Source organism: Bradyrhizobium sp. 62B, assembly GCF_030272265.2.
In the GTDB taxonomy this organism is placed as follows: Bacteria; Pseudomonadota; Alphaproteobacteria; order Rhizobiales; family Xanthobacteraceae; genus Bradyrhizobium.
Window position 1 is genome coordinate 6,908,037 of sequence record NZ_CP092841.2, and the last position, 55,499, is coordinate 6,963,535.

At 64.9% G+C, this 55,499-nt stretch carries 55 protein-coding genes, 1 other RNA gene and 1 pseudogene (2 of these 57 cut by a window edge); 29 read left to right on the plus strand and 28 right to left on the minus strand.

What is annotated here, in order from left to right:
- Positions 1-485 carry the 3' end of a DNA recombination protein RmuC gene (locus ML401_RS33180; protein WP_285808379.1) on the plus strand. The gene continues 715 nt to the left of window position 1, outside the view, so only the last 485 of its 1,200 coding nucleotides appear in the window; its start codon lies off the left edge, out of view; its stop codon occupies positions 483-485.
- Between the two features lie 141 nt (positions 486-626).
- Positions 627-1,985, plus strand: a complete 1,359-nt coding sequence (locus ML401_RS33185) for an MFS transporter (protein WP_194404769.1) — start codon at positions 627-629, stop codon at positions 1,983-1,985.
- Between the two features lie 125 nt (positions 1,986-2,110).
- On the opposite strand, the gene ML401_RS33190 is transcribed toward ML401_RS33185, so the two are convergent.
- The 5 genes from ML401_RS33190 to ffs all read right to left on the minus strand — a co-directional run bounded on the left by ML401_RS33190 (position 2,111) and on the right by ffs (position 5,560).
- Positions 2,111-2,548, minus strand: a complete 438-nt coding sequence (locus ML401_RS33190; protein WP_194404770.1) for a hypothetical protein — start codon at positions 2,546-2,548, stop codon at positions 2,111-2,113.
- 30 nt (positions 2,549-2,578) lie between these two features.
- Positions 2,579-3,181, minus strand: coding sequence for a recombination mediator RecR (gene recR / locus ML401_RS33195; protein ID WP_194404771.1), 603 nt, complete (start codon positions 3,179-3,181; stop codon positions 2,579-2,581).
- A 1-nt stretch (position 3,182) separates the two neighbouring features.
- On the minus strand, positions 3,183-3,503 hold the full coding sequence (locus ML401_RS33200) for a YbaB/EbfC family nucleoid-associated protein (protein WP_194404772.1): 321 nt from the start codon (positions 3,501-3,503) through the stop codon (positions 3,183-3,185).
- Between the two features lie 26 nt (positions 3,504-3,529).
- Positions 3,530-5,368, minus strand: coding sequence for a DNA polymerase III subunit gamma/tau (locus ML401_RS33205; protein WP_212065124.1), 1,839 nt, complete (start codon positions 5,366-5,368; stop codon positions 3,530-3,532).
- A 95-nt stretch (positions 5,369-5,463) separates the two neighbouring features.
- Positions 5,464-5,560, minus strand: an RNA gene (ffs, locus tag ML401_RS33210) — signal recognition particle sRNA small type.
- A gap of 181 nt (positions 5,561-5,741) precedes the next feature.
- Between ffs and ML401_RS33215 the strand changes: the two genes are divergently transcribed.
- From ML401_RS33215 to ML401_RS33255, 9 genes are all read left to right on the plus strand, one after another.
- The gene (locus ML401_RS33215; RefSeq protein WP_194404774.1) at positions 5,742-6,587 is read left to right on the plus strand and encodes a transporter substrate-binding domain-containing protein; all 846 of its coding nucleotides are present in this window, start codon (positions 5,742-5,744) and stop codon (positions 6,585-6,587) included.
- Between the two features lie 135 nt (positions 6,588-6,722).
- The gene (locus ML401_RS33220; RefSeq protein WP_194404775.1) at positions 6,723-7,385 is read left to right on the plus strand and encodes an amino acid ABC transporter permease; all 663 of its coding nucleotides are present in this window, start codon (positions 6,723-6,725) and stop codon (positions 7,383-7,385) included.
- A complete protein-coding gene (locus tag ML401_RS33225; protein ID WP_212065122.1) occupies positions 7,382-8,176 on the plus strand; it encodes an amino acid ABC transporter ATP-binding protein in 795 nt (264 codons plus the stop codon). Before ML401_RS33220 ends, ML401_RS33225 begins: the two co-directional genes overlap by 4 nt.
- Positions 8,176-8,931: an SDR family NAD(P)-dependent oxidoreductase gene (locus ML401_RS33230; RefSeq protein WP_212065121.1), complete on the plus strand. Its 756-nt coding sequence runs from the start codon at positions 8,176-8,178 to the stop codon at positions 8,929-8,931. The genes ML401_RS33225 and ML401_RS33230 overlap by 1 nt, the downstream gene beginning before the upstream one ends.
- A complete protein-coding gene (locus tag ML401_RS33235; RefSeq protein WP_259217903.1) occupies positions 8,928-10,055 on the plus strand; it encodes a muconate cycloisomerase family protein in 1,128 nt (375 codons plus the stop codon). The genes ML401_RS33230 and ML401_RS33235 overlap by 4 nt, the downstream gene beginning before the upstream one ends.
- A gap of 171 nt (positions 10,056-10,226) precedes the next feature.
- Positions 10,227-10,646 (plus strand): HIT domain-containing protein, encoded by a 420-nt coding sequence (locus ML401_RS33240; protein WP_092220890.1) that lies wholly within the window; start codon positions 10,227-10,229, stop codon positions 10,644-10,646.
- Positions 10,647-10,655: 9 nt separating this feature from the next.
- Positions 10,656-11,594 (plus strand): NAD(+) diphosphatase, encoded by a 939-nt coding sequence (gene nudC / locus ML401_RS33245; RefSeq protein ID WP_285808388.1) that lies wholly within the window; start codon positions 10,656-10,658, stop codon positions 11,592-11,594.
- Between the two features lie 6 nt (positions 11,595-11,600).
- Complete coding sequence (locus ML401_RS33250; RefSeq protein WP_285808390.1) at positions 11,601-12,518, plus strand: sugar kinase; 918 nt, start codon at positions 11,601-11,603, stop codon at positions 12,516-12,518.
- 103 nt (positions 12,519-12,621) lie between these two features.
- On the plus strand, positions 12,622-13,131 hold the full coding sequence (locus ML401_RS33255) for an Lrp/AsnC family transcriptional regulator (protein WP_025032510.1): 510 nt from the start codon (positions 12,622-12,624) through the stop codon (positions 13,129-13,131).
- 3 nt (positions 13,132-13,134) lie between these two features.
- Here ML401_RS33255 and ML401_RS33260 read toward each other — a convergent pair whose 3' ends face one another.
- Both ML401_RS33260 and ML401_RS33265 read right to left on the minus strand, forming a co-directional pair.
- On the minus strand, positions 13,135-14,484 hold the full coding sequence (locus ML401_RS33260; protein ID WP_211415604.1) for a cell wall metabolism sensor histidine kinase WalK: 1,350 nt from the start codon (positions 14,482-14,484) through the stop codon (positions 13,135-13,137).
- Entirely contained in the window at positions 14,484-15,206 is a 723-nt protein-coding gene (locus ML401_RS33265; RefSeq protein WP_285808401.1) for a response regulator, read from the minus strand. Before ML401_RS33265 ends, ML401_RS33260 begins: the two co-directional genes overlap by 1 nt.
- 181 nt (positions 15,207-15,387) lie before the next feature.
- Between ML401_RS33265 and ML401_RS33270 the strand changes: the two genes are divergently transcribed.
- From ML401_RS33270 to ML401_RS33280, 3 genes are all read left to right on the plus strand, one after another.
- Positions 15,388-15,609 (plus strand): hypothetical protein, encoded by a 222-nt coding sequence (locus ML401_RS33270; RefSeq protein ID WP_194404783.1) that lies wholly within the window; start codon positions 15,388-15,390, stop codon positions 15,607-15,609.
- 73 nt (positions 15,610-15,682) lie between these two features.
- Positions 15,683-15,994: a cysteine rich repeat-containing protein gene (locus tag ML401_RS33275; RefSeq protein WP_249156562.1), complete on the plus strand. Its 312-nt coding sequence runs from the start codon at positions 15,683-15,685 to the stop codon at positions 15,992-15,994.
- Between the two features lie 9 nt (positions 15,995-16,003).
- Complete coding sequence (locus ML401_RS33280) at positions 16,004-16,843, plus strand: sterol desaturase family protein (RefSeq protein WP_285808403.1); 840 nt, start codon at positions 16,004-16,006, stop codon at positions 16,841-16,843.
- 10 nt (positions 16,844-16,853) lie between these two features.
- Here ML401_RS33280 and ML401_RS33285 read toward each other — a convergent pair whose 3' ends face one another.
- From ML401_RS33285 to ML401_RS33310, 6 genes and pseudogenes are all read right to left on the minus strand, one after another.
- Entirely contained in the window at positions 16,854-18,353 is a 1,500-nt protein-coding gene (locus ML401_RS33285; RefSeq protein ID WP_259217909.1) for a phosphomannomutase/phosphoglucomutase, read from the minus strand.
- 160 nt (positions 18,354-18,513) lie between these two features.
- Positions 18,514-18,869: pseudogene (locus ML401_RS33290) on the minus strand (DUF86 domain-containing protein).
- Positions 18,850-19,146, minus strand: a complete 297-nt coding sequence (locus ML401_RS33295) for a nucleotidyltransferase family protein (protein WP_194404786.1) — start codon at positions 19,144-19,146, stop codon at positions 18,850-18,852. The pseudogene ML401_RS33290 and the gene ML401_RS33295 overlap by 20 nt, the downstream one beginning before the upstream one ends.
- Before the next feature lie 58 nt (positions 19,147-19,204).
- Positions 19,205-19,717: a TIGR02281 family clan AA aspartic protease gene (locus tag ML401_RS33300; protein WP_211415600.1), complete on the minus strand. Its 513-nt coding sequence runs from the start codon at positions 19,715-19,717 to the stop codon at positions 19,205-19,207.
- A gap of 127 nt (positions 19,718-19,844) precedes the next feature.
- A complete protein-coding gene (gene hrpB, locus ML401_RS33305; RefSeq protein WP_285808406.1) occupies positions 19,845-22,319 on the minus strand; it encodes an ATP-dependent helicase HrpB in 2,475 nt (824 codons plus the stop codon).
- A gap of 118 nt (positions 22,320-22,437) precedes the next feature.
- A complete protein-coding gene (locus ML401_RS33310) occupies positions 22,438-23,754 on the minus strand; it encodes a UDP-glucose/GDP-mannose dehydrogenase family protein (protein ID WP_285808408.1) in 1,317 nt (438 codons plus the stop codon).
- Positions 23,755-23,956: 202 nt separating this feature from the next.
- Here ML401_RS33310 and ML401_RS33315 point away from each other — a divergent pair, with 202 nt between their 5' ends.
- Positions 23,957-25,024, plus strand: a complete 1,068-nt coding sequence (locus ML401_RS33315) for an acyltransferase family protein (protein ID WP_285808410.1) — start codon at positions 23,957-23,959, stop codon at positions 25,022-25,024.
- A 130-nt stretch (positions 25,025-25,154) separates the two neighbouring features.
- Positions 25,155-28,235 carry a DNA polymerase I gene (gene polA / locus ML401_RS33320; protein WP_285808411.1) on the plus strand — a complete coding sequence of 1,027 codons (3,081 nt, stop codon included), beginning with the start codon at positions 25,155-25,157 and terminating at the stop codon, positions 28,233-28,235.
- Here polA and ML401_RS33325 read toward each other — a convergent pair.
- Genes ML401_RS33325 through ML401_RS33335 form a run of 3 tightly spaced genes read right to left on the minus strand, consistent with a single transcriptional unit; the run spans position 28,232 to position 32,371 of the window.
- Positions 28,232-30,934 carry a hypothetical protein gene (locus ML401_RS33325; RefSeq protein ID WP_285808412.1) on the minus strand — a complete coding sequence of 901 codons (2,703 nt, stop codon included), beginning with the start codon at positions 30,932-30,934 and terminating at the stop codon, positions 28,232-28,234. The two genes, polA and ML401_RS33325, sit on opposite strands and share 4 nt — an antisense overlap.
- Complete coding sequence (gene grrM, locus ML401_RS33330; RefSeq protein WP_285808413.1) at positions 30,888-32,033, minus strand: cyclophane-forming radical SAM/SPASM peptide maturase GrrM/OscB; 1,146 nt, start codon at positions 32,031-32,033, stop codon at positions 30,888-30,890. The genes ML401_RS33325 and grrM overlap by 47 nt, the downstream gene beginning before the upstream one ends.
- A 14-nt stretch (positions 32,034-32,047) precedes the next feature.
- On the minus strand, positions 32,048-32,371 hold the full coding sequence (locus tag ML401_RS33335; protein WP_285808414.1) for a hypothetical protein: 324 nt from the start codon (positions 32,369-32,371) through the stop codon (positions 32,048-32,050).
- Between the two features lie 352 nt (positions 32,372-32,723).
- On the opposite strand from ML401_RS33335, the gene ML401_RS33340 reads away from it, so the two are divergent.
- Complete coding sequence (locus ML401_RS33340) at positions 32,724-33,359, plus strand: LysE family translocator (protein ID WP_211415592.1); 636 nt, start codon at positions 32,724-32,726, stop codon at positions 33,357-33,359.
- 45 nt (positions 33,360-33,404) lie between these two features.
- Here the strand turns inward: ML401_RS33340 and ML401_RS33345 are convergent, their stop codons facing one another.
- Positions 33,405-34,031 carry a glutathione S-transferase family protein gene (locus ML401_RS33345; RefSeq protein ID WP_285808415.1) on the minus strand — a complete coding sequence of 209 codons (627 nt, stop codon included), beginning with the start codon at positions 34,029-34,031 and terminating at the stop codon, positions 33,405-33,407.
- A 185-nt stretch (positions 34,032-34,216) separates the two neighbouring features.
- On the opposite strand from ML401_RS33345, the gene pyrE reads away from it, so the two are divergent.
- Positions 34,217-34,780 (plus strand): orotate phosphoribosyltransferase, encoded by a 564-nt coding sequence (gene pyrE, locus ML401_RS33350; RefSeq protein ID WP_211415590.1) that lies wholly within the window; start codon positions 34,217-34,219, stop codon positions 34,778-34,780.
- Positions 34,781-34,996: 216 nt separating this feature from the next.
- Positions 34,997-35,776 (plus strand): DUF2865 domain-containing protein, encoded by a 780-nt coding sequence (locus tag ML401_RS33355; protein ID WP_194404797.1) that lies wholly within the window; start codon positions 34,997-34,999, stop codon positions 35,774-35,776.
- Between the two features lie 60 nt (positions 35,777-35,836).
- On the opposite strand, the gene ML401_RS33360 is transcribed toward ML401_RS33355, so the two are convergent.
- The 7 genes from ML401_RS33360 to ML401_RS33390 form a co-directional block, all read right to left on the minus strand.
- Positions 35,837-36,268, minus strand: a complete 432-nt coding sequence (locus ML401_RS33360) for a hypothetical protein (RefSeq protein ID WP_194404798.1) — start codon at positions 36,266-36,268, stop codon at positions 35,837-35,839.
- Between the two features lie 295 nt (positions 36,269-36,563).
- On the minus strand, positions 36,564-37,235 hold the full coding sequence (gene pdeM / locus ML401_RS33365; protein WP_285808416.1) for a ligase-associated DNA damage response endonuclease PdeM: 672 nt from the start codon (positions 37,233-37,235) through the stop codon (positions 36,564-36,566).
- Positions 37,236-37,277: 42 nt separating this feature from the next.
- Positions 37,278-39,875: a ligase-associated DNA damage response DEXH box helicase gene (locus ML401_RS33370; protein WP_285808417.1), complete on the minus strand. Its 2,598-nt coding sequence runs from the start codon at positions 39,873-39,875 to the stop codon at positions 37,278-37,280.
- A gap of 259 nt (positions 39,876-40,134) precedes the next feature.
- A complete protein-coding gene (locus ML401_RS33375) occupies positions 40,135-40,500 on the minus strand; it encodes a nuclear transport factor 2 family protein (protein ID WP_194404801.1) in 366 nt (121 codons plus the stop codon).
- A gap of 154 nt (positions 40,501-40,654) precedes the next feature.
- Positions 40,655-41,005 carry a RidA family protein gene (locus tag ML401_RS33380; protein WP_194404802.1) on the minus strand — a complete coding sequence of 117 codons (351 nt, stop codon included), beginning with the start codon at positions 41,003-41,005 and terminating at the stop codon, positions 40,655-40,657.
- Between the two features lie 115 nt (positions 41,006-41,120).
- The gene (locus ML401_RS33385; protein WP_285808420.1) at positions 41,121-42,041 is read right to left on the minus strand and encodes a PHB depolymerase family esterase; all 921 of its coding nucleotides are present in this window, start codon (positions 42,039-42,041) and stop codon (positions 41,121-41,123) included.
- A gap of 3 nt (positions 42,042-42,044) precedes the next feature.
- Positions 42,045-43,703 (minus strand): FAD-binding dehydrogenase, encoded by a 1,659-nt coding sequence (locus ML401_RS33390; RefSeq protein WP_285808421.1) that lies wholly within the window; start codon positions 43,701-43,703, stop codon positions 42,045-42,047.
- A 277-nt stretch (positions 43,704-43,980) separates the two neighbouring features.
- Between ML401_RS33390 and ML401_RS33395 the strand changes: the two genes are divergently transcribed.
- From ML401_RS33395 to ML401_RS33415, 5 genes are all read left to right on the plus strand, one after another.
- On the plus strand, positions 43,981-44,502 hold the full coding sequence (locus tag ML401_RS33395; RefSeq protein ID WP_194404805.1) for a hypothetical protein: 522 nt from the start codon (positions 43,981-43,983) through the stop codon (positions 44,500-44,502).
- A gap of 109 nt (positions 44,503-44,611) precedes the next feature.
- A complete protein-coding gene (locus ML401_RS33400) occupies positions 44,612-44,806 on the plus strand; it encodes a hypothetical protein (protein WP_212065106.1) in 195 nt (64 codons plus the stop codon).
- A gap of 24 nt (positions 44,807-44,830) precedes the next feature.
- Positions 44,831-45,421, plus strand: a complete 591-nt coding sequence (locus ML401_RS33405) for an SCO family protein (RefSeq protein ID WP_211415583.1) — start codon at positions 44,831-44,833, stop codon at positions 45,419-45,421.
- A gap of 196 nt (positions 45,422-45,617) precedes the next feature.
- Positions 45,618-46,553 (plus strand): transporter substrate-binding domain-containing protein, encoded by a 936-nt coding sequence (locus tag ML401_RS33410; protein ID WP_285808425.1) that lies wholly within the window; start codon positions 45,618-45,620, stop codon positions 46,551-46,553.
- Positions 46,554-46,718: 165 nt separating this feature from the next.
- The gene (locus tag ML401_RS33415) at positions 46,719-48,362 is read left to right on the plus strand and encodes a lysine--tRNA ligase (RefSeq protein WP_285808427.1); all 1,644 of its coding nucleotides are present in this window, start codon (positions 46,719-46,721) and stop codon (positions 48,360-48,362) included.
- Positions 48,363-48,464: 102 nt separating this feature from the next.
- Here the strand turns inward: ML401_RS33415 and ML401_RS33420 are convergent, their stop codons facing one another.
- Both ML401_RS33420 and ML401_RS33425 read right to left on the minus strand, forming a co-directional pair.
- Positions 48,465-49,217: a carbonic anhydrase gene (locus ML401_RS33420; protein ID WP_285808428.1), complete on the minus strand. Its 753-nt coding sequence runs from the start codon at positions 49,215-49,217 to the stop codon at positions 48,465-48,467.
- 97 nt (positions 49,218-49,314) lie between these two features.
- Positions 49,315-49,926 (minus strand): TetR/AcrR family transcriptional regulator, encoded by a 612-nt coding sequence (locus ML401_RS33425; protein WP_285808430.1) that lies wholly within the window; start codon positions 49,924-49,926, stop codon positions 49,315-49,317.
- A gap of 94 nt (positions 49,927-50,020) precedes the next feature.
- On the opposite strand from ML401_RS33425, the gene ML401_RS33430 reads away from it, so the two are divergent.
- The 3 genes from ML401_RS33430 to ML401_RS33440 are packed head-to-tail and all read left to right on the plus strand — an operon-like array spanning position 50,021 to position 51,737.
- Positions 50,021-50,479, plus strand: a complete 459-nt coding sequence (locus ML401_RS33430; protein ID WP_259217936.1) for an ester cyclase — start codon at positions 50,021-50,023, stop codon at positions 50,477-50,479.
- Positions 50,480-50,532: 53 nt separating this feature from the next.
- Positions 50,533-51,024, plus strand: a complete 492-nt coding sequence (locus ML401_RS33435; RefSeq protein WP_194404813.1) for a DUF3237 domain-containing protein — start codon at positions 50,533-50,535, stop codon at positions 51,022-51,024.
- 8 nt (positions 51,025-51,032) lie between these two features.
- The gene (locus ML401_RS33440) at positions 51,033-51,737 is read left to right on the plus strand and encodes an aquaporin (protein WP_376717328.1); all 705 of its coding nucleotides are present in this window, start codon (positions 51,033-51,035) and stop codon (positions 51,735-51,737) included.
- A 12-nt stretch (positions 51,738-51,749) separates the two neighbouring features.
- On the opposite strand, the gene ML401_RS33445 is transcribed toward ML401_RS33440, so the two are convergent.
- Complete coding sequence (locus tag ML401_RS33445; protein ID WP_285808433.1) at positions 51,750-52,403, minus strand: helix-turn-helix transcriptional regulator; 654 nt, start codon at positions 52,401-52,403, stop codon at positions 51,750-51,752.
- Positions 52,404-52,679: 276 nt separating this feature from the next.
- On the opposite strand from ML401_RS33445, the gene ML401_RS33450 reads away from it, so the two are divergent.
- Both ML401_RS33450 and ML401_RS33455 read left to right on the plus strand, forming a co-directional pair.
- On the plus strand, positions 52,680-53,024 hold the full coding sequence (locus ML401_RS33450; protein WP_194404815.1) for a DUF952 domain-containing protein: 345 nt from the start codon (positions 52,680-52,682) through the stop codon (positions 53,022-53,024).
- A complete protein-coding gene (locus ML401_RS33455; protein ID WP_211415578.1) occupies positions 53,021-54,118 on the plus strand; it encodes a quinone-dependent dihydroorotate dehydrogenase in 1,098 nt (365 codons plus the stop codon). The genes ML401_RS33450 and ML401_RS33455 overlap by 4 nt, the downstream gene beginning before the upstream one ends.
- 64 nt (positions 54,119-54,182) lie before the next feature.
- On the opposite strand, the gene ML401_RS33460 is transcribed toward ML401_RS33455, so the two are convergent.
- Positions 54,183-55,499 carry the 3' portion of an MATE family efflux transporter gene (locus ML401_RS33460; protein ID WP_285808435.1) on the minus strand. Its footprint extends 9 nt past the window's final position, so the window shows 1,317 of its 1,326 coding nt (coding positions 10-1,326); its start codon lies off the right edge, out of view; the stop codon is at positions 54,183-54,185.

Sequence of the window (55,499 nt, forward strand, 5' to 3'; positions counted from 1 at the left end):
ATGTCAGCGACATCGCCGAAAAATATCTCGTCACCGGCGAGACCCAGGAGATGGCGCTGATGTTCGTGCCGTCGGAATCGGTCTACGCCGAGATCCATGACGGCTTCGACGACGTGATCCAGAAGGCCTACCGCGCCCGCGTCGTGCTGGTGTCGCCCTCGCTGCTGATGCTGGCAATCCAGGTGATGCAGCAGATCATGAAGGACGCGCGCATGCGCGATGCCGCCGACCAGATCCAGACCGAAGTGATCAAGCTCGGCGACGACCTGGGTCGTCTCAGGGATCGCGTGGTCAAACTGCAGAAGCATTTTTCCGATGCGAACGAGGACGTCCGCCAGATCCTGATCTCCGCCGACAAGATCGAAAAGCGCGCAGGCCGCATCGAGGAGCTTGATTTCAGCAAGAGCGATGCGGCGGAAGGCCCGCGGCTGGTGGCAACCGGCGCGCCGGAGCTGTTCCCGAGAAAGCTTCAGGCGGGGGAGTAGAGCCCACACCGTCATGGCCGAGCTTGTCCCGGCCATCCACGACCTTCCAGCCGCACCGGGAACGTGGATGCCCGGGACGAGCCCGGGCATGACGAGTTTTGTAGCAGAGGCATCACGGCCAGAATCTGCTAACACCGCCCCATGACCGCACCCGACGCGACCTCCCCCGCCGCCGCTCCTGCGACCTCCTGGCGCGATAGTCTTGCCGTTTACCTGCAGCCGCGGGTGCTGATCGTGCTGTTCCTCGGCTTCTCCTCCGGCCTGCCGCTGGCATTGTCGGGCTCGACGCTGCTGGTGTGGATGCGCGAGGCCGGGGTCGACCTCAAGACCATCGGGCTGTTCGCGCTGGTCGGCACGCCCTACACGCTGAAATTCCTGTGGGCACCGCTGGTGGACGCGCTGCATGTGCCACTGTTCACCCGCGCGTTCGGGCGGCGGCGCGGCTGGCTGCTGTTCTCGCAGCTCTTGCTGATCGTCGCGATCCTGCTGCTGGCCATGACCGACCCCGCGCGCTCGCCGTTCTACGTCGCGCTGGGCGCGCTGCTGGTGGCGACCACGTCCTCGACACAGGACATCGTGGTCGACGCCTTCCGCGTCGAGAGCCTGCCGGAGAGCGAGCAGGCCGCCGGCATGGCGGCTTACGTCGCCGCCTACAGGATCGGCATGCTGGTCTCGACCGCGGGCGCGCTGTTCATCGTCTCCGGCTTCGAGGGCACCGGCATTCCGCGGCAATCGGCCTGGATGTGGGGCTATGTGGTGATGGCGGCGATGGTGCTGATCGGCACGATCACGGCGCTGGCCGCAACCGAGCCCGGGCAATCGGAGCGGGCTGAAGCCGCGACGAAAACGGAGACTGCGTTCGCGCGCGTGCTGCACGCGGCGATCGGGGCTTTCTCGGAGTTCCTGTCGAGGAAAGACGCGCTCGCCGCGCTGTCTTTTGTCGTGCTGTTCAAGTTCACCGACGCTTTCTCCGGCACGATGACCGCGCCGTTCGTGATCGACCTCGGCTTCACCCGCAACGACTATGCAGCCATCGTGAAGGGCGTCGGCCTCGCCGCGACCCTGATCGGCGGATTTGCCGGCGGCTTCGTCGCGCGGCGCTATCCGCTTGCGGCATCGCTCTGGATCGGCGGCGTGGTGCAGGCGCTGGCCAATCTGACCTTCTCCTGGCTCGCCATCGTCGGCACCAATCAATGGGCGCTGGCGCTCGCCATCTGCGCCGAGAATTTCACCAGCGCCATCGGTACCGTGATCTTCGTCGCCTATCTCTCGGCGCTGTGTCAGAACCCGCTGCACACGGCAACGCAATATGCACTGCTCACCGCGCTCGCGGCGGTGGGGCGGACCTATCTCTCGTCAGGCGCGGGATTCGTGGCGGCTGCGACCGGCTGGCCGCTGTTCTTCGTGATCTGCGTGCTGGTGGCGATCCCGAGCCTGATTCTGCTGGCCTGGCTGCAGAGGCGCGGGCATTTCGAGGCGCTCGGGCCGGTGAGGGTGTAGCCGCCACTCGCTGTCATGCCCCGCGAAGGCGCGGCATCGAGTACTCCGAGACAGTTGTGATTGACCGAGAAGCTGCGGCGTACTGGATCGCCCGCCTTCACGGACGATGACACCGGAATCGAAGCCTACTGCTTCCTGATGATGCTCCACTTCGTGATCACGGCTTCGCTCATCTGACCGGCATCGCTGGCGCAGGCGATCTCGTCGACCTTCACGGAGATTTCCTTGCCGACGAACGATTTCAGCTGCGTGGCCTGCGCGTCGCTGGAGGTGACGAGCTGGAAGGTCTCCGGCCCGGTCTCCAGATTGCACAGCCCGTTCGGCGCCGGCAGGCGGCGCGGCTCGGAGGTGATCTGGTACATCGCGATCCGCTTGCCCGCCTTCTTGACGTCGCGCACCTTCATCGCGTTAAGCTCGCCCGACAGCACGTCGCCGGTATTGATCGGCTTGCCGGGCTTGGACGGCGGCGGCGTGTCGTCACCCTGCTGCGCGGCGATGGCCGGGGTCACCAGCATCGCCATCGTCGCGACCAATGCCAATCGTGTGGCGAAGAGTTTCGTCATGTCGTCCGTTCCGTGAGATCTATGGGATGGCTAGAACAGGGTCCGCTGCCGCATCGCTGCCGATAGCGTACCTTCATCGAGATAATCAAGCTCGCCGCCGACGGGAACCCCGTGGGCGAGCCGCGTCACCTTCACATTGGCGTCCTGAAGCAGGTCGGTGATGTAATGCGCCGTGGTCTGGCCGTCGACCGTCGCATTCAGCGCCAGGATGATTTCGTGCACCTCGGCCGCATGCGCGCGTGCAACCAGCGCGTCGATGGTCAGATCCTGCGGGCCGACGCCGTCGAGCGGCGACAATGTTGCGCCCAGCACATGATAGCGCCCTTGGGTCGCGTTGGCCCGTTCCAGCGCCCAGAGGTCGGCGACGTCGGCGACGACGACGATGATGGATGGATCGCGCTTCGGATCGGTGCAGACCGTGCAGGGATTCTGCGTGTCGATGTTGCCGCAGGTCTTGCAGACCTCGACCTTGTCGAGCGCGACCTGCAGAGCCGAGGACAGCGGCATCATCAGCGCTTCGCGCTTCTTGATCAGATGCAGCGCGGCGCGCCGCGCCGAGCGCGGACCGAGGCCCGGCAGCCGGGCGAGCAGCTGGACCAGCCGCTCGATTTCAGGACCTGCAACAGCGCCCATATTATTGGCCGAACAGCCCCGGCGGCAGGCCGAGCCCACCGGTGAGAGCCTGCATCTTCTCCTGCATCGCAGCCTCCGCCCTGCGGCGCGCATCGCCCATGGCGGTGACGAGCAGGTCTTCCAGCACCTCGCGCTCTTCCGGCTTCATCAGCGAGGGATCGATCTTGACAGCCTTGACGTCCATCTTCGCGGTCATGCGCACGGCAACGAGGCCGCCGCCGGAGATGCCCTCGACTTCCACGTTGGCGAGCTGCTCCTGCATCTCCTGCATCTTGGATTGCAGCTGCGCCGCCTGCTTCATCATGCCGAGAAAATCAGCCATCGGTGTCTGTCCTTGAAAAGGTCGGCTCAGAGATCGTCGTCGGCGTCGGAACCGTCGGGCGGATCATCACTGCCATAGTCGGTGTTTATATTGGTTTCCGGCGTCTCCGAGGCAAGCCTGCGGACCTCGACGACCTTCGCGCCGGGGAAACGCGACAGCACCTCCTGCACGCGCGGATCGGCCTCAGCGGTACGCGCATGCTCCTGCTTGGCAGCCTGGTTCACCGAGCGCAGCGTCGGCTGGCCCTGCTCGTTCGACACGATGATGGTCCAGCGCCGGCCGGTCCACTGCTCGAACTTCTTTGCGAGCTCGGAGATCATGGTCTTGGAGGCGTTGGGCTCGAGCGCGACCTCCAGCCGGCCCTCCTCGAAACGGACGAGGCGCATGTCGCCTTCGAGCGCGCCCTTGGTCATGAGGTCGCGCTTCTGGCCCGCGAGCGCAACGAGCTGGGTGAAGCTCGTGATGCGCAGTTGCGGCGCGGCGCCTTGCGGATCCGGGGCGGGCGCGGCCATCTGCGGCCGGGCGCCACCGCCGAACGCTGATGGCGACGATGTCGGCATGCGAACAGGCGCGGCAGAAACCGGCGCTGCGGAGGCCATCGGCGCGGCCGGCGCGCTGCTGCGCGCAGCACTGCCGCCGCTCACGACCGGCGAGCCGCCGCCGTTCTGCTCCAGCATCCTGATGGCTTCGTCGGGTGTCGGAAGGTCGGCGACATAGGCGATGCGCACCAGCACCATCTCCGCGGCGGCGGCGGGACGCGTCGCGGCCTGCACCTCGGCGATGCCCTTGAGCAGCATCTGCCACATCCGCGACAGCACGCGCATCGAGATCTTCGCGGCGAACTCCTTGGCGCGCACGCGCTCGGTCTCGCCATAGGCGACGTTGTCGGCGGTCGCCGGCACGATCTTCACGCGGGTGACGAAATTGACGAATTCGGCGAGGTCCGAGAGCACGACGATGGGATCGGCGCCGACATCGTACTGATCACGGAACTCCTTGAAAGCAGCCGCGATGTCGCCGCGTGCCAGCGACGCGAAGAGGTCGATGACGCGGGTGCGGTCGGCGAGGCCCAGCATCTGCCTGACCGCATCGGCCTTCACGGTGCCTGCCGCATGCGCGATCGCCTGGTCGAGCAGCGACAGCGAATCGCGCACCGAACCCTCGGCGGCGCGCGCGATGATGCCGAGTGCCTCCGGCTCGATCTCGACGTTTTCCTTGGTGGCGATATTGGCAAGGTGCTTCATCAGCACGTCGGCCTCGACGCGGCGCAGGTCGAAACGCTGGCAGCGCGACAGCACCGTGACCGGAACCTTGCGGATCTCGGTCGTCGCGAACACGAATTTGGCGTGCTCCGGCGGCTCCTCCAGCGTCTTCAGGAAGGCGTTGAACGCCGCCGTCGACAGCATGTGGACTTCGTCGATGATGTAGACCTTGTAGCGGGCGCTGGCCGGCGCGTAGCGCACGCTGTCGTTGATCTGGCGGACGTCGTCGACGCCGGTGTGCGAGGCCGCGTCCATCTCCAGCACGTCCATGTGCCGGCTTTCCATGATCGCCTGGCAATGCACGCCCAGCGTCGGCATGTGGATGGTCGGCCCCTTCACCGAACCATCCGGCATCTCGTAGTTGAGTGCGCGGGCCAGGATGCGCGCGGTGGTGGTCTTGCCGACGCCGCGGACGCCGGTAAGGATCCAGGCCTGCGGAATGCGCCCGGTTTCGAACGCATTGGAAACGGTGCGGACCACGGCCTCCTGGCCGATCAGATCGTCGAAGCTGGAGGGGCGGTATTTGCGCGCAAGCACCCGGTACGGCGCGTTGCCGGCCGGGCCGGCGCTATCGGGGTTGGGAGGGGCGCCAGCGTCGGTCATCAGTCGATCCGCAATGAAATGTCTCGTGGCCGGCTTTTGCGGAAAGGAGCGCGCTGGCGGCTGGTGCCGCCGGCGCTGGTTCGCTCGAAAAACAGGTAGGAGACTGACGAGCGACCCGATCCGGACCTCGTTAGGGCTGCTTCCTTCCGGACCTGACCCGGTTGGCGAGTGGCTCGTCCACCGCCAATCTCCCGGTCCCTATTTGGGGCCAAAGGAGCCGGAAAGCAAGCGGGTATCGCCCGGATCAGGTTGGTCCTGCCCAGCATCCGGGCAATTGCCGGCCTGCCCAGCCGATAGGCTGTGCTTTCGCCGATGGGACCACCTTGCTAAGAACGCTGACGGAACCCGTCCAACCAGAAGAGCAGTGATCCCAATGGTTACACGTCGTGATGTTGCATCGATTGTCGGACTTGGCGCGATGACCGCGGCTGCGCTGGCCGCGCCCGCCGTGGCCCAGACCGCCGAGCCGAACGAATCGACCTTCGCCCGCATCCGCCGGACCAAGAAGATGCGGATCGGCGCGGTCGGCGGCGGCGCGCCCTATTACATGAAGGATCTGTCCAGCGGCCAGTGGAAGGGCTTCTACATCGACATTGCCAAGGGGCTTGCCGACGACATGGAGGCCGAGCTCGAGATCACCGAGACCACCTGGGGCAATTCGGTGCTCGATCTGCAGGCCAACAAGATCGACATCTTCTTCGGCCTCAACCCGACCCCGAAGCGCGCGCTGGTGATCGACTTCTCGGTGCCGGTCTTCAACAACGCCTTCGCCATCCTCTGCAAGAAGGACTTCAAGCCGAAGAGCTGGGCGGAGTTGAACTCGCCCGACATCAAGATCGCGGTCGACCAGGGCTCCTCGCACGACCAGGTCGTCAGCCGCCTGACGCCGAAGGCGCAGATCACGCGGCTGAAGACCGCCGACGACGCCACCGCCGCGCTGCAGACCGGCCGCGTCGACGCGCAATGCCTGATCACGATGCTGTCGCTGACCGTGCTGAAGAAGAACCCCTCGCTCGGCCAGCTCGTGCTGCCGACCCCGATCTTTGCGACGACGTCCAATGCCGGCTTCCGCCGCGAGGCCGACAAGACCTGGCGCGACTACGTCAACACCTGGATCGACTTCAACAAGGGCCTCGGCTTCATCCGCAACGCGATCATCACCAACATGGAGTTGGTAGGCGTGACGGAAGCGGACATTCCGCCGGGCGTGTCGTTGTAAGTTTCACCCGTCATTCCGGGGCTCGCGAAGCGAGAACCCGGGATCTCGCGCTACAATCTCTGGATTCCGGGTTCGCGACTTCGTCGCGCCCCGGAATGACGGTGCAAACGGCACCCACGATTGAGTTAAGCACGCATGTATCAGTGGGACTTCGGCATCCTCTGGAGCTATCGCTGGCTCTTTCTCAACGGGCTTGGCGTCACCGTCGGCTTTACCGTGGTGATCGTCGTGCTCGGCCTGGTGTTCGGCCTGTTCGGCGCGTTCGGCAGCCTGTCACGCTTCAAGCCCGTGCGCCTTCTCGCCCTCACCTTCATCGAAGCGTTCCGTTGCACGCCGCTCCTGGTGCAGCTGATCTGGTTCTATTATGCGCTGCCGATCCTCGCCGGCGTCGAGATGACGCCGATCACGGCCTCTGCGCTGGCGCTCTCGCTCTATGGCGGCTCGTTCTATTCGGAGATCATTCGCGGCGGCATCATCTCGATCGACAAAGGCCAGTCGGAAGCCGGTGCCGCGCTCGGCATGACGCCGGGACAGAGCATGCGGCGCATCGTGCTGCCGCAGGCGATCAAGCGCATGATCCCGGCGCTGATGAATCAGTCGATCATCCAGTTCAAGAACACCTCGCTGGTCTCGGTGCTGGCGGTGCCCGACCTCGTCTACCAGAGCCAGGTCGCCGCCCATGACAGCTACCGGCCGCTGGAGACCTACACCGCGGTCGCAGTCGCCTATGCGGCGATCCTGATCCCGCTCACCATCCTCGTCCGCCGCGGCGAGAAGCGACTGGCGGTGAGCGAATGAGCGAGACGCAAAAGATAGAGATCCGAGCCTTACGCAAGAGCTTCGGCAGCAACGAGGTCCTGAAGAACATCAATCTCGACGTCGCCAAGGGCGGCGTCGTCGCGCTGATCGGACCCTCGGGATCAGGCAAATCGACGCTGCTTCGCTGCATCAATCTGCTGGTCGTACCCGACGGCGGCAGCGTGCGCGTCGGCGACACGCGCTTTGCCTTCGGCGACGGCGCAAAACTCCCGGACGTGAAGACGCTGGCAAAATTCCGCGCCACCACCGGCATGGTGTTCCAGCACTTCAACCTGTTTCCGCACATGACGACGCTGCAGAACGTGATGGAAGGGCCGGTCACGGTGCGGCGCATGGCCAAGGCCGATGCCGAGAAGCTTGCGCGGGCGCAGCTCGCCAAGGTCGGCCTTGCGGAGAAGGCGGACCAGTATCCGGCGACGCTCTCGGGCGGCCAGAAGCAGCGCGTCGCGATCGCACGCGCGCTCGCCATGGAGCCTGACGTCATGCTGTTTGATGAGGCGACCTCGGCGCTCGATCCGGAGCTCGTCGGCGAGGTGCTGAACGTGATCCAGCAACTGGCGTCCGAAGGCATGACCATGGTGATCGTCACCCACGAGATCGCCTTCGCCCGCGAGGTTGCCGACCGCCTGATCTTCATGCGCGACGGAATCGTCGTCGAGGAAGGCCCCGCGCGGCAGGTGATCGACAACCCAATGGAAGCCGCAACGCGCGCCTTCCTCAGCCATTTCCACCGCACCGGCGCATTGCCGCCGACCACACCGGCATCGTGATGTCCGATATCAACCGAGTCTATCTCATCACCGGCGCCGCCAGCGGCATCGGCCGTGCGACGGCAAAGCTGCTTGCCGTCCCCGGCACGGCGCTTCTGCTGCACACACGCTCCAACGCCGAAGGTCTCGACGCCACCGCTGCGGCAGCCGAAGCGAAGGGCGCCCTTGTTGCAAAATGCCTCGGCGATCTCGCCGAGGAAGCAGCCGTCACTGAAGCCATCGCTGCAACGAAAGCCGCCTTCGGCCGGCTCGACGGACTGATTCTGGTCGGCGGCCACGCCCGCCGCGGCAGCGCGATCGGCACGCCGGCGGATCAATTCCGCCAGGCCATGGATGAATCTGCGCTGGCGTTCACGCGCATGGTCGAGGCCGCGCTGCCGCTACTGCGTACGGGGCAGGATTCGCGCATCGTCGCCGTATCGTCCTTCGTGGCGCATGCGATCCGTCCGGAGTTCGCACCCTTCGCAGCAACCGCCGCGAGCCGCGCCGCGTTGGAAGCGCTGGTGCGCCTCACCGCGATCGAGCTCGCGGGCGACGGCATCACCGTCAACGCGGTGGCGCCGGGCCTCATCGTCAAGGACAGACCGAGCGAGAGCCGGCTTTCGCCCGAGCAGATCGCCGCAACCGAAGCGCTGATCCCGATGCGCCGCCGCGGCCGTCCGGAGGAAGTCGCAGAAATCATCGCCTTCCTGGCATCACCGAAGGCGTCCTACGTCACCGGCCAGGTCTGGCACGTCAATGGAGGCCTGACATGAGCGAAGCAACCGTCGAGCGCATCAGGCTGTTCCTGATCGAGAGCCCGATCAAGATGGCCCGCCTGCAGGGCGTCGGCAACGTCAAGGGCACCGTGAAACGCGTGCTGATCGAGCTGACCTCGAGCGACGGCGTGGTCGGCTGGGGCGAGGCGGCGCCGTGGGAGGTCTTCACGGGAACACCTGAGGCCGCGTTCTCCGCGCTCGACATCTATTTGCGGCCCATTGTTCTGGGCAAACCGGTTCGCCGCATCCGCGCGCTGATGGCGGAGCTCGACCGCGCGCTGGTCGGACACGCGGAAGCAAAAGTCGCGGTCGAGATGGCGCTGCTCGACATCGTCGGCAAATCGTCGGGGCTGTCGGTCGCCGATTTGCTCGGCGGCCGCGTGCGCGACACCATTCCCCTCTCCTTCTCGATCGCCGATCCGGATTTCGCTGCGGACCTCGAGCGCATGCGGAAAATGGTTCCGGACGGCAATTTCATCTACAAGGTCAAGACCGGCGTGAAATCGCATCGCGAGGACCTCGATCATCTCGAGACGATCCGCAAGGAATTCGGTGACAAGGTGGACTTGCGCGTCGACTACAACCAGGCGCTGGCACCGTTCGGCGCGATAAAAATCCTGCGCGATGTCGAGGCGTTCGTTCCGACCTTCATCGAGCAGCCGGTGCCGCGCAAATATCTCGACGTGATGGCGCAGCTCACCGCCGCGCTGGAGACGCCCGTTCTCGCCGACGAAAGCTGTTTCGATCGCCGCGACATGATGGAGGTGGTACGCCGCGAGGCGGCCGACGCCGTCTCGATCAAGCTGATGAAGGCCGGCGGCCTGTTCGAGGCGCAGGCGATCATGGCCATCGCCGACATCGCCGGCCTGCCCGGCTATGGCGGCACGCTGTGGGAGGGCGGCATTGGGCTGGCCGCCGGCACGCAGCTGATCGCGGCAACGCCGGGCATCTCGCTCGGCTGCGAGTTCTACATGCCGCATCATGTGCTGACCGAGGACGTGCTGGAAGAGCGCATCGCCAATCGCGGCGGCCATGTCGTGGTGCCCGACGGGCCCGGCCTCGGCATCCGCGTCAGCGAAGCCTCGGTTCGTTCTAACGCAAGGGTGCTGGCGGAGGCGTGAGCCGCCGGTCGCGCGACGAACTCAGCTGTCGTCCCGGGTCTGCGCTGACGCTTGTCCGGGACGACGATCGTGTATGCGTAAGCAGCGGAGCCGCCAACCTTCCCCTTGCCAACTGCCTATCGTATGCTCGTGCCGAACAAGCCCGATCCCATCGGGCATTCGGAAACACCTATGTCTGATCCCGCCTGGTCGCTGCACTCCCGCCTGAAAGAGGACACCATCGACATCGGCGATTTGCCGCTGTCGAAGGTGCTCGTCATCAAGGACGCGCATTATCCCTGGTTGCTGCTGGTGCCGCGGCGCCCCGATGCGGTCGAGATCATCGATCTCGACGAGGTGCAGCAGGCGCAGTTGATGACCGAGATCTCCCGCGTCTCGCGCGCCCTGAAGGAGATCACCAAATGCGACAAGCTCAATGTCGCCGCGCTCGGCAACCTCGTGCCGCAGCTTCACGTTCACATCATCGCGCGCCGCACCAGCGATGCCGCCTGGCCGCGGCCGGTCTGGGGCGTGATGCCGCCCTTGGCGCACGACGCGGCAGAAGTTCAGAATTTCATCAGCGCGCTTCGCCGCAAGATCTGGTTGGGTTGAAAGAATATAATGTCAGCATTCGACGCCTTTCCGCTAGGACAGCCCGCCTTCGTCACCAACATCCTCGATCGCGCCGCGCATCTCCGCCGCGACGATGAGAAGCTGTTCGCGATGGAACAGAAGCCGACTTCACGCGCCTATGTCGTTTATCGCGACTCGCTGCTGGTCAAGCGCGAGGGCGACAAGATTCGCGCGCTGCTCTCGATCGACGAGGCCCTGAAGTGCGGCGCCAATCCCGGCACCATCTTTCTCGGCCTGCGTGACGGCGCCGCGGTGTTCGGCATGGGCCTGGCGCAGGCCGCCGCCGAGAAGCTGGTGGGGCCCGAGGACTACACCGTGACCGAGCTGCGCGGCATGGCGATGCAGGGCGCGATCCCGCCCGAGGAGCTCTCGGCGATCGCGATGGCGAAATCGATGGTGAGCTGGCACCAGCGCCACGGCTATTGCGCCAATTGCGGCGCGCGCAGCGCGATGAAGGAAGGCGGCTGGAAGCGCGACTGTCCGGCGTGCAAGGCCGAGCATTTTCCGCGCACCGATCCGGTCGTGATCATGCACGTTGCCTCCGGCGACAAGTGCCTGCTCGGCCGCCAGAAGCAGTTTCCCCCCGGCATGTATTCCTGCCTCGCCGGCTTCGTCGAGGCCGCCGAGACCATCGAGGACGCGGTGCGCCGCGAGATCCTGGAGGAATCCGGCATTCGCTGCACCGACGTGCAGTATTACATGACGCAGCCCTGGCCCTATCCGTCGTCGCTGATGATCGGCTGCAGCGCGCGGGCCGTGAGCGAGGACATCGTCGTGGACCGCATGGAGCTGGAGGACGCGCGCTGGTTCACGCGCGAGGAGGCCGCCCTGATGCTGACGCGGACGCATCCGGACGGGCTCGCCGGCCCGCATCCCTTCGCCATCGCCCACCACCTGCTCGGCCGTTGGGTCCACGACAAGAGCTGACCGCCGATGGCGCTACCGAAGGCCGCGCCGCGCATCCTTTGCATCGGCATTCCCGTGCGCGACCTCACCTTTCGGGTCGAGGCCGTTCCCGCGCGCGGCAGCAAGGCCAACGCCACGCATCTCGCCGAGATCTGCGGCGGCAATGCGCTCAATGCCGCCATCTCGGTCGCGCGACTTGGCGGCCGCGCCGCGTTCACGGGACCGATGGGAGATGCGCGCGAGATGTCGAGCGGCTTTATCCTCGATCGCATGACCGCCGAAGGCATCGAGGCGAGCCATATCGTGCGCATGCCCGATGTGAGCACGCCCGTATCTGCCATCATCATCGACGCGACAGGTGAGCGGACGCTGACGATTTATCGCGATCCCGCGCTGTGGACGGTCAAGCTGCCCGATGACGACACGCTGCTCGAGGACTGCCGGGCTGTCCTGGTCGAGAGCCGCTGTGCGGAGTTCGCGATCTCCCTCTGCACCGAAGCACGCCGGCGCGGCATTCCCGTCATCGTCGGCGTCGACCGCGCGATGTCGTTGCAGGACGGCCTGCTGATCTCCGCCTCGCACCTGCTGTTCGCCAGCGAACAGGTGCAGGAGACGGCCGGTATCACAGATGACGGCGAGGCCTTGAGGCGCCTCGCGCAGCTGACGCCGGCCTTCCTCGCCTCAACCCGCGGCCCGCGCGGCACGATCTGGCTGAACGAGACAGGCGAACTGGAGGAGACCCCGGCCTTCCCGGTCGAGGCGGTCGATACGCTCGGCGCGGGCGACGTCTTCCATGGCGCCTTCGCGCTTCGCCTCGCCGAGGGCGCGGAGGTCCGGGAGGCGCTGCGATTCGCCGCGGCCGCCGCAGCGCTGAAATGCACCCGCCATGGCGGTGGCCAGGCCGCCCCACAACGTGTTGAAATTGAAGAGCTTTTGCGCAGCTGACCCTGGGGCAGCTCCACTGTCGCGCCGAGATTATGGGCTTGCTGTGGAAAGATTTTCTCTATATCAGGGAAATCAGCCCCTGAAATGGAACAACGTTCTTCAAATGACTGATGTCGCCGTCCAGATCCCCGAGACCAGCCGCCGCCTCGATGCCATCGACCGCAAAATCCTGATGGTACTCCAGGAGGATGCCTCGCTGTCCGTCGCCGAGATCGGCGACCGCGTCGGCCTGTCCTCGACCCCCTGCTGGAAGCGTATCCAGCGGCTGGAGGCCGACGGCGTGATCATCAAGCGGGTTGCCCTGGTTGACCAGAACAAGATCGGGCTCGGCATCTCCGTGTTCGTGTCGGTCGAGAGCTCCGACCATTCCGACGCCTGGCTGAAAAGGTTCGCCGAAGCCGTCAGCGCCATGCCCGAGGTGATGGAGTTCTATCGCATGGCCGGCGACGTCGATTACATGCTGCGCGTCGTGGTCGCGGACATGCAGGCCTATGACGTGTTCTACAAGAAGCTGATCAGCGCCGTGCCGCTGAAGAACGTCACCTCGCGCTTCGCGATGGAGAAGATCAAGTCGGTGACGGCGCTGCCGATCCCGGCGGTGGTGGCGGCCTGAGTCTCACGCCGGCCGAAATACCGGCAGCGCGACGTTGACGCGGGTGCCTCCGCCCGGGGTCGCGGCGATCTCGATCGTTCCGCCATGGGCCTCGACCAGGCTGCGCACCACCGCGAGGCCGAGGCCCGCGCCGCCGGTCGCGCGATTGCGCGACTTCTCCAGCCGATGGAACGGCTCCAGCACGGTCTGGCGTTGATCGGCGGGAATGCCGGGCCCTTCATCGTCGATCGACACGAGGAAGGCACCGTCCTTCGTCGCGGCTCGCACATGCGCAGCGTGGCCATAGGCGAGCGCATTGTCGATGATGTTGGCAAAGATCCGCCGCAGCGCCAGCCGGTCGCCGAGCACGACGGCATTCCGGCCGCGCTCGTCCGTCACCAGGTCGACCGGTTTGCCCTGAACGCGCCGGTCGTGCACCTCGACGCCGATCAGCGCAGCGAGCTCGACCATTTCCTGTGACAGGCCGCCGGCGCCGGCCCGCGTCGACAGCAGCGCATCGTCCAGCAGCCGGATCATGTCGTCGATGTCGGCGACCGCCCGTTGTCGCTCGGCATCGTCGGCGATGTGCTCGACCCGTAGCCGCAGCCGGGTCGCGAACGTCCTGACGTCATGGGCGATGCCCCCGACCAGCGTCATGCGTGCACGCAACATCTCGGCGAGGCGGCCTTGCAGGCGGTTGAACGCGGCGATGACGGCGCGGATTTCCGGCGCGCTGCGGCGGGCGTCCGGCAGCGTCGGAGGATCGGCCGACAGATCGACCCGATCGACCGCCGCGGCGAGCTGCGCCAGCGGTCGCGTCTCGCGCTGCATGACGATCAGCGCCAGCAGCGCCACGATCGAGCCGAACAGGCCGGCGCCAAAGCCGACGGGCAGGCCGAACGGGGTCACCGGCAGGCGGGTATAGGCATCGATGATGAGAAGATCGCCGCCGCGCAGTCCGATGCGGAATTCGACGGCATTGGCCATCAGCCGTGCGAGACGGGGAAACAGACGGCTGGCGCGATGATCGGGCGGAGATACGATCTCCACCGCGCGGCCCGCAAGGCCGGCTGCATAGGTCTCGCGCAACTGTGCCTGCTGCGGCGGCGTCTCGCCGGCAACCGGCGCGCCCGACGGCACGATCCGCGCCATGAATTGCGGCGACGACACCGCATCGAGAACGGCCTGCCGCGCGTCGCCGGACATGCGCTCGAGCAGCGTTGCCAGCGCATCGAGCCGCGCCGGTGAAGGCCGCGTCAGCTCGTTTTCGTGCACCGTGGTTCGATAGAAGATCGCCAGGACGACGGTGACCACCACCGTGAATCCGACCAGTCCGATCAGAGCCAGCCGGGCGGCGAGCGTCACGCGCAGCATCACGACACCTGCTTCACGTTCGTGGTGAAGAGATAGCCGCCATTGCGCACCGTTGTGATCAGGTTGGAGCCGGGACTGGCGCCGTCGAGCTTCTTGCGCAGCCGCGAGATCAGCATGTCCACGGTGCGGTCGAACGGTTCGGCCGAACGTCCACGCGTCCAGTCGAGGATCTGGTCGCGGGTCAGCACGCGGCGCGGGCGCTGCACGAAGCAGCCGAGCAGATCGAACTCCGCACTGGTCAATTGCAGCGCCGCGATCGGGTCCTCGACGGTCTCGACGCTGCGCGAATCAAGATCGATGACGAAGCGGTCGAACGCAAAGCGCCGAAGCAGAGGCTTTACCGGTGCCCCGCCGGCACGACGGAGGATGGCACGGACGCGCGCCAGCAGCTCGCGCGGCCCGAACGGTTTCGTCAGATAATCGTCGGCGCCCATTTCGAGACCGACGACACGATCGATCTCCTCGCTCTTGGCGGTGAGCATCAGGATCGGAAGCGAATCGTCCGCCCGCAAGCGACGACAGATCGAAAGCCCGTCCTCGCCCGGCAGCATCAGATCGAGGATGACGAGGTCGGGCCGCAGGCGCTGGAGCATCGAGTCCATCGCCTTGCCGTCGGCGACGCAGGCGATCTCGAACCCCTCGCGCCGCATGAAGTCGGCGACGAGGCGGCTGATCTCCGGGTCGTCCTCCACCATGAGAATCGTGGCTGCTTGCGTGTTCATGACCGCATTGTGGGCAACGGTCGGCGTCAAGCAAGGGCGCGGGCCCTCTTGTTACATAGTGTTACACGAGGCCGACAAAGCCATAACAATCGTTTCGTGCCGGCAATGCGCCGCAGACGCGGCCCGACCAGTCTCTTCCCGTGGCTCCGCTTACGGCAGCCCCCACAAGGAGACGACGACCATGACCAAGTTCTTCCTGACCTCACTCGTCATCGGCACCCTCTCGGTTGCCGCGGCAGCCGATGCCAATGCCTGGACGCGGTCGGCGACGGCGAGCGGGCCGCGCGGCACCTCGAGCGTCACCGTGAGCGGCAGCTGCGCCAATGGCAGCTGCACGCGTAGCGCCACACGCACCGGTCCTGCCGGGAACACCTACACCCGCACCGGCACGGTCTCGCGCTGAGCGGGCGGACCGTCGCCGCATCTACCCCGGGGCGGCGACGGTCCATCGAAACAGACCAGAAAGGATCAGCACCATGACATCAATCGTCCGTGCCCTGCCGCAAGCTGCGGCCATCGTCGTCCTCGGCGCCTCGACCTCCGCATGGGCCCAGAGCCAGCTGCAAACGCAGATCACGCCGCAGATGCGCAACGAAGCGCGTACCGTCATGCAGGCCTGCCGTACCGATTATGAGGGCCTTTGCAGCAACGTCGCGCCGGGTGGCGGACGCATCCTGGCCTGCCTGCAATCCCATGCCGGCCAGCTCACCTCGTCCTGCGCACAGGCGCTGCCTCGCGCGCAAGCGCTGCGGGACGGCGCCGTCAGCGCCGGCGTCGCCCCGAAATAGGAGGACGTCGTGGCCTATGCTTCTCTCCTGCTCGATCCGACGATTCGGCGTGTGATCCTGGCAACTGCGATCGGCCTGATGCTGCTCGAATATGGCATCGGCCGGCTCGCACACCACGACACCCACGACTGGCGCGAGAGCGTCGCCTCGTTCGGCGTCGCGCTGGGACAGAACCTGCTCCGTGCGATCGAGGCCGGTATTCTCGCCGTGCCGTTCGCTTTCCTGTACGAACACCGGCTGTTCGACTTCGAGCAGACCGCTCCGCCTGCGCTCGCAGGATTATTCATTGGCAGCGAGTTTCTGTACTATTGGCAGCACCGCGCCTCGCATCGGATTCGCTGGATGTGGGCGACCCATGCGGTGCATCACTCGACGACGCGACTGAACCTGACGGCGGCGATCCGGCTCGGCTGGACCGGCAACATCTCGGGCAATTTCCTGTTCTTCCTGCCGCTGGCTCTGATCGGCTTTCACCCGCTCGCGATCGTGGCGATGCTCGGGATCAACCTGCTCTATCAGTTCTTCATCCACAGCGGCTTCACGCCGAAGCTCGGCGTGCTCGAATGGGTGCTCAACACGCCGAGCCATCATCGCGTACATCATGCCTGCAACGAGCCATGTCTCGACAGGAACTACGGCGGCATCCTGATCGTGTTCGACCGCCTGTTCGGCACCTTTGCCGAGCGTCCCACGGATCAACCGCTCCGTTTCGGCCTGGTCGGCGGCACCCCGTCCTTCAACCCGATCCGGATCGCGCTGGGCGAATGGATCGCAATGCTGGGCGACGCCTGGAAAGCGGGCGGCGCAAGCGCGAAGCTGCGCGCCCTGTTCGGGCCGCCGGGAGGCTGAGCGCGAACGATCAGATCGTCTGATTGTACTCGCCGACTTCGGGATGGGTGCGCAGCACGCTGTTCACCATCTCGAACATGTCGTGCATGCGCTGTTCGGAGACCGGGCTCTCGACCACCACGACGAGCTCGGGCTTGTTGGAGGAGGCGCGGACCAGGCCCCAGCTGCCGTCCTCGACCGTGACGCGTACGCCGTTGACGGTGACGAGATCGCGGATCGACTGTCCGCCGATCTTGGCGCCTTTGGCCTGCAGACCTTCGAAGTGCTTCACCACCTGGTCGATGACGCCGTATTTGGTCTCGTCGGCGCAATGCGGCGACATGGTCGGCGACGACCAGGTCTTTGGCAGCGCATCCTTCAGATCCGCCATCGACTTGCCGGGGGCGCGGTCGAGCATGTCGCAGATCGCGATCGCCGACACGAGGCCGTCGTCATAGCCGCGGCCATAGGGCTTGTTGAAGAAGAAATGGCCGGACTTCTCGAAGCCCGCGAGCGCGCCGGTCTCGTTGGTGCGGCGCTTCATGTAGGAATGGCCGGTCTTCCAATAGTCGGTCTTGGCGCCCTGCTTCTGCAGCACGGGATCGGTGACGAACAGGCCGGTCGACTTCACGTCGACGATGAAATGCGCGTCCTTGTGGATCGCCGACATGTCGCGCGCCAGCATCACGCCGACCTTGTCGGCGAAGATCTCCTCGCCGGTGTTGTCGACGACGCCGCAGCGGTCACCGTCACCGTCGAAGCCGAGGCCGACATCGGCCTTGTGATGCAGCACCGCATCGCGGATCGCGTGCAGCATCTCCATGTCTTCCGGATTCGGGTTGTATTTCGGGAAGGTGTGATCGAGCTCGGTGTCGAGCGGGATCACCTCGCAGCCGATCGCCTCCAGCACCTGCGGCGCGAACGCGCCCGCTGTGCCGTTGCCGCAGGCCGCGACGACCTTGAGCTTGCGCTTCAGCTTGGGACGGGAGGTGAGATCGGCGATGTAGCGCGCCGGATAATTCTCGTGGAATTGGTAGGAGCCGCCCGCCTTGTTCTTGAATTCGGCATTGAGCACGATTTCCTTCAGCCGCGTCATCTCGTCGGGGCCGAAGGTCAGCGGACGGTTGGCGCCCATCTTCACGCCGGTCCAGCCGTTGTCGTTGTGCGAGGCCGTGACCATCGCAACCGCGGGCACGTCGAGATCGAACTGCGCGAAATAGGCCATCGGCGTCACCGCGAGCCCGATGTCGTGCACCTTGCAGCCCGCGGCCATCAGGCCGGAGATCAGCGCGTATTTGATCGAGGCCGAATAGCCGCGGAAATCGTGGCCGGTGACGATCTCCTGTTTGACGCCGAGTTCGGCGATCAGCGCGCCGAGCCCCATGCCGAGCGCCTGCACACCCATCAGGTTGATTTCCTTCTGGAACAACCAGCGCGCGTCGTATTCACGAAAGCCCGTCGGCTTCACCATCGGTTCGGATTCGAAGGCGTAGGTGTTGGGCAACAATACGGATTTCGGCTTCGGGAACATTGAGACGGTCTCGTGAATGGGGGCAGGAATTGAGGCAGCCTTAGCGAATGCCGGGCCGCGGCGGAAGGCGGGAATGCAGGCTTATGGCCGATAATTGCGGCAGTTTGGTAACGAAGAAACGTTACCGCGAAGGCGACACCAAATGTATGACCGGAATGGGCTAACTCTGCAGCCGTGCTATCTCCTCTTCGACGACTGCCTTGAGAGCTGGCAGAGCCTGCTGAACAGTCTCCCACACAAGATGTGCTGCAACATCTTCATAGTTGTGGCGATAGACATTGCCTGCCGCCGCCATCTGTCTCCATGCGATCGCTGGGGCCTTTCTTTCAGCTTCTCCGGCAGACGGCGAGAGGCTTCTGAAATGATCTCCAGACAGCGCGTTACAGCATAGACCGCCCGTAGGTCCGCCGCGAATGCCTGGCGATCTGCCGTGCCGGCGAACTCGGCTGCCAAATCGATGTGATGCAAGATGTCCCGCAGGGTCCCGTCGATGCGATTAGAAGGCATAGACAGCATCGGCCGTCGCGGCAGGAGCAACGTATGATTTCAGACCGTCGCGATTGACGACGTCAACCGGGCCATCAAACAGATTGGAGATGTATTCCTTGAGCTCGACGTAGTCGAAGACAGTGATCCGCGCGTCTGGATCGATCTCGACCATGATGTCGATATCGCTGCCGGGATGATTGTCACCCCTCGCGACCGAACCGAACAACGCGGCATGCAAAACGCCCCGCTCGCGAAGGGCGTGCTCGGACTGTCGCAGGATGGTAATCGGGTCGGGCCTGTCCATGGGCGGAATATAGCACCCAGACTGGCCTTAAGGGAGGCCTCCCCGGCCCAGAGCCAATCTATTGCTCCAGCACCATCTGGCCGTTGGCATACTCGAAGCGCTTCAGGCGGGACAGGAAGGAAAGGCCGAGCAGGTTCTCCGACAGCGCCGCGTCGGGCAGCACCATGGCATCGACGTCGCGCACGATGAGGCCGCCGACATCGAGCATGGCGATGCGGGTGCGCGCGGCCTTGATGGTGCCGTTGGCAGTGGAGACGGTGGCGTTGTACTCGCTGCGCGAGGGACGAAGACCAAAGCGGGCCGCCGATGTCTCATTCAGCGCAACCACGGAGGCGCCGGTGTCGACCATGAATCCGATGCGCTGCCCCTCGATCCGGCCCTCGGTCTGGAAATGACCGCGGCCGTCGCGGGAAATGGCGAGGCTGCGGCCTCCGGCCGGCGCGGTCGCCGCAACGGCAATCGTGGTGCGCGGCGCTGACGTGGCGGACGCCGAGCTCATCTTGTCCGCCATCTGCGCCATGAAGGTGCCGAGGCCGATCATGACGGCCGCGAAGATCATAATGTTACGCATTACACCACTTCCGAGCCGAAAGCCCGATTTCACCACGCGAGGCGTCCGTCCGCGAGCGGGGCCGCAGCCGGAGCGCTGCTATTTTGACGAAAAGGATGAGCGGAGGGTTAATGGGCCGGCGTGTTTCTCACGTCCCGCGCGGCTTCGCCCGGCGGGTCGGCACTGCGCTGGCCGGATCGTCCGGCCAGGGATGGCGCGGGTAGCGGCCGCGCAGGTCGGAGCGCACGGCACTGTAGCTGCCACGCCAGAACCCCGGGAGATCACGCGTCACCTGCACCGGGCGCTGGGCCGGCGACAGCAGTTCCAGCACCAGCGGCACCTTGCCGGCCGCGATCGAGGGGTGGGTGTTGAGGCCGAACAATTCCTGCAGCCGCACCGCGATCGTTGGCCCCTGCTCCGCCTCGTAGTCGATCGCGAGCACGCTTCCGGTGGGCGCCTCGAAATGCGTCGGCGCCTCGCGTTCGAGCCGCGTGCGCATCTCCCAGGGCAAGAGCGCCATCAGCGCGTCGGAGAGATCGCCGGGGGAAATGTCCTTCAGCGCGATCTTGTCGTAGAGCGCGGGCACCAGCCAGTCGTCACGCCGCGCGATCAGCCCGTCGTCCGACAGATCGGGCCAGTTGTCGCCCTCGGCCTTGCGCAAGAACATCACGCGGTCGCGCCATTGCTTGGCGGCCTTCGACCAGGGCAGCCGGTCGAGACCAGCGGCGATCAATCCATCGGCGAGGATGCGCGCGGTGTCCTCCGATGGCGAGACCGCGAGCGTGGCTTCCGACAGCGTGATCGCATGCAACACGCGCTTGCGCCGCGCGCGCAACGCCATCGCGCCGCGATCGAAGGAAATCTCGTCGGCGCTCTCGATATGCTCGGCGAAATGCCGCTCGATATCGCCCTCCGTGATTTGCGCGGCGAGCAGGATGCGGCCGCTGGCCGCCGTGCCCGTCATTTCGCCGATCGCGATATAGGGCGCGCGGGCGAGCGAGGAGGTCTGCTCGACGGCCGCGCCACGGCCATTGGCGAGCACGAAGCTGCCATTGCCGCGATTGCGTGCGACGCGGTCCGGGAACGCATAAGCGAGCATCAGGCCGGTCGAAAGATCCTCCTGCGGCCCCGCTTTCTCCGACGCCGCCACTTGCGAGGCCCAGCGCCGCGCCAGGTCGCGCGCGCTTGAAGCGCGCTGTGAGCGATCGCGGCGGAACTGGTCGCGCCGATGCTCGAGGTCGACGCTGTCGCCGCCAAGCCCGCGCTCGGTGATGATGGCGGCGATCTCCGCGGCGGCTTCGCCCTCGCCGGCGCGATGCGAATCCACGATCATGCGCGCCAGCCGCGGCGGCAGCGCCAGCGCGCGCAGGCTTTTTCCCTCCGCGGTGATGCGGCCGTCGCCATCGAGCGCGTTGAGCTCGGAGAGCAGGCTCTTGGCTTCCTTCCAGGCCGGGGCCGGCGGCGGATCGAGGAACGACAGCGCGGCGGGATCGGCGACGCCCCATTGCGCGAGATCGAGCACTAGCGAGGACAGGTCGGCGCTCAAAATTTCCGGCTGGGTGTAGGGCGCGAGCGACGCGGTCTGCGGCTCGTCCCAGAGCCGGTAGCAGACACCGGGCTCGGTGCGGCCGGCGCGGCCGCGGCGCTGGTCCACCGCCGCACGGGAGGCACGCACGGTCTCGAGCCGCGTCAGGCCGATGTCGGGCTCGTAGCGCGGCACGCGGGCCAGCCCGGAATCGACCACGATGCGCACGCCTTCGATCGTCAGCGAGGTCTCCGCGATCGAGGTCGCCAGCACCACTTTTCGCGTGCCCTTGGGTGCCGGCGCGATGGCGCGGTCCTGCACGGCGGCATCGAGCGCGCCGAACAGCGGCACGATCTCGATCGATGCATCCTGTACGCGCTCGCCGAGAAAATTCTGGGTGCGACGGATCTCGGCGGCGCCCGGCAGGAAGGCCAGCACGGAGCCGCTGTCGGCGCGCAGCGCGGATGCAATTGCATCGGCCATCTGCCGCTCGATCGGTGCATCCGCCTTGCGGCCGAGATAGCGGGTGTCGACCGGGAAGGCGCGGCCCTCGCTTTCGACGACGGGTGCCTCGCCGAGCAGCTTTGCGACGCGCGCGCCGTCGAGCGTCGCCGACATCACGAGGATGCGCAGATCCTCGCGCAGGCCGGTCTGCGCATCACGGGCCAGCGCGAGGCCCAAATCGGCATCGAGCGAGCGCTCGTGAAATTCGTCGAACAGGACGGCGGCAATGCCTGACAGTTCGGGATCGTCGAGGATCTGGCGGGTGAAGATGCCCTCGGTCACCACCTCGATGCGCGTCGCGCGCGAGATCTTGGAGCCGAAGCGGACACGGTAGCCGACGGTCTCACCAGCGCGCTCGCCCAGCGATTTGGCCATGCGGTCGGCGCTGGCACGCGCCGCGATACGGCGCGGCTCCAGCACGATGATTTTCTTGCCCTTAGCCCAGGGGGCATCGAGCAGGGCGAGCGGCACGCGCGTGGTCTTGCCGGCGCCGGGCGGCGCCACCAGCACGGCGGCATTATGCGCCTCCAGCGTGCGCGACAAATCGTCGAGCACGGCATCGATCGGGAGGGGCGTGTCGAAATTGCGGGGCAAATATCTATCCGGTCGTCATGCCCGGCCTTGTGCCGGGCATCCACGTCCTGGACTAGAAACAGACGTGGATGGCCGGGGCAAGCCCGGCCATGACGGAATCATCCGCGATCGAGAATCATCAGCCCTGTACCGGCGGACGGCCGACGCTGTCGTAGGTGAAACCGGCGGCTTCCATCTCTTCGGGGCGGTAGATGTTGCGCAGATCGACGACGACGGGCTGCGCCATGACGCTCTTCAGCCGGTCGAGATCGAGCGCGCGGAACTGCACCCATTCGGTGACGATGACGAGCGCGTCGGCGCCTTGCGCGCAGGAATAGGCATCCTCGCAATAGGTGATGTCAGGCAGCTCGCCCTTGGCCTGCTCCATGCCGACGGGATCGTACGCCTTGACCGTCGCGCCCATGTCGATGAGGCCTGTGACCAGCGGGATCGACGGCGCATCGCGCATGTCGTCGGTGTCGGGCTTGAAGGTGAGGCCGAGCACCGCAACCGTCTTGCCGCGCAGATTGCCGCCGAGCGCCTGGCTCACCTTGCGCGCCATCGCGCGCTTGCGGTTCTCGTTCACGGCCAGCACGGATTCGACGATGCGCAAGCTCACGTCGTAGTCCTGCGCGATCTTGATCAACGCCTTGGTGTCCTTCGGGAAGCACGAGCCGCCGAAGCCGGGACCGGCATGCAGGAATTTGGTGCCGATGCGGTTGTCGAGGCCAATGCCGCGCGCGACCTCCTGCACGTTGGCGCCGGCCTTTTCTGACAGGTCCGCGATCTCGTTGATGAAGGTGATCTTGGTCGCCAGGAACGCGTTGGCGGCGTATTTGATCATCTCGGCGGTGCGGCGCGCGGTGAACATCAGCGGCGCCTGGTTCAGCGACAGCGGACGGTAGATGTCGCCCATCACCTTGCGGCCGCGCTCGTCGGAGGTGCCGACCACGACGCGATCGGGAAACTTGAAGTCGCGGATCGCCGCACCCTCGCGCAGGAACTCTGGATTGGAGGCGACCACGACGTCGGCGTTGGGATTGGCCTCGCGGATGATGCGCTCGACCTCGTCGCCGGTGCCGACAGGCACGGTCGACTTCGTCACCACGACAGTGAAGCCGGAAAGCGACCGCGCGATCTCTTTCGCGGCGGCGTATACGTAGGACAGGTCCGCATGGCCGTCGCCGCGGCGCGACGGCGTGCCGACCGCGATGAAGACGGCATCGGCTTCTGCGACCGGCTTCTTCAGGTCGGTGGTGAAGTCGAGCCGCTTGGCTTTCACGTTGGTCGCAACCAGCTCGTCGAGGCCGGGCTCATAGATCGGGATCTCGCCGCGATGGAGCGCCGCGATCTTCTTCTCGTCCTTGTCGACGCAGGTGACGTCGTGACCGAAATCGGCAAAGCAAGCTCCGGACACCAGTCCCACATAGCCCGTGCCGATCATCGCGATACGCATGAAAATCCCTGTTTTTAGATTGGTTAACGAAAATGAAACCCCGGCGCGGGGCGGTTTAGCATTTTCTCGCGGGGAAGGAACAGTCCGCAGCGAAAAAACCGGCACGGGAAGTGAATCGGTAAAGAAGTGGGAAACCGTAGCGGCCCCACACTGACCCACCCCCGAACAGGACGGGGCGGAACACGCCTCGAAAAGAGACACCATGGCACCATCAGGCACAATCGCAGGCGGCGGAGGCGTTGAGGCCACGGCTGCCGCACGTGTCGACTGGGTCGACTACGCCAAGGGCATCTGCATCATCATGGTCGTGATGATGCATTCGGTCCTGGGGGTCGAGCTCGCCGCCGGCGAGACCGGTTTCATGCATGTCGCCGTGGCCTTCGCAAAGCCGTTCCGGATGCCGGATTTCTTCCTGATCTCGGGCCTGTTCCTGGCGCTGGTGATCGACCGCGACTGGCGCACCTATCTCGACCGCAAAGTGGTGCATTTCGCCTATTTCTATGTCGTCTGGGTGACAATCCAATTCGGATTCAAGGCGCCCGCTTTCGCCGCCGAGACGAGCTGGCACCACGCCGGCCTGTTGTATCTGGAATCCTTCATCGAGCCGTTCGGCACGCTGTGGTTCATCTATCTGCTGCCGATCTTCTTCGTCGTCACAAAACTGACACGCAAGATCCCGCCCCTCGCAATCTGGCTCATTGCCGCCGCGCTGGAGACGGCCCGCATCACGACCGGCTGGACCACAATCGACGAATTTTCCGCGCGCTTCGTCTATTTCTATTCGGGCTATCTGTTCGCGCCTTACGTGTTCGCGCTGTCGGATCGCGCACGGAAGCATCCAGCGCTTGCGCTCGCGGCGCTCGCGACCTGGGCGCTGGTGAATGCCGGCCTCGTCGCTTGGGGCGTCAGCGAATGGGCGATCGTCTCGCTGCTGCTCGGCTTTGCCGGCGCCTGCGCGATCATTACGATGGGCACGTTGCTCGCGCGTGCAAATTGGATGAACGCCTTGCGCTTCTGCGGCGAGCATTCGATCGTGATCTATCTCGCCTTCTTCCTGCCGATGGCGGCAACACGGACGCTGCTGCTGCGCAGCGGAATCATCTCCGACATCGGCACGATGTCGCTGATCGTCACCGTCGCCGGCGTGCTCGGCGCGCTCGCGATCTGGCAGATCGCGCTGCGCCTCAACGCGCGCTTCCTGTTCGAGCGGCCGGACGCGTTCTGGATCGCGCCGAAGAAGGCTGGCGTGCGGTTGCAGGCGGCGGAGTAGCCACACTCTCGCCGTCGTCCCTGCCTAGTGCGCAATTGCGCAGGGGGCGGGGACGACGAGAGGTGTGAATCCGCCCAAAAATCCCCCACTCAAGGCTGTCAAAGCCCGCAAAAATTCATACATTGCGGCCATGCCAAAAACCTCCCCGAAGACCCCCGCCAAGGCTGACACCAAGTCAGCCACGCCGAAAGCCGCCGATAAGCCTGCTGCCAAGGCGGCCGCCGCGCCAGCTGCTGCCAAACCGGTTGCGGCGAAGGCCGCCGGCAAGGGCGACCACGTGTTCCTGGTCGATGGTTCCTCCTACATCTTCCGCGCCTACCATGCGCTGCCGCCGCTGAACCGCAAGTCCGACGGGCTGCAGGTCAACGCCGTGCTCGGCTTCTGCAACATGCTGTGGAAGCTGCTGCGTGACATGCCCGCCGACAACCGGCCGACGCACCTCGCTATCGTTTTCGACAAGTCCGAGGTCACTTTCCGCAACGCGATCTACCCCGAATACAAGGCACACCGGCCGCCGGCGCCCGACGATCTGATCCCGCAATTCGCGCTGATCCGCGAAGCGGTGCGCGCCTTCGACCTGCCCTGCCTGGAGCAAGGCGGCTTCGAGGCCGACGACCTCATCGCGACCTATGTGCGCGAGGCCTGCGAGCGCGGCGCCAGCGCGACCATCGTGTCCTCCGACAAGGATTTGATGCAGCTCGTGACCGATTGCGTCACGATGTACGACACCATGAAGGACCGCCGCATCGGCATCCCCGAGGTGATCGAGAAGTTCGGCGTGCCGCCGAACAAGGTCGTCGAGGTCCAGGCCCTGGCCGGCGATTCCACCGACAACGTGCCCGGCGTGCCTGGCATCGGCATCAAGACCGCGGCGCAACTGATCACCGAATATGGCGACCTCGACCAATTGCTGTTCCGTGCCGGCGAGATCAAGCAGCCGAAGCGGCGCGAGGCGCTGATCGAGAACGCGGAGAAGGCGCGGATCTCGCGCAAGCTCGTGCTGCTCGACGACAAGGTGAAGCTGGACGTGCCGCTCGACGACCTCGCCGTCCACGAGCCCGACGCGCGCAAGCTGATCGCCTTCCTCAAGGCGATGGAGTTCACCACGCTGACGCGCCGCGTCGCCGACTATTCGCAGATCGATCCCGCCAATGTCGACGCCGATGCGAGCAACAGCAGCAGCGCCCGGGGCGGCGATGGCGCGGCGAAAGCAAAGCCATCAGGGGATTCCGGCGATCTCTTCTCGGCCCCTGCGGCGGGCCCGACGGGCGGCGACAAGGGCGACAAATCGGCGAGCCTGAAGGGCGCGCCGGTCTCGCTGGCTGCCGCGCGTGAAGAGGCCATGCGCAAGCTGCCGGTCGACCGCAGCAAATATCAGACGATCAAGTCGCCGAGGGAGCTCAGCGCCTTCATCGCGCGCATTCATGAAGCCGGCCATGTCGCGATCGAGATCAAGGCCAACTCCATCGATCCGATGCAGGCCGATCTCTGCGGCATCGCGCTGGCGCTGGCGCCGAACGATGCCTGCTACGTACCGCTGGCGCACAAGCAGTCCGGCGGCGGTGCCGGCCTGTTCGACGCCGGTCTCGCGCCTGACCAGGTCAAGCACGAAGAAGCGGTTCAAGCGCTGCGGCCGGTGTTGGAATCGGCAGGCATTCTCAAGATCGGCTTCGACGTCAAATTCGCCGCCGTGATGCTCGCGCAGCACGGCATCATTTTGCGCAACACCGACGACGCCAAGCTGATCTCTTACGTGCTCGATGCCGGCCGGGGCTCGCAGGAACTGGACTCGCTGTCCGAGCGCTGGTTCGGCCACGCCATGCTGAAGGAAAACGAGCTGCTCGGCAGCGGCAAGGGCAAGATCACCTTCGACCAGGTGCCGATCGACAAGGCCGCGGCGCTGTCGGCCGAGGGCGCCGACGTCGCCTTGCGGCTCTGGCGCGTGCTGAAGCCGCGCCTCGTCGCCGAGCACATGACCGCGGTCTACGAGACCCTGGAGCGGCCACTGGTCGCGGTGCTTGCGCGCATGGAGCGGCGCGGCATCTCGATCGACCGCCAGGTGCTGTCGCGTCTGTCAGGCGATTTCGCCCAGACCGCAGCGCGGGTCGAGGCCGAGATCCAGGAGATCGCGGGCGAGCCGGTCAATGTCGGCAGCCCCAAGCAGATCGGCGACATCCTGTTCGGCAAGATGGGACTGTCAGGCGGCACCAAGACCAAGACCGGCGCATGGTCGACCACCGCGCAAGTGCTGGATGAGCTCGCCGAGCAGGGCCACGACTTCCCGAAGAAGATCCTGGAGTGGCGCCAGGTCTCGAAACTGAAATCGACCTACACCGACGCGCTGCCAACCTATGTCAACCCGCAGACCCATCGCGTGCACACGACCTACGCGCTGGCCGCGACCACAACGGGCCGGCTGTCGTCGAACGAGCCGAACCTGCAGAACATCCCCGTGCGTACCGAGGACGGCCGGAAAATCCGCCGCGCCTTCATCGCCACGCCCGGGCACAAGCTGGTCTCCGCCGACTATTCGCAGATAGAGCTGCGGTTGCTCGCCGAGATCGCCGACATTCCCGTGCTGAAGCAGGCGTTCCGCGACGGCCTCGACATTCACGCGATGACGGCGTCGGAAATGTTCGGCGTGCCGATCAAGGGCATGCCGAGCGAAATCCGCCGCCGCGCCAAGGCGATCAATTTCGGCATCATCTACGGCATCTCGGCCTTCGGCCTCGCCAACCAGCTCGGCATCGCGCGCGAGGAAGCCTCGGCCTACATCAAGAAGTATTTCGAGCGCTTCCCCGGCATCCGCGCCTACATGGACGAGACGCGGGACTTCTGCCGCAGCCACGGCTATGTCACCACGCTGTTCGGCCGCAAATGCCACTATCCTGATATCAAGGCCTCAAACGCCTCGGTGCGCGCCTTCAACGAGCGTGCCGCGATCAACGCCCGCCTTCAGGGCACCGCCGCCGACATCATCCGCCGCGCCATGACGCGGGTCGAGGACGCGCTGGCCGCCAAGAAGCTGTCGGCGCAGATGCTGCTGCAGGTGCACGACGAACTGATCTTCGAGGTGCCGGACGCCGAGGTCGAGGCGACGCTGCCCGTCGTGCAGCACGTGATGCAGGACGCGCCGTTCCCGGCTGTGCTGCTCTCGGTGCCGCTGCATGTGGATGCGCGCGCGGCGAACAACTGGGACGAGGCGCATTAGGACGGTGGTGCGCCTGGAGCAACGCCGGCACCGCTGGGAAGGTCGGTTTTTGATTTCGACTTACCTGGCTGATCCGAACTTCTCTGGTCACAAGCTACCTTCTGGTGCTTGCCGGCCACCTTCGTCGGCCAGATAAACCTCACGGGCAACGGTTCGGCCACCCCTTCGCTGGTCCAAACGCGCACGAGATCATTCGTGACCGTCTGGTCGGCGTCGACCGACTGACGCGTCAACACCTCTCGGTCGCCGGATGGAGGCAGCACGCATTCGAATTCCGCAAGGATCCCTTCCATATTTGGCAGGATCGTAATCTTGTCAGCACGCTGCGCGCCTGCCGTGACTTCCGTGCTCCGCCAAAGTCTCTGTCCCTCGATCAGCAAAGCGCCAGCCTGCCCGACGATCAACTCTTGCTGCTTCGGATTGAAGATGGACGGCTGCCTTACTACGTCAAATCCTAGCTTGTGAGATATTTCGGGTACGGCCGCCGGTAGGCGAACGGGAATATTGTCGTTCGCAGCCTCGATGCCTGGACATATATTCTTCGCCGAGAGAATTGGCGCGAGTTCGGATACATCGCTTCGGCTGAGCCAGCACGTTGCAATCGATACTTTGACGGTCTGCCACCATCCAGGGACCGAAATGAAAGCAGAAAGGGGGTATTGCCCATCGATCTGCTCGAATGTGTCATCCTCGGTCATCCGCCCGGCCACGATCCAGCCGAAATCGACGTCCCGAATTGAGGAGCCCCGCGTGGTCGCTGACGAGTAGTCGGAGGCGCCGAATCCGACGACGATCGGATGGGACACTATGGCTCGGTAGTCACGGGACCGCTTATTCAGAAAGTTGGCGAAGTCGACTCCCTTTCCCTCGGCCCTCATGAGCAGTTCATAGGCATCTCGGGTTTCAGCACTTGTCGAGATATTCTCGGAGAGATTCTTCGGCGTCACGCTGTACGCGAACGCATCCGTACCTTCGTTCAGCGCCTCTACAAATGCCTGGAGATATGGCGGGTTGGAAGCCAGCAATGCCGGACTTGCCTCCGCCTCAAACTCCTTTGGAAAGGGAGACACCGCGAGATTGCAATCCACCGTTTCACGCCCAACCACTCGCAATGTCAGGAAACTGCCGATGCGCCTCAGACGCCTAGCTGAAGGATTCGCGAACTCGTCAAGCTTTGATTTGAGAAAATCCGCCGAGAAACACCTGAGCCGACGCGGAGTGACAAAGCAATCCTCGATCACATTGCAGTCGAGGAGATCACCAGCCACCAGTCTGGCTAGATTGCCATAATCAGTCTGCTCGCCCTGCTTCTGCCCGGACTGCTCGTCCTGTTTATCCTGCTTCTTCAGCGACACAATTGCAAAGAGCTTTTCGTACAACATCACGCCCGAGACGAGGCGCTCTCTAAGGCTGTCGGAGAACGGGCAGCCTATTTGCGTAAGAGACAGATTTGAGCCGGAATTGAGTGACACCCCGGATGGATTTGGGGAGCTTGCATCTTGCGCTCCCGAACTTTGCTGCGAACCGCCGGCGGTCTGCATTTGCTGCGCCGGCTTTATTCCCAATCGCCAAATTTCGATCGAATTGGCCCCGTTGCTGTTGACGCAAATATTGGCTGCGGAGGCGATGAACGATTCCCTCGAAACATTCGGAAATATTAGACTCGGGTTATCTCTAAGATTTGTTAGAGACTCCCAGAATATCTTGTCTTTGGTATCGCGCAGCAGCGCAAGACGCCGCGCCGTATAAGATGCAAGCAACTCCTCCGCCTTCTCCCTGTCGCCAGCCCGGCAAGGCAACGGACCTTTGCGCAGGTCCACATCGCCACGAGCAAACTGACAGACACGTCGCAGCAAAAAATCGTTGAACAGCAGTCGCAGGCGCTGGTCGGGAAACGCGGAGTCAATTGACTGCGCTACTTTTTCCATAGACGAAGATATATTGTCTTGGAATTTGGTCGCCCACTCCTCAAAGAGATCCTGGTAATCCTTTTCGTACAGATTTTTGATCCAAGTCGCCTGCTCATGCTCGGGATCATGACTCAACCTCACGACGATGGCCGCAACAGAACCTCGCTTGGTGCTGGCAACTATTGACGTGTCGAACGTCAGCCGAAAGATGGTATTGCCCTTGATGTCATGCCTATCATCGAGTTCCGTCTGCGTGATCTCTGATCTGACTTCCTCCCGATACGCATTTTTTGCGCGAAATTGCGACATCGTGGTGGATTCGACCGCTATATCCGGCTGATCCTTCTTCGAGTTGGCATCTTCTTTCTTTGACACATCATCAGTCGATGGCGATCGCGATACGCCGCCGCTGATGGTCGCGCGTTGCTCACTGGCCACTTTATGAATCGCGTCGATGCTCCTGAATTCGGACTCGCGCTTGTCCAGTTCGGTATAATCAAGCTGTTTCCTGAGCCATCGCGCCTGATCCAGACGGTCATTGACCAAACGTTGGCGCGTATAGACTGTCGGGCTGTTGACGATGATCTTGCCGTCCCTGCCGTTCTCCAGCAGGCTGGTCAGCTTCAACCGGTGTCGATATGCCTCGATTGATCCTGCGGCGACCACGGCAATCAAGATGAGCACGGCCAATGGATTTGACGTCAGGATTCCGGTGGTGGATTGCAGACTTGCGTTCAACCGCTCATAGAGCGAGATGAAGTTCTGCTTCCATACGTCCCAATACGACATCGATAACTGCCTTCTTGCTCAGCCGGCAAAATAGCGTCTCAGTGCTGTCGAACCTTCCGTTCTCGAACAGCTTGTTGGCCGGCGATCCTCCCAAACAGATTGAAAAATATTCGCAGCTCGTTCTGCAGCTGGCCTGCCCGCTCGCGATTTCCTCGCTCACCGCGAGGAAGGTGGGATCCTGCAGCACATCCGCGATCTCGTGCTCGTGGATATTCCCGAAAACAAGATGGCCATGACGTGGGCTGGCGTAGCCGAGGAGTTCAGGCGAGAAAGTACTGATTTCGCCGTTGGCTCCAATGGACAACGTACGGAGCGGCTCGGCGAGCGGATTGCCGTAGCTAGCGCTTTCGGGCCTGGCGATCGCATCGAATGCACCAACGAATTCGCGCACCTCGATCTTGGCGCCGGTAGACTCTGTCAGAGCCATGAATGTTTCGTAGAAGCGGCGGACGTTCCGATCGGCGCCCTCGCCAGACAAAGAGGAGGTGCCGTGAACCCCCTCGATCTCCTCAACATTGAAGGCGATACGTTCAATCCCGTTGGCGACATAGAAGTCGAATAGTTGTTGCGGCTGCTGGAGCGATTGCTGCGTCAGTACAGTGATCACATGGAATGGATAACGGTGCTCCTGCAACAAGCGAATGCCACGCATTGTTTGCTCGAAGCTGCCCCCGCCCGAACGCGTCTTACGGTTGCGATCGTTGATCTCCGGCGGACCGTCAATGCTCGCGCCGACGCGCACGTCATGGGCGCGAAAGAGATCAATCCATTCCTCATTCAGGAGAGTGGCGTTGGTCTGGATGCTATGGCTGACGACTAAGTCGGCGGGACGCAGCCGCTCGATGACCGCAAACGCATCTGCGTAATATGCGGGACCGGGAACCAGCGGCTCGCCGGCGTGCCAAAGGACCGTGAGGTGCCCCGACAAGAACGGGCTCCTGAACACCTTCTCAAAGGTGCGCTCGACGGTTGCCATCGACATTTTGCGCTTCGAATTGCGGTCAGGCAGATAGCAATATGAGCAGTCGAGATTACAGAACGGCGTCGACTGCAGGACCAGCATTTCGATCGACGGACGGGGCACTAAGGCAGTCCGCATTTGAAAGCTCTTGGCTAGAATTTTGGAAAATTTGGAAAGTTCGGAAAGTTCTGAAAATTGGGGAAATTCGGAAAGTTGTTGAAGTTTGGAAAGTTCGGAAAATTGAAGAACTGGCTCAGACGATAGAACACCGGATTGCCGGGCTTCGAGCCTTCCAGCGCCATGCGCTCGCGCACGGCCGCAACTCGCTCTGGGATCGACTTTGAAGCAGCTGGCTCAAAAGGAGGTGAGGCGGCCTGCGCGGGAGTACCCCCCAGGAGGGCCGCAGCCCCCAGCCATGCCGAGCGCCGAACAGCCAACTGAAAAATCCGACCGACGCATTTGATCAGCGGCTTCATGGAGTGCTTCTGTCCTCCTGCGGATTGAATGTTACACTCAGATGCCCGTTCAGGTAAACCCCATGGATATACTCAACCCGACGGGAATTTGGGGCGCATCGGATGTGGGCTATGTGACTGACAATTTCGCATTGCAACGAAGACCCGAGCTCTCGCCCCGGACATGGCATGGGCCGAGTTGGCCAATCTTCGTCATCCAATTTCGTGGTCAAGGCCGCGCCCCGATCGCGGCAAAGTGCAGCAGAGAGGGCGCCTGAAACAGCAGGCCTTGTATTGTCCTCCGAGCAATTGCGCGATGGCTCCGCCGCACCTTGCATATTAGAACCGCTGCGTCTCCCGCACCGGTTCGCCCATGCCCCACACCTCCGCCCTGCTCGGCTTCGCCCTCGTCTGCCTCGGTCTCGTGCTGACGCCGGGACCGAACATGATCTATTTGATCTCGCGCTCGATCACGCAAGGGCCCGCGGCGGGCATCGTCTCGCTCGGCGGCGTGGCGCTCGGCTTCGTGTTCTACATGTTGTGCGCGGCGTTCGGCATCACCGCGCTGCTGCTCGCCATTCCCTTTGCCTATGACGCGTTGCGCTTTGCCGGCGCGGGTTATCTGCTCTGGCTCGCCTGGCAGGCGGTGAAGCCGGGCGGCCGCTCGCCGTTCCAGGTCCGGAAGCTCGCCATCGACAGCCCGCGCAAATTGTTCGCGATGGGCTTCGTCACCAACCTGCTCAACCCGAAGATCGCGATGCTCTATCTGGCGCTGCTGCCGCAATTCATCGATCCCGCCGCCGGCAGCGTGCTGACGCAGTCGGTGGTGCTGGGCGCGATCCAGATCGCGATCAGCGTCAGTGTCAACGCGATGATCGCGCTGGCCGCCGGATCGATCGCGTTGTTCCTGGCGAGCCGGCCGAGCTGGATGCTGGTGCAGCGCTGGCTGATGGGCACGGTGCTGGCCGGGCTCGCGCTGCGGATGGCGGTGGAAGCGAAAAAGGTGTGAGGCGGTTGTTGCCTCCCCCGCAAGCGGGGCGAGGCAGGAGAAACCTCAATCCAGCTTCGCGTCCATCCCCCGCTTCACGGCCGGACGGGCCATCAGGGCCTCATACCAGCGCTTGACGTTGGGGAAGTCGGCCAGGTCAACCTTGTGGCGAGGGTGACGCCAGGCCCAGCCCAAGATGGCAAAATCGGCAATCGAGAGGTCGCCGGCGACGAAGTCTTGGTCCGCCAGGCGTCGGTCGAGCACGCCGTAGAGCCGGCGCGTCTCCGCCATGTAGCGCTTCAGGCCGTAAGCGCGGTCCTGCTCGTTCTCGAGTGCGATGAAATGATGCACCTGCCCGGGCATCGGGCCGAAGCCGCCCATCTGCCACATCAGCCATTCGTAGACGGGGACGCGGCCGGCGAGCGATTTCGGCAGGAATTTGCCGGTCTTTTCACCGAGATAGAGCAAGATCGCGCCGGACTCGAAGATGCTGACAGGCTTGCCGTCCGGGCCCTCGGGGTCGACGATCGCGGGAATCTTGTTGTTCGGGGACAGCTTGAGGAACTCGGGCGCCATCTGCTCGCCCTTGGTGATGTTCACCGGGATCACCCTGTAGGGCAGGCCCATCTCCTCCAGCGCGACCGAGATCTTGCGGCCGTTCGGCGTGTTCCAGGTGTGCAGCTCGACGGTCATTCCCGTTTCCTTCCCCAGGCAGGCGTCGTGCCCGATCCGGGCTCTCAACTACTCCAGAAGGTCGCAGCCCCACAACCGGCAGGCCTGGATGGCCGATCCCTGTTGACGAGGGACGCCCCCTCTGGAATGTCGCAGCCGTCGCGGATAAATTCCGCCTCCTCCAAAAAGCTGTTCGAGGGACCGCCGTGTCGAAATCTGCCTCCCGCGCCCGCCTGTTCGAAATCATCCGCCGGCGCTCCTTCGGCCGCGGCGAGGTGACGCTCGCGTCGGGCCGCAAGAGCGATTTCTACTTCAACCTCAAGCCGACCATGCTCGACCCGGAGGGAGCGACCCTGCTCGCCGAGCTGACCTACGAGGCGCTGAAAGACGACAATCTCGATTTCATCGGCGGCCTCGAGATGGGCGCGGTGCCGCTGGCCGGCGCGCTGGCGCAGATCTCCTGGATCAAGGGCCATCCGATCGCGGCGTTCTTCGTGCGCAAGAAGCCGAAGGAGCACGGCGCCAAGCTCGCGATCGAGGGCCTGCCCAAGGGCGAGACGCTCGCAGGCAAACGCGTCGTGATCGTCGAGGACGTCACCACGACCGGCGGCTCGGCGATGAAGGCCGTGGAATCCGTACGCGAGACCGGCGCCGAAGTGGTGCTGGTGCTGACCATGGTCGATCGCGAGGAAGGCGCCACCGACACGTTCGGCTCGGCCGGCCTGCCGTTCCGCTCGCTGTACAAGGCCTCGGAGTTCTTGAAGGCGTAAGACGGCAGAGCTTTCTCCGCCGTCGTGCCGGGCTTGACCCGGGCATGACGAAACCTCGCCCTGTTCCGAACCACTCCCCCCTCAACCGCTCATTTACCATCCCGCCTTATGGTGAATCATGTGCTGAGATCCCTGAGGTCCCAGCCGGTTCAGTAGCGTCGGGTGGAGTGAGCGTTGCGTACAGTCCTGTCCCATGTGCGCCGGCGGCGTCGCGCGATGCTTGTGGCGGCCACCCTCGCAGCACCGCTGCTTGCGGCTCCCGCCCCGGTCTCGGCCGAAGGCCTGTTCGACTTCTTCTTCGGCGGCATGCAGCAGCAGCGTCCGCAGCGCGAGGTGCCGCAGCAGGCGAGCTCCTACGCCGATCCCTTCACCGGGCAACAGAACGCCGCAAACCCGCAATATGTGCCGCCGACCCGCGCGGCGGCGGCGGGCGGCTCGGGACCTGCCTTCTGCGTGCGCAGCTGCGACGGCAAATATTTTCCGCTGATGCGCGGCCTCACCTCACCGGCGCAGATGTGCCAGGCGTTCTGTCCCGCCAGCGCGACCAAGGTCTATTTCGGCTCCTCGATCGACGGTGCCGCCTCGCAGACCGGCGAGCGCTACGCCGACAGCGAGAACGCCTTCGCCTATCGCAAGGCGCTGCGCGCCGATTGCACCTGCAACGGCCGCGAGCCGGTCGGCCTTGCCCCGGTCGATCTCGCGCTGGATTCCTCGCTGAAAGCCGGTGACGTGATTGCCACCACCGACGGGCTCGTCGCCTATACCGGCATCCGCGTCGGCAACGACCAGGCTGCGGATTTCACCCCGGTCGCCTCCTATCCTGGCCTCACCGCCCAGGTCCGCGCGCGGCTCGGCGAAATGAAAGTGGCGCCAGTGCGCGCGGAAACGGTGTCGGCGGATACGCCCGCCGCGGAGATCGTGCGCGAGCCGCTGCCCAGCGTGACAGTGCCGAAGACGACGGCGCAGAAGCCGGCGAAGCGGGCGGGGTTGGAGTAGCTCTCGTGTCCCGGACGGCGGCGCAGCGCAAAGCGATGCGCTTTGTCCGGGGCACGGCGATCACCTCCCGATGATCACCCCGATCACGTTCGGCGCGGCCAGATATTTCTCCTCGATCGCCGCGCGCGCGGCGGCGCGGTTGTCCGGCGTCAGGAGGCCGCGCTTCTCGGCCAGGATCATCCAGCAGAAACCCCACCAATCGGTCAGCATGCCCTGGTCGCCGACAAGGTCGTAGCCCTGCTCGGCCGCGAAGATGCGCGCCTGCGCTTCGTCCAGCGTGTCGAGAAACAGATGATCCTCGGTCGAAAACAGATCGTCGCTGACGTCGTCGATGGTGTAGCCCCAGATCGACTGGCACACCGCGTTGAACTCGCGGTCGAACTGGTCGTCGTCGATGCGCTGGCGCCGTGCTGCCTGATGCAGCCGCGACAGCGAGCGCGCGAAATCGGCGATCCGGGTGAGGGCAAATTGATCGAAGGCGATGGTGGACATCTAGTCCTCGCAAAGTCTGACAGACGCTAGATATTGTGTCGGCAACGCGCCGAATCACAATGATATATCAAAGACTTGCTAAAGTGTTCTTAATTTGTTCTGGAATCAATCATGATCCCCGCTGGCCTGCCTGGGCGCCGGAATCGAAAGGGGCCGCCTCGCAGCGGCCCCTTGCCGGTTACAATCTTGTTCGGGATCAGAAATGCCAGCCCCGGCAAGCGTGACGTTAGAGCCGGCAAAGCGCTTGGGCGATTCCGGATAACTACCGACCGTAGTGCTGTCCTATTTGGCCGGTTCAAGAGCAGCGTGAGGCCGCAATGGCATGGACGCGGCGGTCGCCGAGCAGATGAGCGACGAAGCCATTGGCCGGAAAGATCTTGGCGAAGGCGGCGTCGCGAATGCTGAGGCCGCCGGCATAAGCGCCGAACGCCGGCATCACCGCGCGCATCCCGTCGGAGGCGAAGCAGCGGCGCTCCATGGAGCGGCCGCGCGCGGAGACGCGCGCCTTGGGATGGAGATGGCCGGCGATCTCGCCGTGTGCGCCGGTCGGCTCGTGGCGAAACGTGATCGGGCCGATGGCGACCTCTTCGGCGACGGTGCCGCCGAGATCGCGCGGCAGCATCGGATCGTGGTTGCCGGAGATCCAGATCCAGTCGCGCCCCGCCTGCAGCGCGGCGACGGCCTCGCGATCATCTGGCGACAATCGCTCGTGCGCCGTGCGGTCGTGAAAGCTGTCGCCGAGCGCGATCACGGTGCGCGGATCATGGCGGGAGATGACAGCAGCGAGACGGCTCAGCGTCGCCAGCGTGTCGTAAGGCGGCAGCAGCACGCCGCGCATGGCGAAGCTGGAGCCTTTTTCCAGATGCAGGTCGGAGACGACGAGCAGGCGCTGCTCCTCCCAGAACAGCGCGCCGGAGAGATCGGCGGCGAAGGTCACATCGCTGACGGTGACTGTGGACACGCGCATGTCGTCGACATCCCCTGAAACCTGCGCGCCTGTCGTCACGTCTTACCCGCTTCTATCCATCGCCTCTTTGACGAGCTCGTCGGCGGCTTCGGCCAAAAGCTCGTCTGCAGCCTCGCCATAAACTGACTCGCGGCCGATTTCCAGCATCACGGGGACAGCCAGCGGAGAAACGCGGTCGAGTTCCCGCAGCGTGATGCGACCCTGGATGCGCATCAGCATGTCGCTGAGGCGGCGCAAATCGAGCAGGCCGGTGGCAGCATCGGCGCGCGCGGCGCGCAACAGGACGTGATCGGCCTGGTGCTTACGCAGCACGTCATAGACGAGATCGGTCGAGAACAGCACCTGGCGGCGGCTCTTCTCCTCGCCGGTGTGCCGGCGCGTGATCAGGCCGGAGATGATCGCGCAGTTGCGGAAGGTGCGCTTCATCAGCGCGGATTCGGCAAGCCAGGCCTCGAGATCGTCGCCGAGCATGTCGGGGTCGAACAGCGCGTCGAGATCGATCCGGCCGTCGCGGATCATGAAGGAGAGATCGCCGAGCGCCCAGATCGCCACCGCATATTCATTGGCGACGAAGCCGAGCGGCCGCGCGCGGGCGCGCTCCAGCCGCCGCGTCAGCAGCATGCCGAGGGTCTGATGCGCGAGGCGGCCTTCGAAGGGATAGCAGACCAGATAATGCTTGTTGGCGCGGGGAAAGCTCTCGACCAGCAGCTCACGCACCGCAGGCACTTTGCTGACATCCTTCTGCAGCGACAGCCAGTCGCGCACCTGCTCCGGCAAGCCGCCCCATGCGCGGCCGTCATCGAGCAGCCGGCGCACGCGTTCGGCAAGATAGGTCGAGAGCGGAAACTTGCCGCCCATATAGGACGGCACCTTCGGGTCCTTGTCATGCGCGCGCGAGACGTAGACCTGGTCCTCGACCAATGTTTCGTAGCGCACCACCTCGCCGGAGAACACGAACGTGTCGCCGGGGCTGAGGCCCTCGATGAAGGCTTCCTCGATCTCGCCGAGCAACCGGCCGCCGCGCGCGATCACGCCGGTCGATCCGCCTGCCTTTCCCGCACCGCCGCCGCGCGAACGCACCAGCCGCACCTTCAGCATGTCGTCCTCGACGATGGTGCCGACATTCATGCGGTAGCTCTGCCGCACCTTGGGATTTGCGACGCGCCAGCGCCCCTCCTTGTCCTGCTTGATGCGGGCGAAGCGTTCATAGGTCTTTAGCGCGTAGCCGCCGGAGGCGACGAAATCGACGACGTCGTCGAAATCCTGCCGTGACAGCTCGGCGTAGGGCGCTGCGGTGCGTACCTCGGCATAGAGCTCATCGGAGAGGAACGGCTCGCCGCAGGCACAGCCGAGCACATGCTGGGCCAGCACGTCGAGCGCGCCCGTGCGCAAGGGCGGTGTATCCTGCGCGTTCTCGGCGATGGCATCGATGGCAACGCGGCACTCCAGCACTTCGAAGCGGTTGGCGGGCACCAGCACCGCGCGCGAGGCCTCGTCGAGGCGGTGGTTGGCGCGGCCGATCCGCTGCATCAGGCGCGAGGATCCCTTGGGCGCGCCGATATTGACCACGAGATCGACATCGCCCCAGTCGACGCCGAGGTCGAGCGAGGAGGTGCAGACCACGCCGCGCAAGCGTCCTGCCGACATCGCGTCCTCGACCTTGCGGCGCTGGGCGACGTCGAGCGAGCCGTGATGCAGCGCAATGGCAAGGCCGTCGTCGTTCATACTCCAGAGATTCTGGAACAGCATCTCGGCCTGGCTGCGGGTGTTGACGAAGACCAGCGTGGTCTTGTTCGCCTTGATCAGCTCGTAGATCTCAGGCAGCGCATGGCGCGCGCTGTGGCCGGCCCAGGGCAGGCGCTCGCGCGTGTCGAGCATCTCCACCTCGGGCGGCGCGGCACCGCCGGCGACGACGATGTCGGCTGCCCGCTCCTGGCCATCGGATTGCGGCACCAGGAAGCGCGCCAGTTGCTCCGGCTCCGCCACCGTTGCCGACAGGCCGATCGCGCGCATCTGCGGCGCCAGCCGCCACAGCCGTGCAAGCCCGAGCGAGAGCAGATCGCCGCGCTTGGAGGTCACCAGCGCGTGCAGCTCGTCGAGCACGATGCGCTTGAGGGACGAGAACAGGAACGGCGCGTCGTCGGACGACAACAGCAGCGCAAGCTGCTCCGGCGTCGTCAGCAGCACATCGGGCGGATAGCGCCGCTGCCGCTGGCGCCGCGACACCGGCGTGTCGCCGGTGCGGGTCTCGACCTTGATCGGCAGCGCCATCTCCGCGATCGGCCGCTCCAGATTACGCGCGATGTCGACGGCGAGCGCCTTTAGGGGCGAGATGTAGAGCGTGTGCAGGCCGCCGGAACGTTGCACGCCGCGGCCGGTGGAGACGAGGCTTTGCTTCTCAGCCGCCTTCCGCTCAGCCGCCTCCGTCGAAAGCTCCACCAGCGTCGGCAGAAATCCCGCCAGCGTCTTGCCGGCGCCGGTCGGCGCGATCAACAGGGCGCTGGCGTCCTCGCGCGCCTTCTCCAGCAGCGCCAATTGATGCGCGCGCGGCGACCAGCCCCGGCCTGCAAACCATTGCTGGAAGCGGCCAGGCAGCAGCACGGCCGGCTCGGCCTGAATTCTAGGGATACGGCGGGTCACACCATGACAGGTAGGCCGTGGCGATGGCTTCGTCGAGGGGGGCGGGCCTTCGCGTACGCACTGCCGATTCGAGGCGAGCAGGTCTCTACATCGTCATGGCCGGGCTTGACCCGGCCATCCACGCCTGCTGACGGCGCACCGAGAACGTGGATGCCCGGGACATCTAGCGCGAGACGCGCTTCGCGCTTTTGCCCGGGCATGACGTCCTCTTGTGAAAGCCGGAATGTGTTCCTCCCCGTACAAGGGAGGGCCAGCAGCCTCACGCCCCGGCCGGCACCTGATCGAGAAATCCGGTCACGCTCCTGATCCGGCCGTCCTTCAGCACGGCGAAATCCGTGCCCTTGATCGGGCTGTCGGTGCCGTCGGGACCAAGTCCCCAGGAAAAGCGGATGTGGTCGCCGTAGCCGTTGGGCTCGCCGATCAGCTTGAACTTGAAATCGGGAAAGCGCTGCTGCACGCCTGATATCAGCGCCTCGATGCCGTCGCGGCCGTCGCCCTTCATCAGGGGATCGACATAGCTCGCATCATTGGTCCAGTTCTCGCTGAGCAGCTCGCGGCGTCGGCCGGCCGTGCGCTCGTTCCAGAGCTCGATGTAGCGGCGGGCGATGGTGACGGGGTCGGTCATGGTGCTCTCCTTCGATGGGGCCGTGATCGGCTGTCCCTGACTATCGAAGGTTCGCGCGCGCGGATCGATTACCTCGCGGGTCATCTTTGCGCAAAAAAGGAGCGCGATGATCTCGTCATCGCGCTCCCCATCGCATGCGAATTGCTCGTGAAGACTACTTCGCGGCAACCACCATGATCTCGACGGTGTATTGCGGCGCCGCCAGCTTGGCTTCGACGGTGGCGCGCGCGGGGGTGTTGCCGGGCGAGACCCAGGCGTCCCACACCGCGTTCATCTCGCCGAAGGTCTTCATATCGGTGATGTAGATCGTGGCCGAGAGCAGCTTCGACTTGTCGGTGCCGGCCTTGGCGAGATGGCCGTCGATGGTCGCCAGGATGTCCTGGGTCTGTTTCGTCACGCTTTCGCCGGCGGCCTTGTTGGCGACGACACCGGCGAGATAGACGGTGTTGCCGTGCACGACGACCTGGCTCATGCGCGGGCCGGTTTCGAAACGCTCGATGCTCATTTGCGGATCTCCTCACTGGAATGGCGGCCCTGTCTAGCCCAGAGCCCTTCGCGGTGCCACCCCCGGCACGCATGCGTTATCTGCGGTGCATGCGTCACCGCCGCACATGCGGCACTTACGGAAACTGACTGAAAAAAGCCCAGATCGTCTCGGCGCCGTCGATGTCGCTGTTCTGCGGCCCGAGCATCTTCGTCGCGACCCTGGGGAAGCGGGCATCCAAAGAAGACCCGGGCATGCGATGGCCGCCACGATTGACGCGGTAGAGCACGACGTCGTGGCCTGCAGGACAGCGCGAGGTGATCCGGGTGACCGTGGATTGATCCGCAGGAGTCTTGTCAGGCAGATCGGCCGCCGCCGCGTCCCCCGTCTCGCAGCCATTGAGCTTGCGCCAGAACGCCAATGTCTCCTCGGTCGACCAGAATCCGTCTGCGGCATAATAGCTCGATCCGCGTCCGCCCTCGTAAGGCACCAGCGGATCGGCCGTGCCGTTCATGAGCAGCATCGGCAGCGGCCGTGACGGATGGCAGGTGACGGCGGCCTCGTCGGTGAGGTTCATGATCGCGCTGGCGCCGGCCGCGAACAGATCAGCGCGGGCGCAAGCCAGCGTCATCGCCATGGCGCCGCCATTGGAGATGCCCGCGACGAAGACGCGCTTTGCATCGGCCGTCCCGTCAGCCACCAGCTTCTCGACGAGCTTTGCGATGAAGGCGACGTCGTCGGTGCCCGGAGGCGGCCCGCTAAGCGCGGGCCCCGCCTTGGTTCGTGCATCCGCCCATGCATGGTTGAGGCCGTCGGGAAAGACCACGGCCAGGCCCTCGCGCTTTGCGACCTGCGGCCAAGCCGTCCGCGAGATCATGTCGGCGCCGCGCTGGGTCTTGCCATGCAGCACGATGACGAGCGGTGCGGGCTTCCTGGCCGGCAGCTGCGCGGTGTAGGAACGCTTCGCACCGTTAACGTCGATCGTCTCGGCCGCTGCCGGCGATGCGGCGGCCAATGCCGCAACCAGCGCGCCGATGCGCAGCATCCAATGCCGCATGACCTACCCGACCGCCTTTGCCGCCGCGCGGCCCGCATTGCGGCCCGAGAACAGACAGCCGCCGAGGAAGGTACCTTCGAGCGAGCGATAACCATGCACGCCGCCGCCGCCGAAGCCGGCGGCCTCGCCGACCGCATAGAGGCCGGGAATGACGCTGCCCTCGCCGCCGAACACGCGCGAGTCGAGATCGGTCTCGAAGCCGCCGAGCGTCTTGCGGGTGAGGATGTTGAGCTTGACCGCGATCAGCGGCCCCTGCGCGGGATCCAGGATCCGGTGGGGTGAGGCGGTGCGGATCAACTTGTCGCCGATATAGCGGCGCGCATTGTGGATGTTCATCACCTGCGCATCCTTGACGTAGGGGTTGGCGATCTCGCGGTCGCGCGCCTCGATCTGCATCCTGATATGCTCGAGCTTGAGGAGGTCGCGGCCGGCAAGCTTGTTCATCTCCGCAACGAGGTCCTCGATCTTGTCGCGCACGATGAAGTCGACACCATGGCTTTTGAACGCCTCCACCGGCGCCGGCGCACCCTTGTTGGTGGCGCGCTTGATCGTCATGCGCCAGCTCTTGCCGGTCAAATCGGGGTTCTGCTCGGAGCCCGACAGCGCAAACTCCTTCTTGATGATGCTCTGGGTCAGGATGAACCAGGAATAATCATAGCCGGTCGACATGATGTATTTGAGCTGGCCGAGCGTATCGGAGCCGGGGAACAGCGGTGCCGGCAGCCGCGTGCCCGTCGCGTCGAACCACATCGAGGAGGGGCCGGGCAGGATGCGGATGCCGTGGCGCGGCCAGATGGGATTCCAGTTCTGGATGCCCTCGACATAATGCCACATCCGGTCGCGGTTGATCAGCCGCGCACCCGCTGTCTCCGTGATGCCGATCATGCGTCCGTCGACATGCTCGGGCACGCCGGAGATCATGAATTTCGGGGGATCTCCGAGCCGCTTGGGCCAGTTCTGCCGGACCAGCTCGTGATTGCCGCCGATGCCGCCGGACGCCACGATCACGGCCTGCGCCTTCAGCGCGAACTCGCCGACCACGTTGCGCGACGAGCTCTTGCCGCGCTCGACGTTATCAGGGGCGAGCACGGCGCCGCTGACGCCATCCATCGTGCCGTCAGTGATCGAGAGCGCGTCGACGCGGTGGCGGAACCTGAAGCTCAGCCGGCCGCTCTTCATCGCCTCGCGCGCGCGGCGCTCGAACGGCTCGACGATGCCGGGCCCGGTGCCCCAGGTGACGTGAAAGCGCGGCACCGAATTGCCGTGGCCCATCGCGTCATAGCCACCGCGCTCGGCCCAGCCGACCACGGGAAAGATGCGATGGCCCATTGCCCGCAGCCAGGCGCGCTTCTCACCGGCCGCGAAGGCGACATAGGCCTCGGCCCATTGCCGCGGCCAGAAATCCTCGTCGCGGTCGAAGCCGGCGGCGCCGATCCAGTCCTGCATGGCGAGGTCGAAGGAATCCTTGATGCCGAGCCGGCGCTGCTCCGGCGAATCGACCAGGAATAATCCGCCGAACGACCAGAATGCCTGGCCGCCGATCGACTGCTCGCCTTCCTGGTCGACCACGATCACGCGCTTGCCGGCGTCGGCAATCTCGGTGGCGGCCACGAGGCCCGACAGTCCCGCGCCGACGACGATGACGTCCGTTTCCTCAGCCATGCATGTCCCCCTCCAAGTTCGTCCCCATGAGTTCCCCCCTGTAATCGCCCGGATTGAAGCCAGCGGTTGTAACTGAGATCAAGGGCGTGGCGCGCAAGACATCGTTAACTTGTTCCACTTTGGGATAGAGACCCTTCGAGTGCAGCGCGGACGCAACACTGGATTTGAATTTGTTTTGAGCCAGCCGGCCTGCCTAGACAAAACCTCGGTTACGACGGACGCTAGCCGTGCATCACCACCTGACACGCAGATTCGAATTCGACTGGGGCGGGGGCCAATGAAGTTTCTGACGGGGTTGCTTGCGGCGGTTCTGCTGATCGCTGGCATGGGGGCTTCTCACGCGGTGGTTCGGATCGCGGATGACCGCGGTGGGCGGATTGGAACCTACGTCGACAAGTACCAGGACCTCAGGCAATCAGGCGAGACCGTCATCATCGACGGCCTCTGTGCATCCGCCTGCACCATCGTCCTTGGCGCCATCCCGCATGACCGCATCTGCGTGACCTCGAGCGCGACGCTCGGCTTCCACGCAGCCTGGGATTTCGGCAGCAATGGCCGGGCCGTCACCAATGCCGAGGCGACCCAGATGCTCTATGCGATGTACCCCTCGCAGGTGAAGCGCTGGATCAGCCAGCGCGGCGGCCTCACCCCGCACATGCTCTTCCTGAAGGGCAGGCAGCTCCAGGCCATGTACAAGCCCTGCTACCTGGACGCGCAGGCCTCGACCATCAAGCCGGCGCGGCGTCCTCTCCCGCAAACGGACCAGATCGAATCTGCCCGGGGCCAGCTCCTGCACTGACCCTCTCAGCCTGACGAAACCGTTCCGGCCCGCCCGTGGCTTGCCCGCTGGCGGGCCAAAGCTTATCTGAGAGCTTGGAACCGGGGCCTTCGCCCCCCCGATCGTTGTCATGGCTCAACCAGTGCACCCGACGCATCCGCTACAGGACAATTCGCCCACTGCCGGCCGGACGCCTTCCGTGCTGCTGTGGGCGGGCGCGGCGACCTCCGGATTGCTCGTGCTCGGCGCCCTGGCGCTGTGGTTCCACTACGGCACGCAGATGTTCTTCGAAATGATCAGGACCGGTTTCGCCGCCTGCTTCTGATCCGCGACAGGAAGTTTTCCGCTCATGAGCTCCGCCACCCGTCCGCTGGTGATCGCGACCGCCTTCGCCGCAAGCCTCGTCGTCGGGCTGCTGATCATGTTCTGGGCCATGGGCGGGGTCAGCAAGGTGGCGCAGCCGGCCGCGATCGGCGGCCCGTTCCAGCTCACCGACCAGAACGGCAAGGCCGTCACCGACAAGAACCTGAAGGGCAAGCCGACCTTGATCTTCTTCGGCTACACCCATTGCCCCGACGTCTGCCCGACCTCGCTGTTCGAGATCTCGGAAGTGCTGCGCGCGCTGGGCAAGGATGCCGACAGGGTCAACGCCGTCTTCATCTCGGTCGATCCCGAGCGCGATACGCCGGCGACCATGAAGGAATATCTGTCGAGCTTCGATCCGCACCTCGAAGGCCTGTCCGGCGATCCCGCCGAGACCGCCAAGGTCGTCACCTCCTACCGGGTCTACGCCAAGAAGGTCCCGACCAAGGACGGCGACTACACCATGGATCACACCGCGCTGATCTACCTGATGGACCGCGACGGCCGCTTCGTCTCCCCGTTCAATCTGAAGCGGACGCCGGAAGAGGCGGCGGCGGATTTGAAGAAGTATCTCTGAGGGCCGAGCGAGGCATTCCACGTCGTCATGGCCGGGCTCGTCCCGGCCATCCACGTTCTCGGGGCGGTCGGAAAGTTCGTGGATGCCCGGGCATGACGGCGGACGACCTTCACCTATCCCGCATTTCGGCTCGCCTTCCCGCCGGGATGGTCTATAAGGCCCTCCGATCCCTACGAAATTCGTTCATTTCCGGCCGATGGCTCCATCGCAACAGGCGAAATCGTCCAAATCTGCCCGTGGCTTGCTGACCGGGCTCGTCGTGGCCGCGTGCCTGCTCGCAGGCCCGCCCGTCGCGAACGCCCAGGCTCCCGCCAAGCAAGCCCCGGCGGCCCCCCAGGCCACGCCGCAGGTCGCGCGCCAGGCGGCCCCACAGGCCGTGCCCGGGTTCTGGGACCCGCGGCGGCGCCCCGAGCGGCCCGACCTGTCGCGCCTGACCGTGATCCGCTTCCTGACCGAGACTGACTATCCGCCATTCAACTACACCGGCGCCGACGGCAACCCGGCCGGCTTCAACGTCGATCTCGCCCGCAGCCTGTGCGAGGAGATCAAGGTCACCTGCACCGTGCAGATGCGCCGCTTCGAGACGCTGGTCGACGCGCTCTCCTCCAACCGGGGCGATGCCATCATCGCCTCGATGGCGGTGAGCCCGCAGCTGCGCGCCCGCGTCGATTTCACCGATCCCTATTACCGCGTGCCGGCGCGCTTCGCCTCGCGCAAGGACGCGGTGATGCCGGAGATCCGCCCCGAATATCTCGAGGGCAAGAAGGTCGGCGTCATCGCCGGCTCGGCGCACGAAGCCTATCTCAAGGCCATGTTCACCGATGCCGAGTTGCATCCCTATCCCAGTGACGATGCGATGCGCGCAGCTTTGCGCAAGGGCGAGGTCGATTTCATCTTCGGCGACGCCATCTCGCTCGCGTTCTGGATCAACGGCACCGATTCCGGCGATTGCTGCGCCTTCTCCGGCGGCCCCTTCGTCGAGAGCCGCTTCTTCGGCGAAGGCATCGGCATCGCCGTGCGCAAGGGCAACGACGTGCTGCGCCAGGCCCTGAACTGGGCGCTGTTCCGCGTCTGGGAAAAAGGCCGCTACACCGACCTGTGGCTGCGGTATTTTTCGGTGAGCCCGTTCTGACCATCAATCGTCATTCCGGGGCGCGCGAAGCGCGAACCCGGAATCCCGAGATTGTTGAACTGTCGCTCCAGGATGGTCCGAAGGACCAGACCCGGAATGACAACAACCGTTCTTTTGCATTCTGCCCGGAAATCGCTATTTTCCGCGGCCCGGAGGCCCTTCTTGATGTCCGTTATCGATCCCAGCATGAGCCCGAGCGATTTGCGTGCGCTCGCCGAACAATCCAACGCCTGGCCGTTCGAGCAGGCCAAGGCCATCGTCGCGCGGTTGAAGAAGAGCCCGAAGGACGAGGTGCTGTTCGAGACCGGCTACGGACCGTCGGGCCTGCCGCATATCGGCACGTTCGGCGAGGTCGCGCGCACCTCGATGGTGCGGCACGCCTTCCGCGTGCTGACCGAGGACAAGATCAAGACGCGCCTGCTGGCCTTCTCCGACGACATGGACGGCTTCCGCAAGGTGCCCGACAACGTCCCCAACAAGGAGATGCTGGCCGCGCACATCGGCAAGCCGCTGACACGGGTGCCGGATCCGTTCTCCAACGAACATCCGTCGTTTGGCGCGCACAATAACGCGCGCCTGCGCGCGTTTCTGGATCATTTCGGCTTCGACTACGAATTCGCGAGCTCGACCGACTATTACACGTCGGGCCGCTTCGACGCGACGCTGCTCAAGATGCTCGCCGCCTACGACAAGGTGATGGACATCATCCTGCCGACGCTCGGCCCCGACCGTCGCGCCACCTATTCGCCGTTCCTGCCGATCAGCAAGACCAGTGGTGTCGTGCTGCAGGTGCCGATGATCCGCCGCGACGTCGCGGCCGGCACGGTGACCTATGTCGACCCCGACACCAACCAGGAAGTCGAGACGCCGGTGACGGGCGGCAACGTCAAGTGTCAGTGGAAGGCCGATTGGGCGATGCGCTGGGTCGCGCTCGGCGTCGACTATGAGATGGCCGGCAAGGACCTGATCGATTCCGTGAAGCTCTCCGGCGCCATCGCGCGGGCGCTCGGCGCCACGCCGCCCGAAGGCTTCAATTACGAGCTCTTCCTCGACGAGAAGGGCCAGAAGATCTCGAAGTCGAAGGGCAACGGCCTGACCATCGACGAATGGCTGCGCTATGCCTCGCCGGAATCGCTGTCGCTGTTCATGTACCGCGAGCCCAAGGCGGCCAAGCGGCTGTATTTCGACGTCATCCCGCGCAACGTCGACGACTATCAGCAGTTCAGCGACGGCTTTGCCAAGCAGGACGGCAAGCAACAGCTCGGCAATCCGGTCTGGCACATCCACAACGGCAAGCCGCCGACGAGCGACATGCCCGTCACCTTCCAGCTGCTGTTGACGCTGGTGTCGTCGTCGAACGCGGAGAATGCCGAGACGCTGTGGGGTTTCATCGGCCGCTACCGCCCGGGCGTCAGCCCGCAGACGCATCCGAAGCTGGATGCGATGGTCGGCTATGCCATCAACTATTATCGCGATTTCGTTGCGCCGACGAAGACGTTCCGCGTGCCCACCGACACCGAGCGCGCGGCGCTGCAGGATCTGCGCGATGCGCTGTCGCAGCTTGCGCCCGACGCCTCGGCCGAGGACATCCAGAACGTCGTCTACGAGATCGGCCGCCGCGAGCCGTTCCTCGACCAGGTCAAGAAGGGCAAGGACGGCCGCCCCGGCGTCACGCTGGACTGGTTCAACATGCTCTACCAGGTGCTGCTCGGCCAGGAGAAGGGCCCGCGCTTCGGCTCCTTCGTCGCGGTGTACGGCGTGCAGAACGCGGTCAACATGATCGACGGGGCGCTGGCAAGGAGCGCGTGAGGCAGGTGTAGCCCGGATGGAGCGAAGCGAAATCCGGGGTTCTCACCAGAGCACGAGCCGTCCCGGATTGCGCTTCGCTCCATCCGGGCTACGGACTCCCGCTCAGATCGACCTCAGCACGTAGCGCCTGTTGTCCTTCTGCACCGGGCGCGCATTCATCGGATAGAGCTTTGCGAATGCGGCGACGTCGGTGGCCGACACCTGGATCGGGGTGGTCAGCAGCAGCCATTCGACCACCTCCGAGCACGGCGGCGTCGTCAGCGAGCCGGGATAGCGGAAATAGCTGAGCTTTTGCGGCAGCATGGCGTGCGGATCGATGCTGGCATCGGCCTTCACCGCCGGGCCTTCCGCCGCCGGCATGGTCTTGACGATCTTGCCGAAGGTCGCGTTCGGCCTGCCCTCGGCCATCAGCACGCCGACCACGGCGAGCCCGCCGGCCTCGTTGCGATGGACGAAATGCGCCTCCATCGGAAAATTCTTGCCGCCGATCATGTGCTCGCTCGGCCGGTGGAAGTGCACCTGAAGCAGCTTGTACTTGACGTCGCCGAGCATCAACGTGCTGCCCTCGGCGAAATTGAGCTGGATCGTGTGGCCGTTGTTGACGATGGTGTCGGCGCTCTTGCCCCAATTCAGTTTCAGAACCGGCAATTGCGACTTGATCGTCCCCTCGATGTCGATCGGCGATTGCTGCAGGCCGACCGCGCAGGCCTTGTTGGCCGCGTCGAGATCGCCCCATTTGGCCGGGCCGCCGACGCCCTCATAGCTCCAATGCGCGCCTTCGGCGGCAAAGGCCGGCTTGCACAGCGGACAGAGCGCGAGACCCGCGAGGGCCTTCAAGGCATGACGGCGATTCATCGTATTCCCCTAAGATAAAGCTGGGCCGGCAATATCGGCCGCAACCTATGCGAGAGGGTCGGTGAGTCGCAATGGCGATCGGAGGGATCAGGAAGGCTCACGTCTTGTTGCGGAAGGTCTCCAATACCGCCGCCACGATCTTCTGTCCGTTTCTGCGCAGCTTCCTGGAATCTTCCGCGTAGGGGAGCAATAGCCCGATCTTGCAGATCATCGCGTCGATCATCCGGCTGAGCAGATCGACATCCTCCGCATTCAATTCGCCATCGCGCTTCAGCGCCCGCAGCGTCGCGATCAGGAGCGCAGTCGGATAGGTCTCCTCGATCTCGCGATAGCGCGGTTCGCCGAGCACGGCCTGCGCTTCCTGGATGACGATGCGCGCATAGGCCGGCTCTTCGCAGGCGTCGAGATAGGCGTCGATGCCGGCGCTGAGACGGTCCCAGATCTTGCGCTCGCCCCTTGCCGCGGCCTCGATCCTGGCGGCCGCCTCGCGCTGCATGGCAACCACCACGGCGTCGAACAGCGCCTTCTTGTCCTCGAAGTGATGGTAGAACGCACCGCGCGTGACCCGCGCCGCCCGCGAGATCGCCTCCATGCCCGCCGCCTGAAATCCATTGGCGGCGAACGCTTCGCGTCCGGCATCGAGCAGCGCCTGCCTGGTGGCCTCGCTGTACTCTTCCCGACGGCTCTTTGGAGGATCCTTCGCCCGCATCGCGCGCAACCTAATGCTTGACGCGTCGGTATCAAACCGCATATAACATACACGATGTATGTATTAGACATATAGAATGTTGTGAGGCGGCCCCATGGACGGCAGGCGGATGTTCGAGCTGGCGGAACGGCTGGCGATTGCGAAAAGCCGGCAGGACGTTCCTGCGGCGCTGGAGGTGCTGCATCCGGACATGCTGCTGGAGACGCCGGCCTTCGGCACCAGGGTGCAAGGTCTCGCCGAAAACGAGCGCATCCTGACGCGCTTCTTCAAGTCCTTCCCCGACTATCACGTCACGCTCGACGGCCACGCCAATTCCGCCGATACGCTGATCTGCTGGGGCACCGCCCGGATGACTATGACGGGCGACCGCTTCGGGGGCGAGCCCAACGGACGCCGCGCCGAGCTGCCCGTGTTCATCGCCTTCGCCTTTCGCGACGACAAAATCGCGCATGAACGCTTCGTCTTCGATCTCTCCGAACTGTGCGCCCAATCCGGCCTCTCGACCGACACGGTCAGGCGCAAGCTGTTCGGCGATGCGACGCAGGCCGCTTAGCCGGCACATTCCATTCAAGACGTCCATCCGAGACAATCAAGGAGTGCCAGACCATGGCCGATCCCCGCCTCAAATCCGTCGGCGATCTCGAGACCCGGCATCTCCTGGACATCGTCGTCGATCTCGATCCCCGCCTCAATTTCGGTGCCGGTCCCGTCGGGCAGCGCGTGCTGTTCCGTGCAGCCAAGGGATCGTTCGAAGGCCCGCGCCTGCGCGGCGAGGTTCTGCAGGGCGGCGGCGACTGGGCCTTGTTTCGCGCCGATGGCACCATGACGCTCGATGTCCGCCTGTCGCTGCGGACGCATGATGGCGAGCTGATCTACATGACGTATGGCGGCCGCTGGGTGACGCCGCAGGCTCTGCGCGCCGAGATGGCGGATCCCGCGCGGCGCACCAAGGTCGATCCCGCCGGATATTACTTCCGCACCAATCCGCTGTTCGAAACCGGCTCGCAGAGCTACGCCTGGCTCAACGACATCGTCTGTGTCGGCAAGGGCTATCTCGTCGAGGGCGCGGTCGCCTACAAGATCTTCGAAGTGCTGTGAGGCGCTTCGTGGATGCAGTGAGCGAGTTGCGTCATGCCGGTGGTCGCAATGACAGACCTTCCCTCGCGCGGTCACTGGTGGCAGAGGGACTCGGCACCGCCTACCTCCTCATCGCGATCGTGGGCTCCGGTATCCTTGGCGAGAGGCTGGCCGCAGGCAATATCGCTCTGGCCTTGCTCGCAAATGCGCTCTCGACGGGGGCAGCGCTCTACGCCCTGATCGTCTGGCTCGCGCCGTTGTCGGGCGCTCATTTCAATCCACTGATCTCGCTGGTACTGGCATTTCGCGGCGACATCGCGCCGCGCGTCGCGGGATTATATGTGCCAGCCCAGTTGGCCGGCGCCATCGCCGGCGTCGCCATCGCTGACGCGATTTTCGACATGCCGCTCTACGCGCTGTCATCCCATCTGCGCAGCAGTCATTCGCAATGGCTGAGCGAATTCCTGATCACGTTTGGCCTGATCGGAATGGTGTGGACCTGCTCGCGCGTGCGGCCCACCGCTCTTGCGGGCGCGGTCGCCGCCTATATTGGAGCCGGCTTCTGGTTCACTGCGACGGATTTTGCCAATCCAGCAGTCGCTCTGGCGCGCGCATTCACCAACACTTTCTCCGGAATTCGTCCGATCGACGTCCCCGGCTTCCTCATCGCGGAAATGCTGGGCGCTGTAGCGGCCGTGGCGTTGTTTCGCTGGCTCGTGCCGAGCTTGCGCTGACGACGAGCACCCTCACTGGCTCGTCCACACGATCCGCGCGATCCACGCCACCTCCCCGACGGCCATCGTGCGTCCGGCCGGTGACGCATCGAGCGACTGCAGTTCCAGGGCCTTCGCGGTACGGCGCCTCAGCGTTGCGATGGTCACCTCACCCGCCTTGCTTCTCACCACCACGCGATCGCCCTTGCGGATCGGCGCGCCCGGCGACACCAGGACGATGTCGCCGTCGCGGTAAACGGGGGCGAACGCATCGCCGGAAATCTCCAGCGCAAACGTGTCGCTGTTCTCTGTGGTGGGAAGCGCGGTTTCGGTCCAGCCCTTTCCCGCGGGAAGGCCGGATTCGTCGAAGGCGCCGCTCGTGCTGGCCTGCGCGAAGCCGAGCATCGGGACCGAGCGGCCGTCGCCTGCATCATCGTCGATCAGCCGGGCGAAGCTGTCGATCGAGGAGTCGGTCGCCGCCAACGCTTTTGCGATCGACTCGGTCGAGGGCCAGCGCTCGCGGCCGTCAGAGGTGACGCGCTTGGACCTGTTGAAGGTGGTGGGATCGAGCCCGGCGCGCTTGGCAAGGCCGGACGGCGACAGACCGGCGCGGGCCGCCAGCCGATCCAGCGCGACCCAGATCTGGTCGTGAGTCAGCATCCTCTGCGCTTTGGCCTGTCTGACCATGGAAGGTCCAGCCCGTCGCAACTCAGGAAAACTGTCCTCAAATCAACCGGTTTTCCGTTTTTCGCGCAAGAGGCAAGCGAGCCCGGTACCGGCTCGCGACGAGAAAACGCGCCAAAACAAGAATCTGCAGCCCCGTTCCGATTTCCTCGGAACGGACATGGCCTGAGGTCTTGAGTTCGGCAGGGGCGGCCTTTACGGTCGCGCCGGGGTTTTTGAGGACCCGCAATAGACGAAAAAACCCAAAAGACTCAAAGAGCAAACAGGGCTGCGCAAGCGGTGGTCAAGATCTACAAAATCTGTCCGGCCTCGGCCTGGCGTGAGGCGGAGCGGCAGGGTGTCTACCTCGGCAGCGCGGACGATACGCGCGACGGCTTCATCCATTTCTCGACCGCCGCCCAGGTTCCCGAGACCCTGCGCAAGCACTATTTCGGGCAGCGCGCGCTGTTCCTGGTCGAGGTCGACGGCGACGCGCTCGGCAGCGAACTGCGCTGGGAGCGATCGCGCAATGAGGAGCTGTTTCCGCATCTCTATGGCGAACTCGATCTCGGCGCCGTCATCGCGGTGATGAACCTCAACATCCGCTCCGACGGCGGCCACGACGTTCCGGAGCTTACCCCGTGATCCGCGCTTTCGACGCCTTTTCCCTGCCGGTGCTGCGCTGGCTCGATCCGGAAGACGCGCACCGGCTCGCGATCCAGGGCCTGCGCTTCCTGCCGCCGATCAAGCCGCGCGCGGACGATCCCAAGCTCGCGATGCGCGCCTTCGGGCTCAACTTCCCCAACCCGATCGGCATGGCCGCCGGCTTCGACAAGAGCGCGGAGGTGCCGGACGCGCTGCTTCGGCTCGGCTTCGGCTTTGTCGAGATCGGCTCCGTGACGCCGAAGCCGCAAGCCGGCAATCCGCGGCCGCGGCTGTTCCGGCTGGAGCGCGACGAGGCCATCATCAACCGCATGGGCTTCAACAATGACGGCGCGGACGCCGCGCTGCGCCGCCTGGCCGCGCGCGCACAGCACGGCGGCATCGTCGGCGTCAATGTCGGCGCCAACAAGGATTCGCCCGATCGCGTCGCCGATTACGTCACGCTGATCGAGACCTTCGCGCCGGTCGCGAGCTACTTCACTGTCAACGTGTCCTCGCCGAACACGCCGGGCCTGCGCAACCTTCAGGAAGGCGCGCTGCTCGACGATCTCCTCGCGCGCGTGATCGACGCGCGCGAGCGGGTCAGGCAGAAGGCCGGCGACACGCCGGTGCTGCTCAAGATCGCACCGGATCTCAGCCTCGCCCAGCTCGACGACGTCGTGCAGGTCGCGCGCTCGCGCCGGGTCGACGGTATGATCGTGTCGAACACGACGATCGCGCGGCCGAGTACGCTGCGGGAGCAGATGCGCGCCAAGGAGCAAGGCGGCCTGTCCGGCCGGCCGCTGTTCCGCCTGTCGACGCGGATGGTCGCGGAGACCTATGTGCGAGTCGAGGGCGCCTTCCCGCTGATCGGCGTCGGCGGCGTGGATTCGGGCGGCGCCGCGCTGACCAAGATCCGCGCGGGCGCGAGCCTAATCCAGCTCTATTCGTCGCTGGTCTACAAGGGCCTCGGCCTCGTCGACGAGATCAAGCGCGACCTCACCTCGACGCTGCTCCGCACCGGGCGGGATTCGCTGTCCGAGATCGTCGGCGCGGATGCCGCGACGCTGACGGCGGAAGACTGGCCGGGGATGTAAGCCACTCTCGTGCCCCGGCTCTGCGCAGCAGCGTTTCACCTGCAACGCCTCCGGGACACCCAAGCTACGATTTCGCGAACGTCGCCCGGAACTGCGCCGGATAGCGCGCGGCCTGCAAGCCGCCGCGCGAGAGGTAGGAGGCCATCAGCGCCCACCACAGGCCGGCATTGCCGAACGATTGCAGCGCCCACCAGGTGGCGAGGAAGATCGCGAGCGAAGCCAGCATCAAATTGCGCATCTCGCGCGCCCAGGTCGCACCGATATAGATGCCGTCGAAGCCGAAGGCGAACACGCCGGGGATCGGCGCGAGCACGACGAAGGGCAGGAATTCGCGCGCGGCCCGGCGCACGTCTTCGCTCGCGGTCATGACATCGATCAGAGCCGGCCCGAACAGCGCGAACAGCACCGCGACGACGATGGCGAAGCCGAGCCCCCAGAGCAGCACCAGCCGGGTCGAGGCGGCAAAACCTTTTGCATCGCGTGCGCCGAGGGTGCGGCCGCAGAGCTGCTGGGCGGCATTGGCCAGGCCGTCCAGGAAGAAGGCGCTGATGAACAGGAAATTGTTGAGCACGGAATTGGCCGCCAGCGTGACGTCGCCGGCCTGCGCGCCCTTGGCGGTGAAGAACAAGAACACGGTGATCAGCGCACCGGTGCGGATCATGATGTCGGAGTTCACCGCCAGCATCCGCAACAGCTTGTCGCGGTCGAGCAGGGTCGCGGTGGGCACGGCGAAGCCGCCCGCGGCATAATGGCGGCAGACGAGCACGCCGAGCACGAACCCGATCGCTTCCGACACCAGCGCGGCGATCGCGGCACCGGCGATGCCGGCATCGTAGACCAGCACCAGCAGGATCGTCGCCGCCATGTTGACGAGGTTGATGACGACCTGAAGCAGCAAGGCCGAGTTGGCGCGGGCCTGGCCGATCAGCCAGCCGAGGATGACGTAATTGGCGAGCGCGAACGGCGACGACCAGATCCGGATCTTGAAGTAGGTCTGTGCGGCCCGCGTCACCCCCTCGCTGCCGCCCATGAGGTCGAGCAGCACCGCGGCCAGCGGCCAATGCAGCACGATCAGCGCGCCGCCGATCAGGCCGGCGACGATGAAGCCGCGCGCCAGGATCGCGGCGGGCTCGCGCGTGTCGCCCGCGCCCAGCGATTGCGCGGTGAAGGCGAGCGTGCTCATGCGCAGGAAGCCGAACAGCCAGAACAGGCAGTCGAAGATCACCGACGCGATCGCAACGCCGCCAAGCAGCGCGGCATCGTCGAGCCGTCCGATCGCCGTGGTCGAGACAATGCCGATCAGCGGCGTGGTGAGGTTCGCCACCATCGCAGGACCGGCGATGGCGAACACCTGGCGGGAGCCGATTTTGGGGGGAACGGG

What these genes read in the sequence shown, in the direction of transcription:
- ML401_RS33325 (WP_285808412.1), bottom strand. Translation starts at nt 30,934, where the DNA reads ATGTCGTATTGGGACGTATGGAAGCAGAACTTCATCTCGCTCTATGAG.
- recR (WP_194404771.1), bottom strand. Translation starts at nt 3,181, where the DNA reads ATGGGCGCTGTTGCAGGTCCTGAAATCGAGCGGCTGGTCCAGCTGCTC.
- nudC (WP_285808388.1), top strand. Translation starts at nt 10,656, where the DNA reads ATGTCAGCATTCGACGCCTTTCCGCTAGGACAGCCCGCCTTCGTCACC.
- ML401_RS33260 (WP_211415604.1), bottom strand. Translation starts at nt 14,484, where the DNA reads ATGCTGCGCGTGACGCTCGCCGCCCGGCTGGCTCTGATCGGACTGGTC.
- ML401_RS33335 (WP_285808414.1), bottom strand. Translation starts at nt 32,371, where the DNA reads ATGAAGCCGCTGATCAAATGCGTCGGTCGGATTTTTCAGTTGGCTGTT.
- ML401_RS33235 (WP_259217903.1), top strand. Translation starts at nt 8,928, where the DNA reads ATGAGCGAAGCAACCGTCGAGCGCATCAGGCTGTTCCTGATCGAGAGC.
- ML401_RS33310 (WP_285808408.1), bottom strand. Translation starts at nt 23,754, where the DNA reads ATGCGTATCGCGATGATCGGCACGGGCTATGTGGGACTGGTGTCCGGA.
- ML401_RS33265 (WP_285808401.1), bottom strand. Translation starts at nt 15,206, where the DNA reads ATGAACACGCAAGCAGCCACGATTCTCATGGTGGAGGACGACCCGGAG.
- ML401_RS33385 (WP_285808420.1), bottom strand. Translation starts at nt 42,041, where the DNA reads ATGCGGCATTGGATGCTGCGCATCGGCGCGCTGGTTGCGGCATTGGCC.
- ML401_RS33355 (WP_194404797.1), top strand. Translation starts at nt 34,997, where the DNA reads ATGCTTGTGGCGGCCACCCTCGCAGCACCGCTGCTTGCGGCTCCCGCC.
- ML401_RS33230 (WP_212065121.1), top strand. Translation starts at nt 8,176, where the DNA reads ATGTCCGATATCAACCGAGTCTATCTCATCACCGGCGCCGCCAGCGGC.
- ML401_RS33285 (WP_259217909.1), bottom strand. Translation starts at nt 18,353, where the DNA reads ATGTTCCCGAAGCCGAAATCCGTATTGTTGCCCAACACCTACGCCTTC.
- ML401_RS33405 (WP_211415583.1), top strand. Translation starts at nt 44,831, where the DNA reads ATGAGCTCCGCCACCCGTCCGCTGGTGATCGCGACCGCCTTCGCCGCA.
- ML401_RS33430 (WP_259217936.1), top strand. Translation starts at nt 50,021, where the DNA reads ATGGACGGCAGGCGGATGTTCGAGCTGGCGGAACGGCTGGCGATTGCG.
- ML401_RS33215 (WP_194404774.1), top strand. Translation starts at nt 5,742, where the DNA reads ATGGTTACACGTCGTGATGTTGCATCGATTGTCGGACTTGGCGCGATG.
- ML401_RS33255 (WP_025032510.1), top strand. Translation starts at nt 12,622, where the DNA reads ATGACTGATGTCGCCGTCCAGATCCCCGAGACCAGCCGCCGCCTCGAT.
- grrM (WP_285808413.1), bottom strand. Translation starts at nt 32,033, where the DNA reads ATGCGGACTGCCTTAGTGCCCCGTCCGTCGATCGAAATGCTGGTCCTG.
- ML401_RS33415 (WP_285808427.1), top strand. Translation starts at nt 46,719, where the DNA reads ATGTCCGTTATCGATCCCAGCATGAGCCCGAGCGATTTGCGTGCGCTC.
- ML401_RS33380 (WP_194404802.1), bottom strand. Translation starts at nt 41,005, where the DNA reads ATGAGCATCGAGCGTTTCGAAACCGGCCCGCGCATGAGCCAGGTCGTC.
- ML401_RS33410 (WP_285808425.1), top strand. Translation starts at nt 45,618, where the DNA reads ATGGCTCCATCGCAACAGGCGAAATCGTCCAAATCTGCCCGTGGCTTG.
- ML401_RS33185 (WP_194404769.1), top strand. Translation starts at nt 627, where the DNA reads ATGACCGCACCCGACGCGACCTCCCCCGCCGCCGCTCCTGCGACCTCC.
- ML401_RS33375 (WP_194404801.1), bottom strand. Translation starts at nt 40,500, where the DNA reads ATGACCGACCCCGTCACCATCGCCCGCCGCTACATCGAGCTCTGGAAC.
- ML401_RS33435 (WP_194404813.1), top strand. Translation starts at nt 50,533, where the DNA reads ATGGCCGATCCCCGCCTCAAATCCGTCGGCGATCTCGAGACCCGGCAT.
- ML401_RS33190 (WP_194404770.1), bottom strand. Translation starts at nt 2,548, where the DNA reads ATGACGAAACTCTTCGCCACACGATTGGCATTGGTCGCGACGATGGCG.
- ML401_RS33300 (WP_211415600.1), bottom strand. Translation starts at nt 19,717, where the DNA reads ATGCGTAACATTATGATCTTCGCGGCCGTCATGATCGGCCTCGGCACC.
- ML401_RS33275 (WP_249156562.1), top strand. Translation starts at nt 15,683, where the DNA reads ATGACATCAATCGTCCGTGCCCTGCCGCAAGCTGCGGCCATCGTCGTC.
- ML401_RS33400 (WP_212065106.1), top strand. Translation starts at nt 44,612, where the DNA reads ATGGCTCAACCAGTGCACCCGACGCATCCGCTACAGGACAATTCGCCC.
- ML401_RS33395 (WP_194404805.1), top strand. Translation starts at nt 43,981, where the DNA reads ATGAAGTTTCTGACGGGGTTGCTTGCGGCGGTTCTGCTGATCGCTGGC.
- pdeM (WP_285808416.1), bottom strand. Translation starts at nt 37,235, where the DNA reads ATGCGCGTGTCCACAGTCACCGTCAGCGATGTGACCTTCGCCGCCGAT.
- ML401_RS33220 (WP_194404775.1), top strand. Translation starts at nt 6,723, where the DNA reads ATGTATCAGTGGGACTTCGGCATCCTCTGGAGCTATCGCTGGCTCTTT.
- ML401_RS33270 (WP_194404783.1), top strand. Translation starts at nt 15,388, where the DNA reads ATGACCAAGTTCTTCCTGACCTCACTCGTCATCGGCACCCTCTCGGTT.
- ML401_RS33295 (WP_194404786.1), bottom strand. Translation starts at nt 19,146, where the DNA reads ATGGACAGGCCCGACCCGATTACCATCCTGCGACAGTCCGAGCACGCC.
- ML401_RS33445 (WP_285808433.1), bottom strand. Translation starts at nt 52,403, where the DNA reads ATGGTCAGACAGGCCAAAGCGCAGAGGATGCTGACTCACGACCAGATC.
- ML401_RS33240 (WP_092220890.1), top strand. Translation starts at nt 10,227, where the DNA reads ATGTCTGATCCCGCCTGGTCGCTGCACTCCCGCCTGAAAGAGGACACC.
- ML401_RS33360 (WP_194404798.1), bottom strand. Translation starts at nt 36,268, where the DNA reads ATGTCCACCATCGCCTTCGATCAATTTGCCCTCACCCGGATCGCCGAT.
- ML401_RS33315 (WP_285808410.1), top strand. Translation starts at nt 23,957, where the DNA reads ATGGCACCATCAGGCACAATCGCAGGCGGCGGAGGCGTTGAGGCCACG.
- ML401_RS33345 (WP_285808415.1), bottom strand. Translation starts at nt 34,031, where the DNA reads ATGACCGTCGAGCTGCACACCTGGAACACGCCGAACGGCCGCAAGATC.
- ML401_RS33205 (WP_212065124.1), bottom strand. Translation starts at nt 5,368, where the DNA reads ATGACCGACGCTGGCGCCCCTCCCAACCCCGATAGCGCCGGCCCGGCC.
- ML401_RS33340 (WP_211415592.1), top strand. Translation starts at nt 32,724, where the DNA reads ATGCCCCACACCTCCGCCCTGCTCGGCTTCGCCCTCGTCTGCCTCGGT.
- polA (WP_285808411.1), top strand. Translation starts at nt 25,155, where the DNA reads ATGCCAAAAACCTCCCCGAAGACCCCCGCCAAGGCTGACACCAAGTCA.
- ML401_RS33420 (WP_285808428.1), bottom strand. Translation starts at nt 49,217, where the DNA reads ATGAATCGCCGTCATGCCTTGAAGGCCCTCGCGGGTCTCGCGCTCTGT.
- ML401_RS33225 (WP_212065122.1), top strand. Translation starts at nt 7,382, where the DNA reads ATGAGCGAGACGCAAAAGATAGAGATCCGAGCCTTACGCAAGAGCTTC.
- ML401_RS33425 (WP_285808430.1), bottom strand. Translation starts at nt 49,926, where the DNA reads ATGCGGGCGAAGGATCCTCCAAAGAGCCGTCGGGAAGAGTACAGCGAG.
- ML401_RS33200 (WP_194404772.1), bottom strand. Translation starts at nt 3,503, where the DNA reads ATGGCTGATTTTCTCGGCATGATGAAGCAGGCGGCGCAGCTGCAATCC.
- ML401_RS33390 (WP_285808421.1), bottom strand. Translation starts at nt 43,703, where the DNA reads ATGGCTGAGGAAACGGACGTCATCGTCGTCGGCGCGGGACTGTCGGGC.
- ML401_RS33250 (WP_285808390.1), top strand. Translation starts at nt 11,601, where the DNA reads ATGGCGCTACCGAAGGCCGCGCCGCGCATCCTTTGCATCGGCATTCCC.